Below are 57,671 nucleotides of genomic sequence, written 5' to 3'. Positions count from 1 at the left end.
ATAAAGTAGCAAGAAAACATGCAAATGAGTTGGTACTTAAACATCCAGATGTAGATTTATATAAAAATAATTTAAGATTAATGGAAGTTTATTTGAATAAAGAATATGATTATTGTCTTTTTATATGCCCAAAGACATACGGTAGTTTCATAGATGTTGCGCGAGCTTTAAAGTGGCGGTTGGAGCAGGAGGGAAATACCGTAATTATATCAGAAACAATACTGGAAAATGTAAAGAATACAGTTGTTTTTGGAGCACATACATACGCATATAACCCGAACCTTCTTCCGAAAGATGCAATTATTTATAATTTAGAACAGCTATACGAAGGAAGTCCATATGCGCACCCCCTTTATTTAATATTATTAAAAGATAGAGTGATTTGGGATTATAGTAAACAAAATATAGAATGGCTTAAACAAAAAGGGGTAGGAAAAGAAATAAAACATGTAGAAATGAACTATGCTCCCACTTTGGAAATAAAAAAAGATGCATTTGAAGATGAGATTACTGAAGATATTGATATTTTGTTTATAGGTGCTCTTAATCCGAGGCGGCAAGCTATTTTTGACCACCTAAAAGCGGTTGCGCCGAATTTAAATATAGTTTTTAAAAATAATGCGTGGGGAATTGTTAGAAATGAATTGATTGCTAGAGCTAAAATTATATTAAATATTCATTTTTACTTATCAGGAATTCTTGAAACACCTCGCGTGTCTTATGCAGTCGCAAATAAGAAATTTATTATTTCCGAAAATAGTAATCCAGAAGATGAGGTAGAGTGGCCAGGAATTGTATTTACTCCGTACGAAAAAATAATTGAAAACGTAATGAAATATATAGAATTACCAGAAGAACGGAAAAAATTAGCGGAAAAAGCATATAATCATTTTGAAGCAAATGAAAGTTTAGGTACGTTGAGTCTGAGAGATGAAACAAAGTAATTGTACGAAACTCATACGAAAGTATGAGTTCTTTTTTGTTTATCATACTATTTTATGAAGCAAGTTAACTCTTTATATTGTGTTTTGTATAGAAATTTCTGATAATATATAAGTAGAACTTGAAAACAAAGGGGAGAAATAATCATGAAACTAGTCGTTATTAACGGTACACCAAGAAAATTTGGTAGAACTCGCGTGGTGGCGAAATATATTGCGGATCAATTTGAAGGGGAATTATATGATTTAGCAATTGAGGATTTACCTTTATACAATGGAGAAGAGTCACAACGTGATTTAGAGGCAGTAAAAAAATTAAAAACGTTAGTGAAAGCTGCGGATGGGGTTGTATTATGTACACCAGAATATCATAATGCGATGAGCGGTGCGCTGAAAAACTCTTTAGATTACTTAAGTAGTAGTGAATTTATTCATAAACCAGTTGCGTTGTTAGCGGTTGCTGGTGGCGGTAAAGGTGGAATAAATGCATTAAACAGCATGCGAACGGTCGCTAGAGGTGTTTATGCAAATGCAATTCCAAAACAAGTTGTGCTTGATGGATTACATGTGCAAGATGGTGAACTTGGGGAAGATGCAAAACCATTAATTCATGATGTAGTTAAAGAATTGAAAGCATATATGAGCGTATATAAAGAGGTGAAAAAACAACTAGGAGTGGAGTGATATGTCCTCACTTTATCATGATTCTCGCTTGTATTACATTCTAGGAGCCAATAGTCTATCTGCTATTGGTTCCGGGATTGTTATGATAACGATTCCTTGGCTGTTAATTAAAGAGAGTGGAGGAGAGACAACATTTGGTTATGTTTCTATCATTGCAACCCTCATTATGTTTTTATTAACACCATTCATTGGGCAAAGTATTGATCGTTTTTCAAGAAAATCTTTATTGCTATGTAACGAAGGAATCGGAATAGCCGTAATCGGAATAATGGTTATATGGGGATTTGCTGGGCAACCTTATCATTCTATTCACTATATTCTTATTTATATAGCCGGATCATTCTACTATTTATTATTTTATCCTACAATATTTGCGTTCAACCAAGAGATATTTCAAGCAGAACATTATAAAAGTTTAAGTGGAACGATGGAAATACAAGGACAGTTAACACAAGTTATTTCTGGAGCGGCCGCGAGCTTCTTAATTGAAATTGTATCTTTGAAGTGGATTTTATTAGTAGACATGTTAACTTTTGCTGGAGCATTTTTTCTTTTCTTATGTATACCGTACGTAAAGAAAAAAGAAGTGAAAAGAAAAATAACATTTAAGAAGCAATTGTTTGAAGGAATTCACTTTATGAAAAAATGTCCTAAGCTCTTTTGGTTCTTACTGGCCACTTATATGCCGTTTATAGGTGTCATGATGGCAAATTATTTAATACCAGTGTATATTTCGGATATACTAAAAGCCAATGCCTCTGTATACGCAATAGAGGGCACGATGTACGGTGTCGGAGCGGTTGTTGCAGGGATCTGTATTCCACTCATAATGAAATATATCAAAACAGAAGTTTCAATCGTTATGACGATGTTCATTTATGTAATTTCAATTACTGCAATGAGTATTGAACCTTCTGTATTGTTTTTATATGGACTAGCGATTTTTCATGCAATTGGAAATGCGGGTACAAGAGTGGCGAGAAATGTATTGATGATGGAGGAAATTCCAAATGAAGTAATGGGACGTGTAGACAGCTTATTTCGCCTAATTGGTACTGGAATACGAATTGTATTATTAATGTTGTTTACAGCGGGTGTATCTAAAGCCGGAGTAATGCTTCCATTTTACGTATTAAGCTGCATATTGATCTTCTCATTAGGAATAGCTATTTATTATGTACTATCACAACGTAAAGTAGCGGCGAATGTTTCTAATAAATCAATCGTTTAAAAAAACACTTCTGCCTCCCTTTCTTTTTTTATATAATAAAAAGAAAGGGAGTGCAAACTTATTTATGAACAAATGGATCTTTCTTATAATTTTATTATTACCGCCACTATATATCATTTATATGACGTTTAGAATGAACAAAGTTGCTCGTGAAAAGTTGAGCTATCACTCTCCGTACGTTCTTATACTGGGTGCAAAGTTATTTGGAGATAGACCGTCTTTATCTCTTCAAAATCGTTTGGATGTAGCGTTGGAGTATTTATTTTCCCATCCTGAATCGAAAGTAATTGTTTCAGGTGGTCAAGGAGAAGATGAAGATATACCGGAAGCTCACAGCATGAGAAACTATTTAATGGTACACGGTATAGATGAGAGTCGTATTTTAATAGAAGATCAATCTACAAATACGTATGAAAACTTAAAGTTTAGTATGGATTTATATAATGTGAAACATGCAGTAGTTGTAAGTAATACGTATCATTTATATCGAACGAAAATAATTGCAAAGCGTTTAGGCATGAAGATGGAGGCACTAGCTGCTGAAACACCAATTCGTTCTAAGAGAAAAATGTATGTTCGCGAATATGCTGCTATTATGAAAACAATATTGTTCGACCGTTAGAGCTCAAATGTGAGCTCTTTTTTAATTTAAAAGCGTATCATTTGAAATGAATGCCATATTCCATCAAAATAAAGGAAACAACAGTAAAGGAGTTGTATTTGTGATTCAATTTAATCATGTGTCAAAATCGTATGAAGATGGCACGAAAGCAGTGGATTCATTGCATTTAGAAATTAAAAAGGGAGAATTTTTTGTTCTTATCGGTCCGAGTGGTTGCGGGAAAACAACGACAATGAAGATGATTAATCGTTTAATCGAAACGACTGAAGGATCGATTTTAATCGATGGAAAAGATATTCAACAATATAATATAAACGAATTACGTTGGGATATAGGATACGTGTTGCAACAGATTGCTTTGTTTCCTCATATGACAATCGCTGAAAATATTGCAGTTGTTCCTGAAATGAGGCAATGGAGCAAAAAGGAAATAAAAGCACGCGTCGATGACTTGTTACATATGGTTGGATTAGATCCGGATATATATCGAGATCGTATGCCTGATGAATTGTCAGGAGGACAAAAACAACGTGTCGGTGTCGTGCGAGCATTAGCCGCAAACCCGAAAATCGTTCTTATGGATGAACCATTTAGTGCGTTAGATCCATTAAGTAGGGAACAGCTTCAGAAGGATATTGTACAGTTGCAAAAAAAGATTCAAAAAACAATCGTGTTCGTAACACATGATATGCAAGAAGCATTATCACTTGGAGATCGCATTTGTATTATGAAAGAAGGAAAAGTTGTTCAACTAGATACACCAGAAGGAATTATACATAATCCGAAAAATGAATTTGTAGAGGAGTTCATTGGAAATCATGGGCGAACTTGGTATGAGGGGAAAAGTGTAGCAGATGTATTGCCACTTGATCAAAGTGTGCAATTAGAAGGGCAGGCGCTATCATTACATTCTTCCTTACAAGAAGCACTAGTTCGTGTGCGTGATGAAGAGGTCGTTCCAGTTGAAGAAAACGGTCAATATATTGGAGCGTTAACAAGTCGTCATATTGTCAATTACATTGTTGAACAAATGAAGGAAAGAGGCTAAACAGTGACTAATTTTATACAAACGTTCCAAGAACGAAAAATAGAATTACTAACTGCATTAAGTGAGCATTTACAAATATCGCTTATTTCATTATTTTTTGCAGTAATTATAGCAGTGCCACTTGGCATCTTATTAACAAGAAAAGAACGAATGGCTGAATTTATAATAGGAACTTCTGCAGTAATGCAGACAGTGCCATCACTTGCATTGCTTGGACTCTTAATTCCGTTAGTAGGAATCGGAAAACTTCCAGCGATTATCGCATTAGTTGTGTATGCACTATTACCTATTTTACGAAATACATATACAGGAATAAGGGAATTAGATGAATCTCTAATAGAAGCCGCGAAAGCTATGGGGATGAATAGTTGGAGAAGATTGTGGAAGGTAGAACTTCCTCTTGCATTGCCAATTATTATGGCCGGTATTCGTACAGCGATGGTATTAATTGTTGGAACGGCTACATTAGCAGCTCTCATTGGTGCTGGTGGGCTCGGTAAGCTTATATTATTAGGTATAGATCGAAATGATCATGCACTTATCATTTTAGGGGCCGTACCAGCCGCGTTACTCGCTTTATTCTTTGATATAGTACTTCGCATACTTGAACGACCGAAACGCTCTTCTAAGCGTGTTATATTGATGATATGTATTGTTTGTATAATGATTGCTTCTCCATTTCTTTGGAGTACAGAAAAGAAAGATATTGTTATTGCGGGCAAACTTGGATCAGAACCTGAAATTTTAATTCAAATGTATAAGCAGCTTATTGAACAAGATACAGATTTACACGTACAATTAAAACCAGGTCTTGGGAAAACAGCATTTGTATTTGAAGCGTTGAAATCAGGGGAAGTAGATATATACCCAGAATTTTCAGGAACAGCTTTATCTACTTTCGTGAAAGAAGAACCAAAGAGTACAAATCGTGATGAAGTATATGAGCAGGCTCGCGTTGGAATGGAAAAGAAATATAATATGATTATGTTGAAGCCAATGGAGTATAACAATACATATGCACTAGCCATGCCGAAAAAAATAGCAGATCAAAAGAATATAAATACAATTTCTGATTTAGGGAATGTTGCGCAGGAAGCCAAAGTAGGATTTACATTGGAATTTGCTGATCGTGAAGATGGTTATAAAGGAATGCAAAAATTATATAACTATAAGTTCTCGAATGTTAAAACGATGGAGCCGAAGCTGCGTTATAGCGCAATTGAATCTGGAGATGTTAACGTAATTGATGCATATTCAACAGATAGTGAATTGGAGCAATACGGACTGAAAGTGCTAAAAGATGATAAAGGGCTATTCCCACCTTATCAAGGAGCACCATTATTAAGAAAAGAAACGTTACAGAAATATCCTGAACTTGAAAAGGTATTAAATAAATTATCTGGAAAGATTACAGATGAAGAAATGCGAAAAATGAATTATGAAGTTAACGTAAATGGTAAAAGTAGTGAAGAAGTCGCAAAACAATTTTTACAAAAAGAGAATTTACTTCGTTAAATTTACAAGGAATATACAAATTTATATGTTTGAAATGACCGTTCATTACAAAATGAGCGGTTTTTTTGTGCATACTTATACATTTTTTCAAAAAAGTATTCCATTTTTGCTCATTTTCTTTTAGAATAAGTAATGTTTTCCTGAAAAAATATAAGAGAAACGTCTATTAGAGAAAAAGGTGACTTTAATAGTTGAACGAACATAACACCTAGAATGACAGATGGGGTGGTACAAATAGAAAAGAAGTTAGGATTTTTTCCATTAATCGCATTAGTAGTTGGAACAATGGTTGGTGGCGGTGTTTTTAGTTTACCGCATGATTTAGCAGTAGGAGCAAACAGTGGTGCAATAATAATTGGCTGGTGTATTACAGCGATGGGAATGATTCCCCTTGCGCTCGTATATCAAACGTTAGCAAGACAAAAACCGGAACTTGAAGGTGGAATTTATAGTTATGCACGTGCTGGTTTTGGTGAATATATTGGATTTAATAGTGCTTGGGGATATTGGCTAGCAGGAATCTTAGGTAATGTCGCAACAATTATGTTACTGTTTAGTACATTAGGTTATTTCTTTCCAATTTTCAAGGGAGGAAATAATGTTGCGTCTATCGTTGGGGCATCACTTTTATTATGGACACTTCATTTTCTAATTTTATTTGGGATCCGTGAAGCTTCTATTATGAATGTTATCGCAACAATAGGGAAGTTAGTTCCAATCGTTTTATTTATTGTTGTAATGGTAACAGCCTTTCGCTGGGACACATTTACACATGATTTTTGGGGAGAAGGAACGATCTCACTTTCCGCTATACTTGGTCAAGTGAAAAATACAATGCTTGTAACACTTTGGGTTTTCATTGGAGTTGAAGGAGCGGTTGTATTATCTGGAAGAGCGAAGAATAGTCGAGATGTTGGTAAGGCAACAGTATTGGGACTTATTTTAGTAATGTCCATTTATATTTTAATTTCTGTCCTGTCAATGGGAGCTATGACAAGAGGCGAACTTTCTGTGTTAGAAACTCCGTCAATGGGACATGTATTAGAGCACGTTGTTGGTCCATGGGGTGCAGTTGCGATTAACATCGGATTAGTTGCTTCACTTGTCGGTACATTAATTGGCTGGTTTTTACTTGTTTCTGAAATTTCTCATGTAGCAGGAAAAGATGGCGTATTTCCGAAAGTCTTTACGAAAACAAATAAAAAGCAAACACCACACATGGCATTATGGATTTCAAATGGTGTTGCCCAAATTATATTTATCATCGTTTTGTTTTCGGAATCAACATATCAAATTATGTATTTCATTGCATCAACATCAATTTTATTACCATATTTATTATCAGCGTTATTCCAATTTAAATTAGTCATTACAAACGAGCTAAGGGACGCTAAATTCAAAAACGGAGCGTTAGCTTTAATTGCTTCTATTTACTCTGTATGGCTTCTTTATGCAGCTGGTTTAAAGAATTTACTACTCGTTTCAATTGTGTATGGAATTGGAATTATTGTTTACACGTTTGCAAGAAAAGAACAAGGGAACCGTTGCTTTGCAGGTGCAGAGAAATATGTGATGTGGGCAATTATTATTGCGGCTATCACATCACTGTATATGTTATTAACTGGAAATATAAAAATGTAAAAAGTCCTTTTCATTTAAAGGGCTTTTTTCTTCGTTTAGAGAATATTTACTACATAAGATATTCAGGAGGGATGAGAATGGAAGAAAAAGAACAGTTGTCTAGAATAATTGATTTAGCTAGTGAGTTAAGGAAAGTATTAGTGCAAGAATCTTTTTTTAATCATCATCCTGAACTGAGAGGAGTCATTGAAAATTTAGCAAGTTCTGTTGAAAATTTGGCGGAATTACAAACAAGTAAAGATGAAAACGCTGAAGATCGATTACGTTACGTACTTGCGAAAATGAAAATTGCTCATAATGCAATTTTACAAGAGAAAAAAGTATTTCCTTCTCATTAATATAAGTTTTCATTTTGAACCTGGCGGATAATGTCAGGTTTTTTATTTCTAGTTTTTCGTTTCTTTCATACACTAAGAATAGTATGAAAAAAGAAGGTGACTATGGTGAAATTACATAAAGCTCTTCAACCAAGTTTTATAAAACGAATGTACTATATGAGATTTTTAGGGAAATTTACAAAAGCTGAGAAAGAGAAGAGTGGAGAAAATTTCTTTGTACAATGCTTATCGCCAATACCATTCACTTTACAGGAACAATTTGCAAATGAACTATATGTATTTGAAGGGTTATGTAGCAATAAAAAGAATGAAAAAATCTTTTCGGAATTAAAGAAGAGGAAATTAGAAAAGCAATTAGTAATGTTTCGTCTTTATTATGAAAGAGGAAATGTATACGTGGAGTTAATATGTACAGAAGAACCGAAAGAAATAGCAAGTAGCTATAAAATGATTCCGGCACCTAAAGTTACAAATAATAAAAAAAGAGAATCTTTAGAACGAAAACTTAGCAACGGTTATTTATCATTTCTTATGCCAAAATTTCCGAAAGACTTTGAGTCTCCCGAATTATTGTGGCACGATGGAAGACTGTATGGAAACATATCTTTAAAGTCATCAATTAGCTCAATTGCCTATTTTGAACAGAAACGTGAATGTAAATATATAAACTGCAGTGACTGGACGAAGTATGTAGAAATAGCGGTAGAAGATCAATTATATTTTGTAAGTGATCATGTGTATGAGCACTTACAAAAACGAATGCATGAAGAAGGTAAGCTAGTTGAAGTAGAGGATATAAAAGTGCAAAAAGATGAATGGGAATGGGATGAGCGTGAATCGTCTTTTTTACAGTATGTACAAAGTATGGTGCATAATAAAGGGTTATATTTGGATGAAACGGATATTTATAATTTCCATATAAGTGTAAAAACAAATATGTTAACGATTCTTGGTGGTATACCGGGTGTTGGGAAATCGCGTTTTGTGCAAACTTATGCAGAAGCATTAGGGTTACAGTATGGGGAAGAGTTGGTTTGGATTCCAATTTCGCCATCGTATCAAGAACCACATGATTTACTTGGTTACCTTCATCCAAATGGTACTTTTATTGAAAGTGAAACGAAGTTAGTTAGGACGTTAATGAAGGCGAAAGAAAATCCAAATCAACTGTATATAATCGTTTTTGATGAAATGAACATGTCTCATATTGAGCATTGGTTTACTCCGTTTCTATCTGTTCTTGAACTTGAAACAAAAAATCGTATTTTAAACTTGTATGAGGGTGTACAGGACATAGAGAGTTCAATTCCATCAACAATTGAAATTGGAGAAAATATTATATTTGTAGGTACTGTGAATTTTGATGAAACAACGAAAGAGCTCTCTGATCGATTATTAGACCGAACGAACCTAATAACGTTACAGAAAATTCCGTTTTGTGAGATGGGCCTGGAACAGGGGAAAGTCGTATTACATCCACCTTTGAAAGTAACAGCGGGAGAATTTCGGATAAATTGGATGAGAAATAAAGCGATGATTGAAGTATTTTCTGAAGAAGAATTAGAGCTATTAGATAAGTTGCATGTCGTATTGTCATCACATGACGCGTCTAAGGGAATTTCTTTCCGATGTGCAAATGCAATTGCGACTTATTTGCAAAACATACCGTTCCAAAATAACCATACCTATATGATCAGTAGAGAAGAGGGGTTTGATTTACAAATAAAGCAGCGTGTATTGACGAAAATCAGAGGGACCGAAATGATGGTTGGGCCTTTACTTTCTGAAGAAGCAAAAAGGGGGGCGACCTTAGTACCTCTTTTGCAATCTGCACTTGCTAACAGAGTATCTACATTTGAACACTCCTTAGCATATATACGAGAAAAACGTAGAGAACTGGAGTTGTATGGATATGCAAAATGAAGGGCGTTACGAAACAAAAATCGTTGATACGAATGAAACGCTCCCTTTTGTATTAAAGCTAATCATTGGAAATGAGGGGAAAGGAGATTATATTTTATTAAATCGTCTTTGTACATCTACTACAGCATTAGTTCAATGTATTTATAAAGTACAAGAATTAAAACCAATAAGATTGCAGTACAATTATGAAATCCCAATGAATATTACTTTTATATGGAATAAAGTATATGAGGGACAGAAAAATATAAAAGAGGCTCAATATGAAATAAATGAAAAAAAACAAAGAGTATTAATATATGAACATGGGAAAACAGAATTCTTTTATCCATGGCGCTGTGGTCTATACCATTTTGAAGTGCGTATAGAAGATACAACGTATTATGGCGCATTTCAAATCGTACCGAAAAATTTTTTTGATGATCAATTTGAAATGATTCAAGACTATGTGAAGTCAATTTTAAATGAGTTGATTTTGGATAGAGGTTACTATAAAAAGACTTTCTCTGCACTTAGCGATATTGAGGATTCTTCTTATTTAGTGTTACTTAGAAAGTTACCCCAAAAAATGAAAATGATAAAGCCAATTTTTAAGAAAATAGAATCAAGCTCAAAATTTATAAATGAATATAAATGGGAAGGAAAAGAGCGAAAGCCAACAAGAAAAGGAACTATAGTGGCAGAACGAAAACCTTATGCCAAACATTATAATCGTAAGTTTATGGAACAAAAAAATAGTAAGGAAAATGCATTTCTTAAATATAAAGCGATGCAATTTTATCATTATTTAATTGAAGCTAAAAGCTTTTTACGTCAAACAATTGAAATCTTAGAAAGAGAAAAAAAGAAAAAATCAGAAGAGTTTCAAGCTGTAAAAACGATTATACAAACAATTGAGCGTAATGGATCAGTAACCGATAGAGAGAAGCAAAAATATAAAAATATACATTTACTAAAAGAAGCCGATTTACGAAAGAGCTCAATGAAAATACAAGAATATAAAATATTGGCGCATATTGTACATGAAAATGTACAATACTTTCAAATGTTAATGCACTCTTCGTTTTGGAGGGAAGTTACTGAAACAAGTAATATGAACTTACATGATTTACCGATACCACATCAACAATTACTACATCATTTAGAAGTACTCCCGCAATATACGGATCAATCTCCATCGTTATTATTTGTTTATAAGCCAACGTTTTTAGTGTATGAATATTACGCTTTTTTTATCGTTATTTCAATTTTAGAGCAAATTGGTTTTGAGGCTAGAAACTCCATTCGTGAACAAATACAAGAACATTTTTATGTAGATGGATTACAAGATGGAACGACAGTAGTTTTAGAACGAGATGATATAAAGGTGCATGTCGCATTTAATGACTTAATTGAAACACATCCTCTTATTGCATTAAGTAAAGGTAGTAATTTTTACAATGGTGAGGATACGAAGAAGCCAGATATTCGCTTAGACTGTTATGTAAAAGAAGGTGGGAAATACGTATATAAATCTTCTATTATTATTGAAGTGAAGTATAGTCCAATGTACAATATTTTTCAGCATGTCGGAAATACGAAAGCAACTGAGCAAATGTATAAGTACTGGTCTATAAAGTATGTAGAAGAACAGGATGGAAAGCGAGTCTATTATCGAAGGTCAATTTATGAAGTCATTTGTGTATATCCAGGAAGCCATATGCATAGTAAAAAAATTGAGTCTGGATGCGGTGTTTTCTTGCAGTTATATCCATATAAGACGAAACAAGGGGAAGAGAAATTAGCTGGAAAACATGGGATGGTACAAATTTTTGAAAAATGGTTAAAAAGCATTAAGAAGTAAAAGAAATCCTTTTTCATAAAGGATTTCTTTAGATTAAGAAGAATTATATGCTGTATGGAAAGAAACATAATGTAATTTAGATTTGAAAAGTGATACAAATGTGTTATTAAAAGGAATGTGAGCGCGGGATAAAAGTCGATTAAATTGGAATCTAATTCATTTTGCAGAATATAATAAGTCATAAATATTTTTAGTTGCATACGAAGATTTGTTCTTATATGATAGATAGTGAAAGCGTTATCAAAAAACAGAGCGGCGATGGGAAAGGCGGTTAAATATGTTCCAGCGTGTTCAAACAAAGGAAGAACATTTTGGGTTCGAACAACTATGGGGAGATTTTTGTGAAGAAAGAAACTTAATGTTCGTAGAACGTAATTTAAATCCATCACGATTTTTATTAATAGAAGATGAACATCCTATTGGTACAGTAGAATGTATTAAGTATACGGTACCTGAGCAATCGAATTCTGAGTTTTTCTATCCGTTTTCTAAAAATGATTTAGTAAAAGATTTGAAGAATGTGTATGAAATAGGCAAGTTAAGTATTTCGAAAACGTCTCGTGGGAGAGGACATTTCAAAAGGCTAACAGCTATTTTATTTATACATGCGTTAGAAACAAAAGCTGAATGGTACATTGCAGCAGTAACAAAAAGAATGTATATGTATTTACTTACACTTGGTTTTCCAATTGAACCGATAGATAATCCATTTCAGTTTCATGATACTTTACAAGGTGTACCAGTAAGAATTCATGCTCGAAAAGGGGTTACGCATTTGTATTCTTTAAAAGAATTTCGTGATGTGATTCAAGGGAATGCTCATGCACAGGCATTAATTGCAGAATACAGTAAAAATATTATGTTAACGAAATAAAGCGAAGTGAATATGTATAATAAAGAGAATAATATTTGTATAGGATATAACTCTTCATTAAAAAAGACCCTTATTATTTTAATAAGGGTCTAAAAATTATAATCCAAATATACTAAAAATCATTTTGCGGCGCTTCGGTTTCTTTTCTCGTTCATATGTTGGTTTTGAATCAGGAGTAATATAAATGGGTTCTTCTTTCGTTAGGGCAGCTTCTAACTTTTGAATTCGCTCTAACATTTCCTCCATTTCACGACGGTGTTGTAAAAGTTGGTACGTGACGACATCATTTGCCTTATCTTGCATTTGTTCTTCCATTCGATCAAGTCTTCTCGTAATAGTGTTTAATTGATTGGTTAATTGCTCAAAATCATTCGATGATATGTTTTGAACAATTGTATTAACTTGAGTTTTTAATTCCTTAACCTCATCTGAGGAAGCTTTTTGAGTAGGTTGAGAATTTTGAGATTGCTCTATTTGAAATCGATGGTGTTCTAACATTTGATCGACATCCTCTTGTGTGAAAATAAAGTGGCCATATTTGTTTTTCTCTATCGTAAGATTTAATTGTTGCGCGATCCGAACAACAGCCTTTGGGCTAACACCTAATTTCTTTGCGATAAATGGTGTTTTATATTCCAAAATAATCCCTCCTATATATATCCTGTTGAATGATTTCGAGCTATAAAGTAAGTTCCCTTCTAGTGCGACAAAAGAAGTGTGGAATCGGCAAAGAAAGTGTTTTTTCACGAAATTGAGTTAAGAAGAATAGTTCGTTTAAATAAAAATGTCTTATCGTAGCATTTAGAATAATTTGACGAGTGTAAATGAATTAGATTATCATAATGATAAATATCTTTTTTATGTATGCATATAATATATAAAAAGGTGGTTGCTAATGTAGAATTTTGTTAGAGTATTAGAATGCTTACTTCACTTGAATAAAATTAAGTAGGAGGTGGCTTCCTTGCTTACAATGTAAGTAAGGAAAAGTATTTGGACATATATAGTATAAGTATAGTGATTGTTTTAATTGCCTTAACGGCATTTTTCGTTGCAGCAGAATTTGCAATTGTTAAAGTGAGAAGTTCACGAATTGACTATTTAATTGCAGAAGGAAATAATCGTGCAACATCGGTCAAAACAGTCATTACAAACTTAGACGAATATCTATCTGCTTGTCAGCTGGGAATTACTGTTACAGCTTTAGGAATTGGGTGGTTTGGTAAACCTGCGTTAAAGCAAATGTTTGATACGCTTTTTGCAAATTGGAATATCTCTACTCAACTAGCAGACATTTTTGCTGTAATTTTAGTGTTTTTGTTAATTACTTTTTTACATGTTGTAATAGGGGAATTGGCCCCAAAAACATTTGCAATTCAAAAATCTGAACAGGTGAGTTTACTTGTTTCTAAGCCGTTAATTTTCTTTTATCGTATTGCATTCCCATTCATTTGGCTATTAAATGGTTCAGCTCGAATCATTACGAAGCTGCTAGGGCTGAAAGCGCCGAAGGGGCATGATGAGGTACATTCAGAAGAAGAATTACGGTTGTTAGTTTCAGAAAGTTATAAAAATGGTGAGATTAATCAATCTGAATATAAATATGTGAATAAAATTTTTGAATTTGATGATCGGATTGCAAAAGAAATAATGGTACCTCGAACTGAAATGAATATTATAAGTAAAGAGATGCCTGCTGAAGAAGCTTTGCAAAAAATGTCTCGTGAAAAATATACAAGGTATCCAGTTGTTGATGGCGACAAAGACCATGTAATAGGTTTTGTGAATTTTAAAGATATTTTTACTGAATTTGTACAACATAAAGCTGCTAATAAGAAGACAGTAGAGCAATATATGAGACCAATTATTTTAGTTATCGATTCTATTCCAATTCATGATTTGTTTTTAAAAATGCAAAAAGAAAGAACACATATTGCTATATTGATAGATGAATATGGTGGAACATCTGGACTTGTTACTGTTGAAGATATTCTGGAAGAAATTGTTGGAGATATTCAGGATGAGTTTGATACGGATGAGCAGCCAGAAATTCAAAAGGTTAGTGAAACGAAGACGATACTAGAGGGAAAAGTACTTGTTAGTGAAGTGAATACGTTATTTGGTTTAGGGATTGATGATGATGGTGTTGATACAATCGGTGGTTGGATTTTAACGAAGAATATAGAGATTGCTGAAGAAGATTCCATTGAAATTGAAAATTATAAGTTTTGTGTGAAAGAATTAGATGGACGATATATAAAAAGATTAGAAGTTACAAAGATAGTAGAATCGATTGTTATTTTAGAAGATGAAAAACAAATTTCGTTACAAGAGCAAATTAGCTCGTAAACTCTGCTATATAGCAGAGTTTTTTTGAGCATAATGTTTTTTGAGGGATAGGGGCTATGATACAATGAAATAAGTCAGTTCTTTCACTAGGTGAAATATTGTTGTATACATATATTTGGAAGGAGAAGAAGTATGAAAAAGCATTTATATATAAATGGAGATTGGAAAACTGTAAACACGTATAAACCATTATACGCACCATATTCTGAAGAAACATTAGCGGAAATTGCACAAGGAACGGAAGAAGATGTAAAAGAGGCTGTTACTGCTGCAAAAAATGCAATGACAAAAATGAATAAATTATCTGCATATGATCGTGCGACTATTTTAGAGAAAGTTGCACAAAAAATGGATGAAAGAAGAGAAGAATTTGCAGAGATTATTGCAAAAGAAGCTGCCAAACCAATACGTGCTGCAAGGGGAGAAGTAGATCGTACTGTTCAAACGTACAAATTTGCAGCTGAAGAAGCGAAGCGTATATATGGTGAAACATTGCCATTAGACGCCGCACCTGGTGCGAATGGGCGTATTGCATATACAATCCGAAAGCCGATTGGGGTTATAGGGGCTATTACACCATTTAATTTCCCATTAAATTTAGTAGCGCATAAAGTTGGACCAGCAATTGCTGCCGGAAATACAGTTGTATTAAAGCCAGCTGATCAAACGCCATTATCATCTTATGCATTAGTTGAGTTATTTAAAGAGGCAGGATTGCCAAATGGAGCTTTAAATATCATTTCTGGCCCTGGCTCCACGGTTGGTGAGGCAATCGTCAAAAATGATTATGTTGCTTCTATTACTTTTACCGGAAGTCCAAAAGTTGGAATCGGAATAAAACAAAAGGCTGGGCTAAAACGAGTTACGTTAGAACTAGGCTCAAATGCTGCTGTTATTATTGATGAAGATGTAGAGTTAACAGATGAAATAATTGAACGTGTAAAATGGGGAGCATTTGTTAATAATGGGCAAGTTTGTATTTCCGTACAACGTGTTTTTGTACATGAAACGAAAATACATGAATTTCTTTCGAAGCTAAAGAAAGCGATGGAATCAGTTGTTGTTGGTGATCCACTGCTTGAGGAAACGGATGTATCAGCTTTAATTTCAAAAAAAGATGTAGAGCGAATTGATATGTGGGTTCAAGAAGCAATTAAGGAAGGAGCAACTGTTTTATGCGGTGGTAAAAAGCAGGATGCAAGAATTTTTGAACCAACTGTATTAACAAATGTTCCAGATCATGTATCTGTGCAGTGCCAAGAAGTATTCGGTCCACTCATGACAGTAAATACATTTAAAGAATTTGATGAAGCGATTGAGCAAGTAAATAATTCGCGTTACGGCTTACAGGCAGGGGTATTTACAAATAATTTATTTAAAGCAATGCGTGCAATTGATGAGCTAGAGGTTGGTGGTGTCATGATTAATGATATTCCAACGTTCAGAGTAGATCATATGCCTTATGGTGGCGTGAAAGAAAGTGGCACGGGGCGCGAAGGAATTAAATATGCAATAGAAGAAATGACAGAAATGAAATTAGTATGTATTAAAAAATAAAGTAGAAAAACTTAAAACTTGCGCTAAAAAACGAGTAGGAAATGTTTACGATTCCATACTCGTTTTTTACGCTTCTAGTAACTATTTAATTAAGTGTAACTTTTACTTCATTTCTTGTTTGAAAATAGTATCTTCTACATAAATTTGTTCTTTATCTACAGCAGTAGCATGAGTTAATACTAAACCGATTGGTGTTTTTGTATCTTTATTTTGAACAATTGTAAAAGGAACATTTTTTTCGTTTGCTAATTTAATGTATTTTGATAAATGTGGGTAAGCAATGCCACCATTTAGGAGGAGTTGTAATGATTGAGAAGAGCGCATGCTACCCGCCACTTCAGAGTATACATTACTTTGCATTACTTGACCGATCGTTAAAGCGATTTCCACACGCTCACGTAATGTAGTTAAATACATATTACGTTCTTCTGGTTTGTTTTGCTTTTGGCCGTAAATGCCTTCTTGGAGATAATCTTCCACATTTTTATTTACCATATTTTTCACACCTTTCATTTTCTATTGTACGCAAGAATTAAAAATGATGCAAAAAAAAGTCGTTTTGACTAAGGAAATAATGAAAATATGTGAAGGAAAAAGGGGATTTACATACAATTAGTTAAATAAGAAAGAAAAAAATAATTTTATCAACAGAAATTAACAAAATGTGACAAAAATCTATTAACGAATCTTATTTTTTGTGTTAATATTCAAAATATAAAGGGTATTCGTCGTATGGAAATGGAGGGAATGGAGGTTTTTCCAATCGATAAGGATATTAAAGAAATATTTTGTTCACACTTGAAAAACAATAGGCACCAATTCGTAGAGAACTGGAAAAACAAAATGATAATTTCCGAAAAAGATCCATTTAAACTAGAAGTAGTTCAAAATGGAGAGGATTTACTAGAGTTAATTATCGAACTTACTATGGAAGATAAAGATATAAATTATCTTCAACCGTTATGCGAGAAAATTGCTATTGAACGTGCTGGAGCAGATGCGAATATTGGAGATTTTGTTTATAACGCAAACGTGGGAAGAAATGAACTTTTCGAAGCGATGTGTGAATTAGATGTTAGTGCTCGTGAATTGAAACCAATTATGGCAAAAATACATACTTGTTTTGACAAATTAATTTATTATACCGTTTTAAAATACTCGGAAATTATATCGAAGAATTTAGAGGAAAAACAGCAATATATTAACGAAACACATAAAGAAAGACTGACGATTTTAGGACAAATGTCAGCTAGTTTTGTACATGAATTTCGTAATCCGCTTACTTCCATTATGGGGTTTGTCAAATTATTAAAGGCAGATCATCCGAGTTTATCGTATTTAGATATAATTTCGCATGAATTAGACCAATTAAATTTTCGTATTTCGCAATTTTTACTCGTATCGAAAAAAGAAATGTGGAATGAATCGGAACGGTTTTGGCTTAATGACTTGTTTCAAGACATTATACAATTCTTATATCCGAGTTTGGTCAATGCGAATGTTTTGATTGAAAAGAACTTACCGTATCCAATTCCGCTTGTTGGTTATCGAAGTGAAGTGAGACAAGTATTTTTAAACATATTAATGAATTCAATTGATGCTCTTGAATCAATGAAAGAAGAACGAAAAATTATCATCGATGTATTTGAAGAAGATCAAGCTATTCGAATTGTGATAAAAAATAATGGACCAATGATTCCAGCTGAAAATGTAGAAACGATTTTTGAACCATTTGTAACTACTAAAAAGTTAGGAACTGGTATTGGATTATTTGTATGTAAACAAATTGTGGAAAAACATAATGGGTCCATTATGTGTCGATCAGATAACGATTGGACAGAATTTCAAATTGCATTTCAAAAATAAACAGTCTACACCAAATGAATGGTGTAGACTGTTTTAATTTGTGAGTATGACGGCTTCTAATTTAGGATCTTTAGTTGAATAACCTACTATTGAAATTGTATAAATAACATTTGGTTCAACATTGAATTTCGGTATAGTCAGTAAAACGTTTTTATTATCTGCGAGTGAAATTTCAATATCTGCTGTACCAGGGCTAACTTGCAAAAAATCTGTTATTTGTTTAAAGAGTACATTTTCAAATAAATGATCCCCATCTTTTAAATCTACATTTACAACAGGGGTATCTGGAGAGAAATGTGCAAAGCGTATTTTGGCTTGACCAGCTGGTAAATGTGTATTATCAAGTATAGGTTGTAATTGTAGGTGATTGTCACTATTTATTGCAGCAAGAGTATAAGTATGATTTCCCATTATTGGTACCAGCGCTGAAAAGATTGGAGTTTCATTTCCGACAGGAACAATATCTATACGGTATTTACCTTGTACTAATGATAAATAAGGGCTGAATTGCTTAAATGAAATATTTTTAATAACTTTTTGTCCGTTTACTAAAATGTCAACAGCCGGTATATTTGGATTGGCATGAAAAATTCTTATATGTGAAGGTAAAGCAGCTTCTTGTGAATCTCTTGTTTCATACGCCTGTACAAGTTTTGATAGTGCATCGTAATATTTCATATATAATTCTATATATTTTTTAGGATTACGAAACTGATAGTAACGTGCGAGCTGTTCGTATTGTGTAACTTCTTGTCCATATTTTTCGATTTCAGATTGAGACATGAACATTCCTCCTTTGTCATCATTAAAACTATATGCGAAGCAAGAAAGCGGTTATGCGAAAAAAATGATTTTATAGAGGGGAAATTAAAAATTGACAACAAATATGTTGTCATAAAGAGGTGCTGGTGCTTATGAGTATTTCGCAGAGTAAAGCAGTACATATGACTGTATGAAAGTAAAATAAATGCCAAATTGTAAGTGCATTTCAATTAACATATAGAATACATGTCCAAAAATCGCTAGAAAACTAGGGATTTTTTTAATTATAGGCAAATACACATACAAAGTGATAATTGTCCTACATAAATTATAAAGGAAAGATAATTTAAATCTGAGAAAAGGAGTGCCACTTCGGGATAGGGATATCCCGATAGTAATTGTGAATGAAGTTATGAAAAGATTTTGTGTTATAAGCTGTAGGATGAATTTGTAAACTTCATTTTTCTATTTATTTTAGCAATTGACAGTATTAACCCATAAGAGAGCGTCATGACGAACTGATTAGTGTGGTTAATCGGTTCTTTTTTTATAGTTTAAAAATGAAAAGTTTACATAATAAATAGGAATTTGAATTGATTAGTAAGGTGGGGTGTCGAAATTTGTTTTAAAATATGCAATTTAAAGTAGGATAATAGGAAGGAGTTTAACGGGAGTTCCGTCGAAGTGTACAGAATGTCGGCATTTAAGGACAGCTGACATTATGCTATAAAAACATTTGGTGATGTAGTCATTTCATATAAAAGGGAGGGTTATTTGGGCGTATAGAAAAGGATTGGTCTTCGTTTAGAGTTCTGAATTTTCTGTTTTATAAATATTTTTAAGCACTCATTTGTATATTTTATAATAGTTTTTTGATAAATTCACTGCTTTTGCAGAGGATTCTTTTTTATGAAAGAAACGTCAATTTTCTTCATATATATATACAAATTGGAGAAATGGGGGAGCGCTATGCGCGATTACTTAATTAAACCACTTGTTGGTCAGCCGTATCCAATGATTTCACATGGAAAAGGTGTTTATTTGTATGATCAAAATGGCAATAAATATTTTGATGGTTCGTCAGGAGCAATTACGGCAGGTATTGGGCATGGCGTAAAGGAGATTGCAGACGTTATTAAAAAGCAAGCTGAGGAGATTGCTTTCGTTTATAGATCACAGTTTACGAGTGAACCAGCTGAAAAATTAGCGAAGAAGTTAAGTGATTTAAGTGTAGGAGATTTGAACTGGAGTTTTTTTGTAAATAGTGGTACGGAAGCGAATGAAACAGCTATGAAAATTGCAATTCAGCATTTTCAAGAGCGAGGTATTCAAGGGAAACATAAAATTTTATCAAGATGGATGAGTTATCACGGCATTACGATGGGTGCTTTATCGATGTCTGGTCACCCACTACGTAGACAACGTTTTGTATCTATTTTGGAAGACTATCCGACTATACCAGCTCCATATTGTTTCAGATGTCCTGTTCAAAAGGTATATCCAACTTGTCAGCTGGCATGTGCGACTGAACTAGAAAGATCAATTGAAAGAATTGGTGCAGAGCATATTGCTGCTTTTATTGCTGAGCCGATTATCGGAGCAGCTGGAGGCGCGGTTGTTCCGCCGAAGGACTATTATAAAGTCATTAAAGATATTTGTAATCATTACGATATTTTATTTATTGCGGATGAAGTAATGACTGGGCTTGGTCGTACTGGAGCATGGTTTGCGATGGAGCATTGGGGTGTAGAGCCGGATATTATGACACTTGGTAAAGGGTTAGGAGCGGGATATACACCGATGGCAGCGACAGTTGTAAGTGATCGTGTTATGGAACCAATATTACGTGGATCACGTTCAGTAATGAGCGGTCATACGTTAAGTGCAAATCCCTTGTCTGCAGCAACGGCTTTAGCTGTTATTGAATATATGGAGAAACATAATCTCCCTGAAAAAACAGCAGAAAAGGGAGAGTATTTAATAAAAGGCTTACAGAAAGTTCAGCAACAATCGACAATCATTGCTGATGTGCGCGGAAAAGGGTTGCTAATCGGAGTAGAATTGCAACCGTTTACAAAAGCGTCAGAGCTTATTTCAGTTGCAGCTAAAAATGGGCTACTTTTATACCAAGCCGTTTCAGGGCAAGCAGGAAAAGAAGATAGTGCACTGCTTGTAGCACCGCCAATGACAACTACATATTCCGAGTTAGATGAATTACTTTCAATTTTCTCTAAAAGTGTGGAAGAGATGATGCAAAAAGGAGGGCATAGTATCGCATGACAACTATTACAAATACATTCGGTAAATTAAAAGAAATTGAGGAAGTAATTTCTTTGTTCCATGATGATATGACATTAATGTTTGGGGGATTTGGAGGGATTGGATCCCCTCCATCTTTAATACAGGCAATTTTAGAAAAAGGCATTACAAATTTAAATTTGGTTGGAAATGACACTGGATTTCCTGATGTAGGTATCGGTCGTCTTGTTACAAATGAAAGAGTTAAATCACTAATTACTTCTCACATTGGCTCCAATCCAAATGCAGGAAGGCAACTAAACGAGGGAAGATTACAAATTGAGTTTTCTCCGCAGGGAACATTAGCAGAGCGCATTCGCGCTGGTGGCGTTGGTCTTGGTGGTGTTTTAGTTGATGTTGGTGTTGATACGATTGTGGAAGAGGGAAAACGAACAGTTGAAATGGATGGTAAGACCTACTTAGTTGAAACAGCGTTAACTGCTGAAGTTTCAATTGTATATGCGAAAAAGGCAGATCCGTTTGGTAACCTTGTATTTGACAAAAGTGCACGAAATATGAATCCTCACGTAGCTATGGCTGGGGATATAACAATTGTAGAAGCAGAAGAAATAGTTCCGCTTGGAAGTTTAGATCCAGAGGAAATTGTCGTTCCAGGTGTTTTCGTAAATTATATTGTACCGTCGGAAGGAGTGAACTGGAAATGGGTATGGGCGTAGAAGTGAGGGATAAGATTGCTAGGCGAGCGGCGAAAGAAATACAAAATGGCATGATTGTAAATTTAGGTATTGGCATACCATCGCTTGTACCAAATCATTTGCCTGACGATATAAATGTTATGTTTCATGCGGAAAATGGAATCGTCGGCATGGGACCAACGCCAAGTAAAGGGAATGAAGACGAAAATTTGTGTAACGCAGCAGGTTTACCAACTTCTCTTATAACAGGAGCGAGTTATTTCGATAGTTGCACAGCGTTTGGTATGATTCGAAAAGGTTTGCTAGACATAACGATTCTTGGTTCATTACAAGTAAGTGAAAATGGTGATTTAGCAAACTGGATTGTACCTGGAAAACGTGTTCCAGGTATTGGTGGAGCAATGGATTTAGCACAAAAAGCGAAGCGGGTCGTTGTTGTGATGAATCATGTTGATAAGTACGGAAATGCAAAAATTGTTTCAGAGTGTACATTGCCATTAACTTCAAAGAAATGTGTAGATTTAATTATTACTGATATGGCAGTCATGGAGGTAACTCCGAGTGGACTTATATTACTAGAATTAATGAGCCCATACACAGTAGAAGATGTAAAACGACATACAGAAGCTGATTTTCAAATTAGTTCTAACTTACTAGTAATTGAATGAAGGGAGATGTAATATATGGAGCAATTAAAAAAGCAAGTTTGTGATTATATTGAGAGCCATGAAGAGGAAAGTGTGAAATTTTTAAAACGATTAATTCAAGAAAAGAGCGTATCTGGTGATGAAAGCGGAGCGCAGGCAATTGTGATTGAAAAATTACGTGAATTAGGTTTAGACCTTGATATATGGGAGCCTTCTTTTTCTAAAATGAAAGATCATCCTTATTTTGTATCACCCCGTACAAGTTTTTCAGATAGCCCAAATATTGTAGCAACTTTAAAAGGAAGTGGCGACGGGAAATCTATGATATTAAATGGGCATATTGATGTAGTTCCAGAAGGGGATGTGAATCAGTGGGAACATCATCCTTATAGCGGTGAGAAAATAGGAAATCGTATATATGGCCGTGGAACGACGGATATGAAAGGCGGAAATGTCGCACTTATGCTTGCGATGGAAGCGATTATTGAATCTAACATTGAATTAAAAGGAGACATCTATTTTCAAAGTGTAATAGAAGAGGAAAGTGGCGGAGCTGGGACATTAGCAACTATATTACGAGGATATAAGGCAGATGGTGTCATTATTCCAGAGCCTACTAATATGAAGTTTTTCCCGAAACAACAAGGTTCCATGTGGTTTCGTCTACGTGTAAAAGGGAAAGCTGCACACGGTGGAACGCGCTATGAAGGGGTTAGTGCAATTGAAAAAAGTATGTTTGTTATAGAACATGTAAGAAAGCTAGAGGAGAAAAGAAATAGTCGAATTACAGATCCGTTATTTAAAGGAATTCCGATTCCGATTCCAATTAACATTGGGAAAATTGAAGGAGGGAGTTGGCCAAGTTCTGTTCCCGATGAATTAATTTTAGAAGGAAGATGCGGTGTTGCGCCGAATGAGACTATAGAGGCGGCAAAAGAAGAGTTTGAGAATTGGATTGCTGAATTAAATGATGTGGACAATTGGTTTGTTGAAAATCCAGTAGAAGTAGAATGGTTTGGAGCGAGATGGGTTCCTGGTGAACTAGAAGAGAATCATGAACTCATTACGACACTTCATCATAACTTTGTTGAAATCGAAGGGAACGAACCAATTATTGAAGCATCTCCGTGGGGGACTGATGGAGGTTTATTTACACAAATTGCAAACGTACCAACAATAGTATTTGGTCCAGGAGAGACGAAAGTAGCACACTATCCAAACGAATATATAGAAGTTGATAAAATGATAGCTGCCGCAAAAATTATTGCATGTACATTACTAGATTGGTGTGAGGTGAAAAAATGAAATACTATGAATCTTTTAGAGAACAGACGAATTGTTATACAGTAGAAGGTGTTTTAGATTATTTTAATAAACGTATCCGGGTAGATCATTATACAGGAAATGTTGAAAGTATTATACAGACAATTGACGAACTAGCAGAGAAACATTCTTTCACTAAATGTATTATTAAAGGAAAGGGAGAGCATGTTTCAACATGGCTCTCTTTCGGTTTTTTGTTGGAAGCAACGATACCTCATTATTTTCAAGGACACGATGCATACTTTTTTGTGAAATATAATAATGATGAAAGACGAAATAGTATGCATTGGACTGAGGAAGATACTATATTAAGCGGTGTAAAAGGGAAAGAAATAAAAGAAAAAGTAGTTCCAGAGAAATTTTTGCTGAGAAAAGCGACTGAAGAAGATGCAGAAGAATTAGCAATTGTATTCGGAAAAGTGTTTGAAGTGTATCCGACACCTTTAAATGAAGCGAGTTATGTATTACAGACGATGAAAGAAGACGATACAATTTACTACGTATATGAATTTGAGGGGAAAATTATTAGTACAGCATCTGCAGAAATGAACATAAAGGAAGGGAATGCAGAATTAACAAATTGTGCTACTTTACCTGAATATCGTAAACATGGATTTATGAAAAGTTTACTAATTAAATTAGAGGAAGAGCTTCGAGAAAGATCTATTTTCTGCTCCTATACAATTGCTCGATCGCTTTCTTTCGGAATGAATGCTGCCTTTCATCAGTTAGGCTATACGTATACAGGAAGACTGGCGAATAATTGTTACATTTTCGATAAGTTGGAAGATATGAATATATGGGTGAAAAATCTATCTAGCTATTCGAAAGCAGTAAAAATTTCGCCTCAAAATTTAGCTGTAAAGCAAAACAGTTAGGTGGAGCTGGGTGTTCGAAAAGCCGTACTAATTAGAGTCTCGAGTTATCTAATGAAAATATAAAATTGATCAAAATTATAGAACGGAATCGTCATGCTTACAATCGCACATAGGTATGCCGAAAATTCGGCATATAATTGCCGGATTTTCGGCAAGAGGGGGGATGACATTGCTAGCAGTTTCGACACAAGAAGTCATTGAAGCGATTTTGGGCAGTATTGATGAGGCTATACACGCTGTAGATGAGAATGGAATTACAATATTTTATAATTCTGTAGCTGCAAAACACGATGGATCGAAGATTGAAAAAGTGTTAGGGAAACATCTGTTAGAAGCGTTCCCGTCTTTATCAAGGGAAACGAGTACATTGATGAAAGTACTAGATACAAAAAAACCTATCGTACATCAAGTACAGCATTATCAAAATTTAAATGGTGAAGATGTTTGTACAGTAAATACGACATTACCTATTTTTATAGATGGGAATATTGCTGGGGCTGTTGAAATTGCAAAGGATTACTCTACAATTCAAAAACTTACTGACACAATTGTTGATTTACAGTCGAAAATAAAGCGATCATCTAGAAAAAAAGTGATTAAAAAGCACGCTGCATTTGAGACGATAGTGACAAATGATACGCGGTTTAAACAGACGAAAGAGTTAGCACAAAAAGTAGCACCAACAGACGCGAATGTTTTAATATATGGTGAAACAGGAACAGGAAAAGAACTGTTCGTACAAGCAATTCATGAAGCTTCTAAAAGAAAAAATAAGCCATTTATTGCACAAAACTGTGCAGCTTTACCAGAGTCGCTACTAGAAAGTTTATTGTTTGGAACGACAAAAGGAAGCTATACAGGAGCGATTGAAAGAGCTGGGCTATTTGAACTGGTTGATGGTGGTACATTATTTTTAGATGAACTGAATTCAATGCCTCTTGATTTGCAGGCAAAAATGTTACGAGTGTTAGAAGATGGAGTCATTAGAAGAATTGGTGATAATAAGACGAGAAAAGTAGATGTTCGTGTTATTACCGCGATGAACCAGCCTCCAGAAATATGTTTACGAGAGAATAAAATTCGCACGGATTTATATTATCGCTTAAACGTATTTTCATTATATATCCCACCGCTTCGTGAAAGAACTGAGGATGTACTATTATTAGCATCTTATTTTTTGAAAGAATATAATAAAAGTTATAAAAAAGGGGTACTTCAAATTGATGAGGAAGCGAAAGATAGACTGCAAGCTTATCAGTGGCCTGGAAATGTCCGGGAGTTAAAACATACGATTGAACATGCTGTTATTATTGCAGAAGGAAATACATTAACAGCCAATTGTTTACCACGTATATTTCGGAAAGAGACGTTTTCGAAGAAGAAGGGTATAATGCCACTTAGAGAAGCACTTCATCAAACAGAAAAAGAATTGATAGATCAAGCGTTGATTGAAACGGAAGGGAATATATTACAAGCCGCAAAAATGTTGGGTATCCCTCGTCAAACGCTTCAATATAAACTGAGCAAGTACGACAAAACCGCCGAATAATCGGCGGTTTTTATGTGTTTGCACGAATAAAAGAGCGTTTACATATATAAATAGTAATGAATATGATGTTAAGTATTGATTTCATACAACGCTTAAAAATATTTTTTCGCTTATGTAATAGGGTTCTCCGCACAATTACTTATCAACAATGTAAAGTTGGCATAACTATTGCTTATATAAAGAATGAGCGTATAAAAAGGGGGAATAGCAATGTTACATGATGTATACAAACCAAATCGTCACTGGAAGGATATCGAATTATGGAAAGATGTTACTGAAGAGCAATGGAATGATTGGGTTTGGCAATTAACGAATACGATCAAAACGTTAGATGACTTAAGAAAAGTGATTAACTTAACACCTGAAGAAGAAGAGGGTGTTAAAATTTCAACGAAAACGATCCCGTTAAACATTACACCGTACTATGCTTGGCTAATGAATCCTGATGATCCACGCTGTCCGATTCGGATGCAATCAGTACCGATTTCGGAAGAGTTATATAAAACAAAATATGATTTAGAAGACCCACTTCACGAAGACGAAGATTCACCAGTTCCAGGGCTAACACATCGTTATCCGGACCGTGTACTATTCTTAGTAACAAATCAATGTTCTATGTATTGTCGTTACTGTACACGTCGTCGTTTTAGTGGACAAATTGGAATGGGTGTACCGAAGAAACAATTAGATGATGCAATTGCTTATATTCGTGAAACGCCACAAGTACGAGATGTATTAATCTCCGGTGGTGACGGACTTCTAATTAACGATAAAATTTTAGAATATGTATTAAAAAATTTACGAGAGATTCCGCATGTTGAGATTATTCGTATCGGAACGAGAGCACCAGTAGTATTCCCACAACGTATTACAGAAAATTTATGTAACATTATTAAAAAATACCATCCAGTATGGTTAAATACACATTTCAATACATCTATTGAAATTACTGAAGAATCGAAAAAGGCATGTGAAATGTTAGCGAATGCTGGTGTTCCAGTCGGAAACCAAGCAGTAATTTTAGCTGGTATTAACGACAGCGTTCCAATTATGAAAAAACTTATGCATGACTTAGTAAAAATCCGTGTACGTCCATACTACATTTATCAATGTGACTTATCTGAAGGTATCGGTCACTTCCGTGCACCAGTATCTAAAGGTCTTGAAATTATTGAAGGTTTACGTGGACACACATCTGGTTATGCTGTTCCGACATTCGTTGTTGATGCGCCAGGTGGAGGCGGTAAAATTGCACTTCAACCAAACTATTTAATCTCACAAAGTGCAGATAAAGTTGTACTTCGTAACTTTGAAGGTGTTATTACGACGTATCCAGAGCCAGAGAGCTATATTCCAGGAAGAGCGGAAGGATACTTTAAAGAGATTTATCCGAACTACGAAGAAAAACGTTCAGATGTTGGTATCGCAGGTCTTATGAGCGATAAGAAATTTAACCTCGTTCCAGACGACTTACAGCGTATGAACCGTCGTAAAGACTACGAAGATAATGATACTCATGCATCTTTAAAAGATAAACGTGATAAGCGCGATCAATTAAAAGATAAAAAATATCAAGCACAAATGGCTAAATTAGAAGAAAACGACAAAAAAACTGAGGGTGATGCAGTATGAATTGTATGTGGTGTGACAGTACAGAAGCGAAAGAAAGCTTGAATACTGTATATTGGGAATTACCAGATGGTACGAAAGCCATTGAAATCCAAGAGACACCATGTATTTCTTGTTCCTCGTGCGGGATGGACTATCAATCAGACCATACAGTAAAAGAAATTGAAGATCAATTATTCTTAATTTACACGAAAGATTTACCAAAACAACTAACATATGAAGAATTAATGGGAAGACCACGTCTATTAAAAAGAAATTATTTCGACTTTTAACCAGCTTTTATGCTGGTTTTTTTCTTTTTTGCCTTGTATAATGTACCCAAGTTAGAAAGGTAGGGAATATTTTTGAAAAAGACATTTTACCATTATATGATGAAGCATCGTGCAGCTTTATTTAGAAATGAAATTTCAGATTTAGCAGAGGCGATGTATGATGATTTAAGTTTTCCGAAGCAATCTGAAGACTATGATGAAATTAGTTCATACTTAGAGTTGAGCGGAATGCTAGAAAGTATGTCTATATTTGATGAAGCCTGGGATTTATACATACAAGATAGATAAAAACTATTTGAAAACATACAGAATACATTACTTTATTTAAAGTGAAGTATTCTGTATGTTTTTTATTATGAAATTTGTTGATTTGAAGCTAGTCTAGTTACTAGCTTTTTTTTGAGTGTAATGTAAATTTTATAAGATTATATTTTTTATTGAAAAAATTTATGAATATAAGCTTCTGTGATAAGCGTTTTTATGTAGGTTGCATATACTGATATCAAAATCACGACGTCAAAAAAAGGAGAGATAGAGATGGCAAGAAAAAAACAACCTAAATACAACGTAGGGGACATAGTCGTGATTACGCTATATGGAACCGTTGGGAAAATCACAAATATGAAGGTTTTAGATGGAGTTTATGTATACGAAGTCAATAATCACGATGGCTTTTACGTAGAGCAAACATTGCAGCACGTTACAGAGCAAGATATGAAAAAGGGCGATACGGAGTGGATTGAATTAAATTATAATTTTACGTTTGGTGATCTTGTGCAAGTAACTGGATATGATAAAGATGTTTTCCGTATTGTTGGTTTTCGTACAGAAGTATGGAGATATAAGAATGACGCATGGGAAGATACAATTTATGAATTGTCACGGATTACGGATGGTGAATGGTTAGAAGCGGATGAATCAGATTTAACGTTACTCGCCAATGCTCAAACGGCAAATGCAATTTTGAAGAAAATGAAACAAGATAAAGCAGGTATGAATAAATTAGATTTAGGGAAGTTAAAGTCAATTAACAACTCGAAAAAAGTGAGTGTTAAGACGAATCGTCAAGAAATCATTGATGGATTACTTGATATTTATAACGATTATCAATTATTGTTCGATACATTTAAAGATGAAGAATATAAAATTGTAATGGATGTTGTTCATAATTATTTAGTTAAATTGACAGAGAAAAAATAGTTAACTAGAAAGAGAGAATAAATTGAACAACAACATATGCAGTATAAGGTATGCCTACAACTATTAAAAAAATAAAAAGCCACTTTATAAGAGAGTCTGCCCATTGATCTTCATGCATGAACTCTTCTTTTGTTTGTCCTACTTCATATTGATTTTCCATTATTATTTCCCCCTTTGAATAGCTTGTACTACAATCGTATGTATCTCGTCCAAAGGTTATGACCTATAAAAAAATAAAATCTATTTTTCTAATCTCATATACATAATTTTGAGATTTTTTCATAAAACAGAAATAAAGGAGTGATGCTCATGAAGGAAATTGAAGTCGTGATTGATACGGAAGAGATTGCGGAGTTTTTTTATGAGCAACTAATTGAAAGAGGGTACGTCCCAAAACGAGAAGAAATTGAAGATCTCGCAGATATTACATTTGAGTATTTATTAGAGAAATGCATGATTGATGAAGTTTTTGATGAAGAGGATGAATGAAAGTAACGACGGGCATAACTCGTCGTTTTTTACTCTTTACAAACCTGTCACAAATATAGTCAATAATTATTGGTATAATGAAAAGGAAATTTTACTCAAGAGGTGAAGGAATGTTCAAAAAAATTATTGATTCTTTATTAGGAAAGAAAAAATATCGTTCGTATTCAAGTAGTGATTATCGTCGTAGAGGGCGCTCGTATTCAAGTAGCGATTATAAACGACGTTCATCTGGTTATGGACATCAACATTATAAAAGAAAACGTAAAAGCCGTAGCTTCTTTTCAAGCAGCTGATGAAATGGCGTCGTGTACTAGCATTATTTGATAGACCACTGCGAAAAAATACAATTGTTGCAGAGCGTTATAAAATTGAATCAGTAATTGGAATGGGCAGTTATGGGGTTACATATGTCGTTAATGATTTACAAATAAATAGATATAAAGTCTTAAAACAATTAAGACAAAGTAAACAAAGATATGAGTCTGGTAGAAGATCATTTGAACAAGAGAAAATGATTTTACAAACATTAAATCATCATGCAATTCCTAGTCTATATGATCATTTCCTATGGGAGAAAAAGAGCTTCTTTGTGATGGAGTACATGCCTGGTAAAAATTTTGAAGATTATATTTTCATAGATGGGTATGTATATACAGAACGTGAAGTTTTTGAGATTTTATATGAAATATTAGAAATTGTATCGGTGTTTCATAGTGAAGGCATTATTCATCGAGATTTACGCATTCCAAACATACTAATGAAAGAAAATCAAATTAGTATTATTGATTTTGGATTGGCTAAATGGAAAGGTGAGGATGATGAGCGAGCTACAACTTACGAAGGTGAACAAGCTTTGATGCGAGAAGTTCACTTTCGTAGCGACTTTTATGCGCTCGGTCATTTCTCATTATTTTTATTATATGCAGGATATGAATCTAATGAAAAACAGGAAAAACCATGGTACGAAGAATTAACTTTGGAACATTATACTCGCGAAATGCTTATGCGAATGTTACAAATAAAAACGCCGTACTATGAGAATGTACAAGATTTAAAACAAGATGTAGCTTCTGCTTTAGAAAGGATGGAGACTCCATGTTTCAAAAGTTTTTAGCAAGCGTTGGTATTGGAAGGGCAAAGGTAGATACTGTTCTTGAAAAAGATGAGTATATTGTTGGGGAAGAAATAGTTGGAAAAGTTCATATAACTGGAGGTTCAGTTAGCCAACAAATTGAAAGCATTTACTTAACATTATCGACGTCGTATGTACGAGAAGTGGATGATAAAAAAGTAACAACAACATATGATTTAGAGCGAGTACGCTTAACCGAACCTTTTTCTGTAGAACCGAATGAAACAGTTGACATTCCATTTTCTTTTCCAATGCCAATTGAAGCACCACTTACACTTGGTATGAAAACGGTTTGGATTCATACAGGTCTTGATATTAAACGTAGTATAGACCCAAGTGACCGCGACTACGTTCAAGTGTTACCCAATGCATTATTAAGTAGTGTTTTAGATAGTGTAAATGAATTAGGGTTTAAAGCACGTCATATAGAATGTGAAGAATTACCGCATCGATTACGTAAGCAAGTTCCATTCGCACAAGAATTTGAGTTTATTCCGGTTTCTGGAGAGTACTATGGGAAATTAGATGAATTAGAATTATTAATCTTGCCACGTGCATACGACCGATTAGAAATAATTATGGAAGTAGATAGAAAATCACGTGGATTAGCTGGTTTATTCGCTGAGGCACTTGATCTTGATGAGAAGGTGATTCGTTTTACCGTAACAAGAGAAGATATCCCTGAGATGAAGCAAAAAATTAATAATTATATTTTTTAATAAACTATGCATAAAAAAGAAATGGAGAGGAAAACTAAAACAACCGCTCCATTTTTTTGCATAGTGAGGTTATGTATGTGAAACGATATCGACATTTATACTTGCTAAGTTTTACGTTACTCATTTGTTTTGTCGTATTATCACTTTCGTATCATACCGCTTGTATTGAGAACTTTGACAATATAGTCGCACATTTTATTCAAAGCTTTCGAAACGATTATTTGACGACCTATTTTACTTGGGTGTCTTTTATCGGTTCCAAAAGAATATATTTTCCATTACTCATTATTCTTGTAATGTATTTTCTCGTTAGAAAAAAGTTGCTTAGTGCGTTGCTTCTAACAATTAATTACTACGGATCTCGTTATTTAAACAGTATGCTTAAACTATGGTACGAACGAGCAAGACCTGATGTCACGCAGCTTGTTACTGCAACTGGATATAGTTTTCCGAGCGGTCATACGATGAATGCTACTGCTTTTTTAGGATTTATTGCATACGTCACAATTACTGAAGAGCGTATTTCGTTGCATAAAAAATTGTTAATTATTCTTATAGCAAGCTTTGTTGTATTATCTATTTCAGTTAGCCGAATATATCTTGGCGTGCACTATCCATCTGACATATTAGCAGGATGGGCAGCCGGCGGTAGCTGGCTCGTTTTATGTGTTATATTCCATAAAACGTTTATAAAAAAAGAACCTATGTCATAATAGGTTCTTTTTTCATTGGCTCAACATGAATGTGTGCATGGTAAATTCCAAACTTTTTGCGAAGCATAGCTTCGATGTTGTCGGTAATACAGTGACTTTCTCCAACATCCATACGAGCATCTACTTCAATTGTAATATCAACGTACGTTTGATTCCCGTACATACGTGCTCGAATATCTACAATGTTTTCCACACCGCCAATATGCTCAATAGCATCAGCGTATTCTTCCATTTTATCAGGATCAATTCCATCTGTAAGCATATGAGAAGATTCTACGAAAATCTCCCATGCAGTTTTACAAATAATAAGACCGACAATTAAAGCGGCAATAGGGTCTAAAATAGGCATTTGGAACTGAGAACCGACAATACCTACTACAGTACCAATACTTACGAGTGCATCTGATAAGTTATCCTTTGCAGCGGCTTCTAATGATTTACTTTTTGTTCGTGCTGCAATTTTTTTCGTATACAAATACACGCAATACATAACGACAGCAGAAAATAAAGCAACCCATGCAGCGAGTACATTAGGCGCTGCGTGTTTCGGATTTAAGAAAGATTGAATGGCACTAATAACAACTTCTAATCCGACTGTTGCCATAATGAAGGAAGCAACAAGTGATGCGATTTGTTCGGCCCGCGAATGCCCATACGGATGATCTGGGTCACGAGGTTTACGAGATATTTTTAGACCAATTAATATTGCTAAAGAAGCACCGATATCCGTTAAGTTATTTAAACCGTCAGCACGCAATGCGCTAGAGAGGGTAATATAACTGATGATGATTTTCATAGAGGATAAAAATATGTAGGCCATAATGCTGACAATAGCACCTTTATCAGCTTCTTTATGAGAAAGAGTATCCATTTTAATCACTCACCTTTCTTTAAAGGAATTTCTTTCTATAAATAGAGTATCAAACGAAAGTCGTGTGGGTCTATACAAACATTGTTGACGTTTTATAGCTTTTTAAGAAGGGGATAACAAAGTTTCGTGAAGGAAAAATATGTTGAAAAGTACAAAGTCAGGGTGTGAACCTAATTAGAGTTTATTTACTAAAGAGATAGGAGGGTAGATGGATGAAGAAGCGAATACTTTTCTTACTATGTACTATTCTTATAATGACAGGGTGTAATTCATTAAACGATGAAAAACATCAAAAGATAATTGTGAAAACAGATGAAAGCCCTCTGAAAAATATTTTCCAGAGGGCTTTTATTTTAGTATGCTTCTAAAAACTCAGTAACTTGCTCTTCAGTTTTTGCATTAGCACTATGTAAGTGGCCTAGCTTCTCACTATTTTGGTATACAAGTAAACTTGGAATACCCATTACTTGATACTCTTCAGCGATACTTGGAAACTCATCTTTATTAATAGAATACCATTCAAATTTATTGAACTCTTCCATTACATCTCCGATAAAGTTGTCCATACGTACGCAATCTGGGCACCATGTAGTAAAGAACTTAACAACTACAGGCTCCTCGCTTGCGATGATGTCTTTGAATTCTTGTTCTGTTTTAATTTCTTTCATAAGTAAAACTCCTTTCAATATTACACGAATTTATATGCAAAATTCGTATTTGCAAACATGTTGCAAACTTATTATTTGTTTTTTAGTTTTGTAGTTCGTTCACACTTATAAAACTGTATTTTAAATTGTATATAACATGACTGCACTTCTAAGTGTGAAAATAACGGAACCTCACTTTACTTTATAAGCTTTTTCCAGGATTGTGTCAAACTTCTGAATTTTATACAGCAATTAAAGAAGCCCACACTTTGATTGAGTGTGGGCAGAGTGACTAAAATTAATCGCTTATTAATTTCGAATAGATATTTAAATCGATAAGCTTTCCAGCTGATTTTTCGCTCTTTCTCAGAGTCCCTTCAAAAGTAAAGTTTAATTTTTCTAATACCTTTATGGAATTTACATTTGCAGGTTCAACTTTTGCTTCAACACGATATAGTTTTAAATGTGTAAAAGCATAATCTAATAAAGAGGATATTGCTTCAGGGGCATATCCTTTACCCCAAAATTTTTTTGAAATATCATAACCAATCTCAGTCTTTGAGTTTTCAAAATCTAAGGAATTATAGCCACATGAACCGATAATGTGATTAGATTCTTTTTCAATAATAGTAAAACGTATAGCTTTATTATTTTGAGCGAGTTCGTTAAGAAATTGAATCATATCTTTTGCCTGGCTTTCATCGGTGAAATTACTTATATTCATGAATTTAGTAATATCAGGATCAGACCATATTTTAAACATACTTAATGAATCAGATGCTTTCATTTGCCTTAAATATAATCGTTGTGTGTGTAGTTCAGTAATCAATACTTTTACCTCCGTTATGTTGTAAGAATAGGTAGTTTAAAAATATTGATATCTGCGCATAATTCAGTCCCTTCTAGATTAATTAACTTTTATTATACAAGAAAATTACTACAGTGAACAAAGGCGTTAATTGGTTTAGCTATTTTCTATAATTGATGGAATCAGAGAGACAAAGGAACATGGTTTCAGTGGATTTAAAGATTTTAGCCCGCTATTTGTGAGCAGTAAGACCCCACCTTAAAATTCAGCAGAAGCAAAGAAGTTAGGTGGGGGTCGGGCTGCCCGTAAAAGCCCGATTGGTAAGGGCTAATAATCAGTGGGGGATGAACACCCCCCATTGATTAGAGTTTCACTTTATTCAATTCTTTAACAAACCCCTTATCTGGAAATTAAAGAACGCCTTGGGAGAAAGGCGTTCCATGACCAAGGAATGTATGGAAAATGATACTAAATGATTCATAATGAGATGATCATAAGTATTGTATGTATTTCTCTAATGTATGTGAAGTCTTTATTTCATAATATCGAAAAAGAACATGCATATAAGCATGCTCTTTCACAAGAAAGATAGATTTCTATGAGTGGATGCCTCCATACAATAATATATGCTTGTCCAGTTAAAAGGTGAAAAGTTTTATTAAAATCGTTATTTCAATGGAGAAGCCCTAGGATTAGGAGGCTAGGGCTTCAAGTCATGGTATATCTCACACGAAATTATAAAAAGAAAAGAACGTATTGAAGATAACACATGAATATTTCATATTTTATTATAAAAACTGTATAAGGCTAGAATTTATATAAATGTAATGGAAATTAATTAATAAAAAACTTTATTAGGGATTTGCCTTAATCATTTATAACAGTCAAGAATATTTATAAAATATGACTGTAGAAACAGGTCCGATTTTTATAACGATGGAGGGAATTGGTGTGGACATAACTCAAAGTATGGCCAGAATAGTGGTTAATGGGAAAGATATTCCGTTTACTTCAGTTAGAACTTCAATATGGAATCAAGGACCTGTAAATGATTTAATTGTTTCGACAAATCGGAGAGTCGAGGAGTTTTATCAATTTATGTGGTCACAAGTGCCAGTTACGCTCACAATGTATTTTCTTCAGGGAGCGGACTTGATGAGATTTGCTAGAATTGTTGGAATCGATCAAAGTGTAACGGGAGAATATATATATCATTTCTTTTGGGGATAAAATGAATTTAAAGCAGTTTAATAGCTGTTTTTTTATTTTATAGAGACATGATTCGAAGGCGAAGAATATGTATGGCTAGGAAGAGTAGTTTAGATCGTGATATAGATAAATTATTATCGCTTCTAAGTTTTTAAAAAATTTTCAAGAAAATCGGGAGGTTCTAATTGGATATATATCAACGCTTAGTTATTAATAGGAAATATAATGAAGGTTAAAAAGTTTAATGGGAATTTATTTATTTTTTCCAATCATAAAATGCGCAATTTATGTGAAGAGAATAATGACTAGTAAGTGGTTTAATACATTTAAAGATAGGAACATAAAAAAAGCGGTGTTAGTAATATGTATTATACAAAACAATGTAGAGAAACGATCAATATATAGGTGTTATTTTTAAGGATGTTTGTTTTTATAAGACAATATAATAAAGAAGGAACAGGTTAAGGGACAGTTTGAATTTCTAACAGAGAGCTGTGTGATTAAATAGGATAAAAGTAATTATTTAATGTTGGGATAGGTTATAAATGGAGAACCAATTAAAAGAAATATTTGGTGCATTGATAGCAGCTATAGGTACAATAACTTCCGCTATTGGAAGTACACCGTTCTATTTTATAAGCAGTAATGTAAGGGAGAATCTGAATATATATGGAAACACATTGCAAGCAGTTGGTAACGCTTTAGAGGCTGATGGTCAAGGGGAAATTTCCTTTGAAAAAATTGGAAACGAAATCCAATCAATTGGTAATGTAACTGTAATATCAGGGTTAGTTATTGATTTTACAGATGAAACAAAAGTTAAATTAGTTATTTCTGGAAATTGGGCGCAGGCTTTAGGAGGACTTACAGCATTAGCAGATGAATTTGAAGATACTTCAGATAAAGATGAGTCTTTTAATGTTGTAGGAAACTTATTGCAAGCTATAGGAAATTCCTTGCAAGCGATTGGAGGGATATATGAGCTAAAAAGTATTAGAAGAGATCGGCAGGATAGTAAAGAAAATCTAGTAAATGATACAGGGGAAATTTTAGACAATCAAGCAAATAGTCAACCGGATAAAAAGAAAGAAGGCCAGTCAATAGATACCATAGGAAGTTGGATCCAAGCCGTAGGTTCTGTATTTTCATTAATTGGACAAATACGTGAAGAAAGTGAGGAGTTAGAAGGGGATGATAAATAGACTAGTTTTAAAAGAACCTCATATAGTGCGCATATTTAATGGTAAGAAACTTTTTTATTGAATTCTAAGTTTAAAATTATATGATGCAGTAGGTAAAATGGGTTTAAGGAGTATTATTAGTTTAATAAAAAAGAGCTGTTAGTAAAAACTAAAAGATTTCATAAAAACTGGTAATAGAAACTGCTTTTTAGAAAATAACTTATACTTATTAATAATGGAATAGTAAATTTAAATTGAGAGAATGAAAGAGAGCTCCTATGGAAAGAGGCTCTTTAATTAATAAATTATTGTAATGGAACCAACGCTAAAATCAAATTAATTCCGCTATTTGCGGGCAGTAAGATCCCTACCTCAAAATTAAGCGCAAGCAAAGAAGTTAGGTGGAGATCAGGCTGCCCGTAAATGCCCAATTGGTGAGGACTGATTAAAGTTTCACTTTATTAATACATTTTAGTATTATCACTATATTTTTGAAAAGACATATGAATAACCTTGCTTTTTGAAGAATGATTTCTATATAAAAACCATATGCTATTTTGTAAGAAAAGAAAATAGCTTATAATTTATTAAATGCTCATTAAGAGTGCCTTTTGTATATGTTTGCAACCTCGGATGTGACTGCTTTTTTATTGAACATAATGACCGTTTAAATAGAAGGTTAATAGTGCGGAAGACATTAGAAGAATTAGAAAAATGTTATTAAATGAAGGAGTAGAATATGTAGCTGTTCAGATTAGAATGGATGGATTTTCTAGTGATGAAGTAATTGTTAACGACAAATATAACATATATTCGAAACTAGCATATTACAAGGAAACGTACAATGAGGATTTAGAACATAGATGGAATCCAGGAGTTCGTATTTTAGGATTTGCATATGGTTATTCGTTCTCAGGAATTATACATGAATTAGGATTATTAATTTAGTAGTGATGAAACTTATGGTGAATATTTCAATAGATACCATTATCCAACTGGTGTCTTTTTTAATGTTAAGGAATAAATAAAAAAGAGAGCTTAAGCCCTCTTTTTTATAACTGGCTAACTATTATGCACAAATTGGAATTCCTAATGCTATTAGAGTCAATGCTACTTGAAGAGAAAGCTCTAATCTAGCAATTTCGATTCCAGCAACTGAAACCACTAAAAGAGGTTGTCCATTAACGAACAAAACACAACTTTCCATGCTTACGCCTCCTTTCTAGTAATCTAATATAGTATATGGATTAAACTTTAAAAGTGTAATAGTTAAATGTATGAATTTAATATAATTAATAAATTAAACTATTATATTTAATAAATTAAAATTGACCTAACAGCTGCTTTTTTGTCACTTTATAAGAAGGGTCAGAATATATTAGAAGTATAAAAATTATAGGAGTGATAGATATGTTCTTTGCAAAATTGCGTGGTAGAAATGAAGTTCCACCAGTAGAAACAGATGCTCGAGGAGAGGGTTTCTTTAAATTAAGTCGGGACGAGCTTAGCCTAAGGTTCAAGTTAGATTTATTCAATATAGAGGATGTAGTAGCTGCCCATCTGCATCTTGGATTAAAAGGAACGAACGGCCCTGTTGTAGCTTTTTTATTTGGACCGATAACAAATCCAGTTTCAATAGAGTGCGCAACTCTTACGGGAATGATTACTCAAGAAGATTTGGTTGGACCGTTAGCGGGTCAAACATTAGGCACTCTTGTAAATGAGATTATATCTGGAAACATATATATTAATGTTCATACAGTACAACATCCTAATGGTGAAATTCGTGGACAACTAAATTATTGCTAATGAATAATGGTAGTAGGAAAATTTAGCGAGAAACAAAAAGCATCCGTTGAGGGTGCTTTTATTTGGAGAATGATATTTATATTAAAAATGTTTAAACTTAATAAAAGCTAGTGAATTAGCTTTCAGCACTCACTGAAATATAGAATCATAACATACTTTGTAATAAATTATACGGAAGTGAGTTGAAAATCATGTTTTATTCATATTTTAATTCTGAAACTGGTATGCGACCAGCGTATGGTACATCTATAACGTATAGTGGAGCACAAAGTACAGTCCAAGCTATTCAACAAGCATTGCAAATGCAACAACAATTGCAAATGCAGCAGCAAGGTGTACAACCGTATTATTCATCCGTAGAGTATTTTTACCCAGTACATCATGTTACACCGTACGGAAGTTCTTTTCTTACTATTCCATATGGAACTGTATACAACTTATAACTAATAAGGAATGAAGTGGTGTATATAAATAAGGGTGCAGGTTAATAGCGCCCTTATGAATAATAAAAATAGCTAGTCCAAACCTTATAAATCAATCTTACATAATATGTAGTAATAAGTTTGAAAGGGGAATTAGTATGTCTTGTTATTACTACTGTAAGTATTGTAAGGAGTATAAAAAGAAGCTTCATGATTGTTGTAAGAACACTAGTAAGTGCCATGATAACAAGGACAATCTTGTTAGAGCATCGGCATTTAGAGCTAGAAATACAGTAAATCAAAATGTTCCTGCTAATACTTTTGTGAAAGTGTTATTTCAAAATGAACAATTTGATTTAGCGAATGAGTATAATCCAGCAACATCTATTTTTATGCCGAAGACTAAAGGAGTATATTCTATTATTGGAACGATTGGTTTCTTTCCAAACGATCCAACTTTAAATTATAGAGCGCGTGTAGAAATTCGTGTGAATGGAAACGCAGCGATAGCTATAGATAATGACTTTTTTGGTCCAATAAGTTTTGGAAATGTAGTAAGTGTTTCGACGATTGTTCAATTGAATGCAGGGGATGAAGTTGAGATTTATGCACAAAGTAGTATAGATGGAGTTTTAAGTCCTTTAGAAGATGGTGCACATTTTGAAGCAGCAAGATTTCCTTCGCCGATTAAATAAAGTCATTAAACATTGAGTTTACAGAAGCTTAAAGGTAAATCCTCACCGAAATGGTGAGGGTTTTTTACTCTATTAAAAATAGTAACAGGTCGTCCAAGCTATTCTAATCTATATAGCATACTATATAAAAATAAGTGTAAAGGGGGACTAACTATGTCTTATTATTACTGTAAGTATTGTAAAGATTACAAAAAGGAAAGTCATGATTGTTATAGAAAAAGTAGTAAATGTGATAGGAAGTATGTAAAGGTGAAGTGTTGTGATGATAAGAAAGAGGAGCTTGTAAGGGCATCGGCATTTAGAGCTGTGAATACAGTTAATCAACCTGTTCTAGCAAATACTCCTGTTAAAGTATTATTTCAAAATGAACAATTTGATCTAGCGAATGAATATAATCCAGTAACATCCATTTTCACTCCGAAAACTAGAGGGGTATATAGTGTATTAGGAAATATAACATTTTCTCCAAATGATTTTAATGTGAATTACAGAGCTAGAGTAGAAATTCGTGTAAATGGAAATCCAGCAATAGCGATAGATAATGATTTCTTTGGAACAGGAGTATTTTTTAATAATGATGTTTCAGTAACTACTATTCTTCAATTAGAAGCAGGAGATTCAGTTGAAGTTTTTGCAGAAAGTAGTATTGCGGGCGTAATTGTACAAAATGTTAATGGTTTAAATACGGTTCACTTTGAAGCGGCAAGATTTCCTTCTCCAATTAAATAAAACAGATCATTAAATGTTTTTTAGTAGGTTTAGTTAATCCCCTTACCAAATGGTGGGGGATTATTATTGTTTTTCTAAAATATATAAGTAAACAGGTAAAGTGTAGTTTAATTTGTAGAGGCTTTAACCTTATTCAGATAATGAAAAAAATAATATGTAAATAAGTAACATGCTTCTGAAAACTCAGTGTTAGTAAGTTTACTAGTTTTTTTATAGAACAAGAAAGACGAAATACATAAAAGATCGTATCATTACGTTTTTTCTTTACTATATAGAAATTACATATTGAACATAAACTTGTGTAGGGAATGCTAGTACACTGAAAAGAATAACATAAAGGCGATTACACTATATAAAAACAAAATCAATCCTAAGATGAGTAGTATTGGATGCAGCTTGAACATATTTGACCTCCTTGAGTACATAAAGAATTTTAATATATTGTTGGTCAATTTAGAAGGGGACGGTTACATAAAAAAAGAGCATACATAATAAGTACGCTCCAAAGAAAGATAGGTTTTATGAGTGGATAATCTCCATACGATAATATATGTCCTTTTAATAAAAACGTGTAAAAAATCAATGAATTATCAATGGAATATCATAAAATGAGTAATTTTAGTCTAGGAATGCAGTCATTTTCTTTCTCAGTTATTTTAGGTAACAAAGTTGTGAAAATCGTGCATTATGCGGACTAACAACGGGATAACGATCGTACTTCAGTTACATATTTCTTAAAGTCTGGATATTGCGTGATAGTTTGACATTTTGGGGTGCATAGTTGATTAATAATAGACACATTTGTAATTACTTCGTTACAAGGACCGAAAAATGTAACTTTTAGCTTTGAATTTGGTGGGATTTTGAACACGATAGGCTTTTTTTCCATGAAATCAGCTCCTAATATTGAGTATTATAATTTAATGGATATAGAGTCGTATTAGTATAATATGAAATTTCAGTGGATTTGCTTATAATAAAGAATTTCATAGTAGTAAAAGTGCTTAAAGATGTAAAAGGGAAATTGAGAATGCGAAATAAAATGTTTAATTAATATAATCAATAAATACGAAAATAGTTAATATAACTAATACATTTTTTAATTTGTTACATATTATGTTAGTAAGAATGGTATAAGGAGGTAATATAAAGTAGTGGAAGAAAATGTACAAGCTCAGCTTTCGCCACCGTGGATCACATATTTTAATGAATTGAAAAATTCAATAGGTGCTGATCCAACTGTTACAGTTGGGCCACTTATTCCTGTTGGTGGTAATTATATTATTTTAGTGCATGCGTTAAGCAACGAAAAAGCGAGAGCATTAGCAACGCTTTTAAAATCTTTTGTACAATTTGGGAATGTAAGTGTGACAGTTATTGTAACAAATAATGAGAATGAAATTGTAAATCCATTTCCTTGTCCACTAGATGCATTTGAAATAGCTCATTTATTTCAAGTAGCACTAGAAAATAATCCTTATTTTGAACAAGTTGTGGTACAGCCTCAGTTCCCTGGCGGACCGAATGTTGTCTTTCCGGTTTTCGCTGCGGAAGTCATTCAGTTTTTCAATGACGATATTTCTAACTTATGTCAAACGTTTACAGGTGTTGCTGCCAATGTATTTCGTGATGTAATGAATGATGAGATTTGTGGTATCCCAATTCTATTTTCCACAAGTTGTGTTATGAGCAGTGAAAATCAAGAATTACAAAATACAGATTTAGCACCAAAGTTGTTTTATTAAACTGTAAAAAGACATTTTCATTAATAGAAAATGTCTTTTTTTATGCACCAATAGTGTTCAGGTTGGAAAATTGTGATTTAAAAGGAGTAAACTTCAATTAATTAAAATTTTTCTAAATCTCAAATTTCATGTAGAGGTAGTAATTTTGACTTAAGAATATATAGAAAATGAGGGATGAAATTTTTTAGTTGAAAGGAAATCGATACTGAAAGTTATAACTTAATAATATAGGGGATTTTTTCTAATATATGTAAAAATGATTGGTAGGACGAGATTACATAATAAATGAATAGTAGGGTGTATTTCGAATATTTTATGTGGCATACATGTTAAAGTTTATAGAAATATTTCTGAAAGAGAATATATTTTGAAAAACGGTAAAGATTCTTTTTACTTATATTATAGATAGCTAGTTTTAGAGAGCTGAGGCTTACAATAAAACTAGCTATGAATAGGACATTCAAAAGGAGCTGGAATGTATGGGGTATATTGTAGACATTTCAAAATGGAATGGAACTATCAATTGGGATATTGCAGCATCTCAGCTAGATTTAGTGATTGCTAGAGTTCAAGATGGCTCTAATACGGTGGATTTTATGTATCAAAATTATGTTAGTGAAATGAAAAAGCATAGTATCCCATTTGGTAATTATGCTTTTTGCCGTTTTATATCTATTGCTGATGCGAAGAAAGAGGCGCAAGATTTTTGGAATCGTGGTGATCAATCTGCTAAGTTTTGGGTAGCGGACGTAGAAGTTCAAACGATGGCAGATATGCAAGGCGGGACACAGGCATTTATTGATGAATTACGCCGTTTAGGTGCGGAAAAAGTAGGATTATATGTAGGGCATCACACGTATCTATCATTTGGAGCACGTAATATTGAAGCTGATTTCGTATGGATCCCTCGTTATGAAGGGAATAAGCCAGCATATTCATGTGATATGTGGCAATATACGGATTCAGGGAATGTTCCTGGGATTGGGAAATGTGATCTGAATCGATTAGTAGGAAATAAGTCACTTTCTTGGTTTATAGATTCCAACAAAGCAAATCAATCTAACATAGTGTATACACAGCAACCGAATGGCATTGGTATTGCAGTTTCGAAATATCCTGATGGATATGGAATAAATTTATATGAAAACCCCATAAATCCCCAATTTACAGGTACACTCACTCAGAAAATTCCATATTTAATCTTAGCAGGTTATTGGGGAGGCGGTGAGCAAGATATGATTTGTTTAGGGAACGATAAGCAGTGGGTATATTTAAAACATTTTAATGTGAAATGGTTTTATGCAACTTCAAAATATCCTGTCGGTTACGGAGTAAATTATTATGAAGAGCCTGAATGTATGAATTATAAAGGAAACATAGATGGATCGAAATCTTTTCGAGTGTGGGGTAGAGTGGGAAATGCGGTAGATATCGGGCAGAATAGTTGGATACCTGAAAAACATGTAATTATTAAGCAACTATAGAAGCTATATTTTTTTGAGAATTATATAAAGAGTCTTCTTACTATGCATAGTAAGAAGACTCTTTATATTTAAAAATGAAAATACATGATACATAGTCAACTCATATGAAATGAATTACATGTAGAAAACACACTGTTTTCACAATGACTGTGTATAGTTAATTTGCATAATGATAAAAGTGAGGTATTTGAATTGAAAAAGAAGAAAATATTTATTGGAACAATTATTTCATGCATGATGCTAGCATTATCTGCATGTGGTTCCTCAGACAACGTAGTAACATCAAAAGTAGGAAATGTTACAGAGAAAGAATTAAGTAAAGAATTACGACAACAATATGGAGAAAGTACTTTATATCAAATGATGTTAAGTAAGGCATTGTTAGATAAATATAAAGTTTCAGATGAGGAAGCAAAAAAGAAAGTAGAAGAAGCAAAAGATAAAATGGGCGAGAACTTTAAATCGACTTTAGAACAACTTGGGTTGAAAAATGAAGATGAATTAAAAGAAAAAATGAAGCCAGAAATTGCATTTGAGAAAGCGATTAAAGCAACAGTTACAGATAAAGATGTGAAAGATAACTATAAACCAGAAATGAAAGTAAGTCACATTTTAGTGAAAGATGAAAAAACGGCTAAAGAAATAAAGGAGAAAGTAAATAATGGTGAAGATTTTGCTGCCTTAGCAAAACAGTATTCAGAAGATACTGGTTCAAAGGAACAGGGCGGGGAAATATCTAGTTTTGCTCCTGGGCAAACAGTGAAAGAATTTGAGGAAGCTGCGTATAAATTAGATGCAGGCCAAGTAAGTGAGCCGGTTAAAACAACTTACGGTTACCATATTATTAAAGTGACGGATAAAAAAGAATTGAAGCCATTTGATGAAGTAAAGGATAAAATTCGTAAAGATATAGAACAACAAAGACTACAAGATACGACAGGTAAATGGAAACAACAAGTAGTCAATGATTTATTGAAAGATGCTGATATTAAAGTGAATAATAAAGAATTTAAAGATACATTTAAATTTCTAGAAAAGAAATAATGACTGTAATCATAATTAGAAAAGGGAACTCATATAGAGTTCCCTTTTTCTAATTAGTGTGTGAGTTATAAATAGATAGTAAGACAATACAATATTACATTTAAATATTAAGAATTACAATGGGAAATTATGGATTATAATTATTTCAACGAAAGTGAATATTCTAAGGTTTTCATTATGCAAGTTTATTACATATATTTACTCTTTAATAATGGATATCGAACATAATTTAAAAAATAATACATATAATGTTTTTGAATAAATATTTAACATGGATAATTAGTAAAAAGCTGAGCATTCGATTGGAAAGGATGTTCTTTTTCATATGAAAATTTTAGGATAAAGAATGAATTGTTTTAAACGCGTCATTTACCACATCAATAAATTAAGGTGGTGGAGAATATATGAAAGTAATCTTTCAAGGAGAGGGCGGCGCGAAAATTTTTGAGTCATATGATGAAAATGTAAGTGATTTATTAGCTATATTAAAAGAAACGAAAGGGATTAAAATCGGGATGGTTGAGTATAAAGTGTTAAAGTACGAACTTAATTATTTTCGTCATCCGAAAAAAGCGGATACAGAGAGAGAGTTACATATAATAGTACAACCTAAGTATATGTAATAAAATATAATAATAAAAATCATTGATTCAGTTTTGTAAAGTTCCATAGAGTATGTAAGAAAAGAGAGTGTTGTAAATGCTCTCTTTTCTTATGCTTTGTGAGTTCGTTCATCATAGTATATGTTTTCAGTTATAGATGGTTAATAAACGATAAAAATTTAAAACTTTTTCGTTTAGGCAGGGATTTTATATTTGAGTAAATAAATATACTATGAAGTATTTTTTATACGAATACTGGAGGAGTATAAAATGAGTTTAGCAAGTTACATAGGCTGTAATATAGAAATTCCGTTAACGGATCCGGATTCTAATAATCTAATTGTTTTTGGACCGTGTTTTTCAGATGAAAGTATGCTTGAAATTGTACAAGATTATCAATTCCAAACAAATTACACGTATGAGGTTTCAACTAGTTGGGGAATTGAACTTGTCGAGTGGCAAAATGTAAAGGAAAAAAAGAAGCGAAAGAAAAACTTTTAACTTTATGCAAGATTATGGAAGGTTATTTGGAAGATGGAGACTATTTCGAATTATGTAGTTGTTGGGTTGGTGATGAAGATAAGGAACGAGTAGGGGAATTGAACTTAAAAATAAATCATTTTAATATAGATGAATTATGTATTCCAGAAAGAACATTAGTTAGGATAGAAAAATAAGCTTTGAAATATTTTTTAGAAAAAGGCGATTTCACTTTGGGTGAAGTCGCCTTTTAGTTGTTATATGCATGTTATATAAGAAATGAGAAGTTTATTTGATAAAGGAAAAAAGTATGGAGATAAATAAAATTATGTTTTTTGTTAAGAAATAATAAGTATGGCTCTTCTCAAAAGAACGTAAGTTCGTGTATAATAAGAACGAATGTTCTTTTAAGGGGTAACCTAATTATAGTTTAGAAGTAAATCCGAGTTTAGTGAGTATTAAAAATAACTAAGGGATAGTATGGCTAAATAAATGTATAAATGATCAAGGAGATAAAAAATGAACGATGTAAAGATACAAAAAGAAGAAAGAGAGTGGGTTCCGTTTACAGTAATGTCCGAACAACTTTTAAATATGAGAAAGATTATTGGAGAGAAATTAAAAGTACAAAAACCGCTTTTAACAAATGAAGCAAAAGAGAGAATTTCTGATAAATTATTAACGTCATTATTGTCTGAGAAAGAAATATTGGTAACATATTTTGAAGATGGTTACATACTAACAAGCTACATGACTGTTGTACATATCAATCCGGTAAAACAAATTGTAATTTGTACAGACGCCTTTTATAAAACTTACGTATTTAACGCTATGGATATTATTGAAATAACGTAAAAGAAGCTGAATATTAAATGGCAGCTTCTTTTATTTCTGATTTATGAGACAAATAATACAAGAAAAAGCAGCTAGCTTCGTGCTAGCTGCTGAGCCCCAGGGAAAGGGAGAAAAAGATAGGGTACTCCAAAATCAACAAGAGCTGTCAAACAGCCTGATTATAGTATAGACAAATTAAAATTTTCTATACAGAAAGTTGAACATAAGATTAGGCTGTACCCACTTGGTTTTGATCTGCAAGGTCAGAATCAAATGTATTGGTCGCGCTAACACCGCTAAAAGTATTAACAACAAAACCAACGTTTGATGCGCCGGAACCATTATAAGCTTTCGTATTTTCTTTCGGAGATACGTTGTAGAAATCACCTAAGTTAAATGATCCATTGCTATTTTGTACAACTAAATTTCCTACAACTGAGGGCATAATTTTCACCTGCTTTATAATAAGTTGTTAACATTACTATATGGAGTTATAGTCCAGATGGTTCATACAATAAAAATTGTGGAATAGTAAAACGTTTGGAGCGTGGATTTCAATAAAAGTGTGTTAAAATTAATATAATAAAGTTGAGTAATTTTTTTAAAAAATTTTGTATAATTGATATATATGAAAATAAAGGAGGCAAAATGTAATGAAAGATATTATGAAAAAAGTTGATTTAACAGATGCCAAATCAAGTAATCTTGTTGCATTAATTTATAGTAATGAAGTTATATTAGTTGAAGCCGCATTTTGTCCAAATGAAATAAAATTAAAGTTTAATGAAATTGCAATTTTATCTGCAATTAAAACAGCCCATATTGCGAAAGTGTCTATTAGGAAAGAACTTGAAGCGCTTTTTCATGATACGGGTGTTATATTAGTGAAACAAAATGTTGATTATGGTAGTAGCCAATCTATTACCATGCATTTTGAGCAATTTAAAAAATTGCAAGATGAGATTGAACATTTAAATAAAAGTATATAATAAAGCAGCTAAATAAAGGTTCTATCATAAAGGTGGAATGTGTTGTGTTGAAAAAGTGGTTTAAAAATTATTTGGGTGAATCGCATTGTAAACATAAATATATTTTTATTAAGAGGCAGGATAATGAGGATTTTAAAAAAGGATTTACCAGTGTGAGAAATGTGAAAAAGAGAAGTTGAAATGTAAAAACAATAATGAAATAAACAATGAATTTTTAGATATATAGCAAAAAGTAACCATGATGGTTACTTTTTTTGCTTATGTATGCAATATCAAAACCATTACTAAAGTATGAGTTGAGTTGATACTATAGTAAATCGCTGAATAAAAATGAAGAGAGTAAGATATAGGGAAGGAGGATGAGAGAAATGAAGCGAAAAGAAATTAGTAAATCTGTAATTATTACAGGCGTGACACAAGGGTTAGGACGTGCGATGGTTGATCGATTTCATGAATTAGGGTGGAACATATATGGTTGTGGACGTTCAAAAAATAAAATTGAAGAACTAAAAAAACAGCACAGTAAAATACATGATTTCCAAGTAATTGATGTTTCAGATTCTCAGCAAGTTAATAACTGGGCAAATTATATACTTAATAGACATACGGCTCCCGATCTGATAATAAATAATGCATCGATTGTAAATCAAAATGCACAACTTTGGAAAATTACGGCTCAAGAATTCGAAAATGTAATGAATGTAAACGTGAATGGTGTAGTAAATGTAATAAGAGCGTTTGTTCCCGCAATGGTATCTAGGAAAGAAGGAATTATCATTAATATGAGTTCTAGTTGGGGGAGAGAAGGTGAAGCTGAGCTTGCGCCATATTGTGCCTCGAAATTTGCAATTGAAGGTATCACTAAATCTATGGCCCTGGAATTACCCCATGGCATGGCTGTAGTTGCTTTAGATCCTGGAGGGAGTATTAGTACTCCAATGCTGAAGTCATGTGCGCCACAATATATAAATGAATCGCCTACACCTGAAACTTGGTCACATAAAGCAATTGAATATATATTGAATATAACAATAGATAAAAATGGAGATTCATTGACATGCCCAGCATGCATATAAAAAGCACCTTTAAGGTGCTTTTTATATTAGTAGCACATTATATCATTCACAAAATTACATCTGAAAAATAAAATAAAAGATTAAGGGTGAGATTTGTTTGTTTTGAAAGCTTTAGAAAATATTTGAATAGGTGATAAAAATGAATCCAAGCAGTTTAAAAGTGACAGGGGCATGGTTTCAAGTAGGGGGGAATCTTACAGCTGCTATTGGAACGACAAGAGGATTTATTGGAGAAGAGAAAGTTGAATCGGAACTTGTTATTGTAGGAAGCTCATTACAAGCCCTCGGGTATATATTACAAATCATTGCGAGCAATTATGAGGATGGGGAAGAAAAAAGAGAGAATCAAAGTAAATTACTTGATCAAATAGGAATTGAGTTATTAGCATTAGGAAATATATCAAATGTAATAGGAATATATTTTAATATAAATGAACAATTGAAAGAAAATGATTATCTTATCATTACAGGGAACAGTTTACAATCGATTGGTGCTTTTCTAGGAGTAGAAGCAGCTTTGGTGGATATAAATGTATTACAGAAAATTATTATACTGGGTAACTCCATGCAAAGTTTAGGAGCTGGATTACAAGCGTATCAAGGTGTTTTAAATGTATTGAAAGATGAGAAAGAAAATAAAGATAGTATTTTTGATAAGAAGGATGAGAGAATCATTGCACTCATTGGTATTTGGATACAAGCGACAGGAACGTTAATTTCCGCAATTGGAATAACTGCAATAGAGGAAGAAAATAGGCTAGAAAACAATGAAAAGTCTGAAATACTTATATAAATAGAAGGAGATACATTGATTTTAGAGGCAGGTTAAGATTAAAATGGTAGTAGGTTTTTTTGCGTATATTTTGAAAAGTGATATATAAAATACAAAATAAGGAGTTTTCAAGGGATGATGTATTTATTAGCAATTTTTCTTCCACCTGTTGCTGTATTATTTTGTGGAAAACCAATTCAGGCAATCATAAATTTCATATTAACATTAATATTTTGGGTTCCAGGGGTTATACATGCAATTCTTGTAGTGCATGATAAAAAAGCTGATCGGCGTTTGAAAAAACAAATTCAAGCATATGATGAAATTAATAAGAGGAATCGAAGATAATTCATCTGCAAAATGTTTTTAAAAGAAAGGAGGATTAACCTCCTTTCTTTTTTAGTGGGTGTTAAGTTTAAATTTTTGTGTGGCGGAAAGAATTTTTAATGTAAGTATTATGATAATAACTTTTAGATTGTGCATGTAATAGGCCAGTATAAATGCTTTCTGGTACATTAAAGAAATCATACATACCATTCTTTAATTGGATTCGCAAAATCATAGAAAAAGGATTATAACCAACAGCAACTATATTTTTTGAGGTAACCGGAGATAGCTTCATTATTATGCAACTCCTTATTTTTCATTTTTAATAATTCTTTGTAGGCAACGGTATTGTGGTGTTGAAATCTTTATAATTAAAGAGGTATTATACTTATATGCAATATATTAAATATTTGTTATACGTAATTATAAGGAAGTTCACACGAAGTACATATCGTTGTGCTATTTTTATTTCACCTTTGATTTATAAATAAGAAAATATTGACCATTTGAAAAAAAGGTATATTATTTATACGAGGTATTAAAAATTCACTTTTTACATTCTATGCTTAGAGGGGCAGCGTTATTAGGAAAAATAGAAGTGAAAATAGTTTGTATAAGAAGTATTCTAAAATTTATAATCTGTGAATTAGGAAAATATTGAATGCTCCAGGTCAATATACTTTCTTAATCAAATTCATTTTAGAAGGTGACCTCAATATTTTTAAGTAAATCAACGGGAGAATTGAAAGGCAGGAGAAAGTAACATGTCAGAAAATTATCGTTCTCGAGAGGAACGACGACAAGTTAAAAAGAAAAAACAGCCAGCTTCTAAAACACAAAAACCAAAAGGTAAAACATCATTCTTTCGCAAGTTTTTAATTACTTGTTTATTACTTGGTATTGTTGGTTTAGTGGCGGGGGTTGCTACCTTTTTCGTAATGATTAAGGACGCACCAAAACTGGAAAAAGCAAAACTTGTTAATCCGTTATCCTCAAAAATTTATGATAAAAACGGGGATTTGGTATATGAATATGGAAAAGAAAAAAGGACGAATGTTACGTATGATCAAATACCTAAATTAGTAGAAAATGCATTTTTAGCGACAGAAGATTCACGTTTTTATGAGCATAGCGGAGTAGACTTTAAAGGTACTGCCCGTGCTGTTTTAGTGAGTCTTAAAGGAGATTATGGCTCTCAAGGTGGAAGTACGATAACGCAGCAAGTTATTAAAAACTACTTCTTATCAATGGATAAAACACCAAAGCGTAAGGCGCAAGAAATATATCTAGCTTATAAACTAGAACAACAGTATTCAAAACATGAAATATTAGAGATGTACTTAAATAAAATTAACTTAGGTAATCGTTCATATGGTATCGCAACAGCAGCACAAAACTACTATGGTAAAGAATTGAAGGACTTAACATTACCAGAAGTTGCGATGCTTGCAGGTTTACCGAAAGCACCGAATAACTATGATCCAACGAAAAAAGAAAATGTTCAAAAAGCAACAGAAAGAAGAAATGTTGTTCTAAGTTTAATGAACCGACATGGATATATAACAAAACAGGAAATGGAAGAAGCATCAAAAGTTGACGTAGAAAAGGGGCTTAAGCCTGCAGCTCAACTACAAACAATGCCATACCCTGCATTTATGGATGCAGTTGTGAAAGAAGTAGAAAAAGAATTACCAGATGCTAATATCGGTTCTGACGGTTTAGAAATTTATACAACGTTAGATCCGAAAGCACAGAAACTTGCTGATAATATTTTAAATAATAATATCATTGATTATCCGAACGATAAATTCCAAGGTGCATTCACATTTATGGATACGAAAACAGGAGAAGTTCGTGCTATAGGTAGTGGCCGTGGAGAAAATAAAGCTGTATTTAAAGGGCATAATATGGCAATTGAATTAGATCGTGCAGCTGGTTCAACGATGAAGCCGATTTTCGATTACGCTCCTGCAATTGAATATTTAAAATGGGCTACGTACCATCAAATTGATGACTCTCCATTTAAGTATTCAACGGGTCAAGAAGTTCGAAATGCAGATAGAAGTCATATGGGCCCTATTACAATGCGTGTAGCATTAGAAAAGTCACGAAATATCCCAGCAATTAAGACTGCGAAAGAAGTGGGAATTAATAAATCAAAAGACTTCTCTGAGAAATTAGGAATTACATTTAATGCAGCACCGACTGAATCAACAGCGATTGGTACAAATGAAGTATCACCAACTGAAATAGCGGGCGCTTATGCGGCATTTGGTAATGAGGGTAAATATACGAAACCGCATTTTGTTAAGAAAGTCGTTTATCCAGATGGTAAGTCACAAAGTTTTGGACAAAAACCAAAACAAGTTATGGCAGACTCTACAGCATATATGATTACAGATATGCTTCGTTCTGTAGTTACATCAGGTACTGGTACAGCTGCAAATATAGCATCTTTAGATGTAGCTGGTAAAACGGGTACGACAAACTACTCATCAAAACAATTAGCTCAATATAAAATTCCAGAAAGTGCAACTCGTGATAGTTGGTTTGCTGGATATACACCGCAATATACGATGGCAGTATGGACTGGGTATATGAAAGATGGCAAAGACGAGTATATTAGTAGTAAAAATACGAAAATTGCACAGTTGATTTTTAAAGAAATGATGAGTGAAATGGCTACAGATAAATCACGCTTTAAAATGCCAAGTAGCGTTATTCAAGAAGGTAGTGAGCTACGTATAAAAGGTGAAAAACGTGATTCATCGCCAAATACTAGCGTACCGGATACAACGGAGCAACCAAAACAAGATCAACAGCAAAAAACTGAAGAAGAGAAAAAGCAAGAAGAATTAAAGAAACAAGAAGAACTGAAAAAACAAGAAGAACAAAAGAAACAAGAGGAACTTAAGAAGCAAGAAGAACAAAAGAAACTAGAAGAGCAAAAGAAACAAGAAGAAGAAAAGAAACAAAATGAACAAAATAACGGAAATGGTCAAGGAACGACACCTCCAGCGAATAACGGAGGAGGCCAAGGAACGACACCTCCAGCGAATAACGGAGGAGGCCAAGGAACGACACCTCCAGCAAATAACGGAGGAGGCCAAGGAACGACACCTCCAGCAAATAACGGAGGAGGTCAAGGAACGACACCTCCAGCGAATAATAATGGAGGTCAAGGAACTCCAACCCCACCTGCAACAGTACAACCAAATAATGGTGGAAATGCAGGAGAGGTTCCTGCCAATAATGGACAATAAGAAAAATTTATAGAAAAGTTTTCAAAAAGCACTTAAGATTTGTGGAAATTTACAATCTTAAGTGCTTTTTTCATTTTGCTACAGAAAATGTAATGTTAAGGGCTGGATAGAAGAAAAAGAGTGAATTAACGTAAAGAGAGAAAAGTCTACTTGCAAATGATGGTATGTGTTGGTTATCCTGCAAAGGGACTAACTATGATGAATCATATAAAGTATTAAATAAGTAAAAATTATATTCAAATCTTTAATAAATGTCTTTCTTTAACGGTTACTTTAGTTTGAAAAACAATTAAAAAGTCGAATTTCTTATTTAAGGAATTCGACTTTGTTATGTTAAAACTGGATTAAAGGTTCGCCTTATTAAAATGTAGGGGTAATACAGTGATAGCTATTAAATGTTAAACGTACCATGAAAATTTTGAAAAAAAATTGAAGGGAAATGATAAAAGACTTGAGTCGGAGGTAGTGGAGGATAACTATGGCTATGAATGGGAGTACTACTGGGGTGTGTACCATGATGCCAAAATGATGGGGTAACTTGACCGGGAATTTGATATTGCTGCCAAGTTGCGGGAAGTTCAATTCCTACATCGGAGCTAGCTGTATGAACTGCAGGAACATGTATCCCAGGAGTCGAAGGAACTACGGCAGTTACTCTTAATAATACCCACATAAAATATTCACTCCTAAGTTGTGTTAATAAATTAGTATATTCTTTTCACACGTATAAAGGTACATATATAGGACTTTCGTTTAAAATATGCGTACAAAGTCTTAAGACTAATGTAAGCTGATGGTGGACTATTTAATATGAAAAGATACGTCTATTTGAGGAGGGAAAAGAGATAAAAAAAATATACAATGAGGGTGTTAATCGTAATATTTTACGAGTGTATGGAGGTATTTTTATGGAACGATTATGGACGAAATCATTTATTCAAATGACTTTCGCAATGTTATTTTTATTTACAGGATTTTATTTACTTGTTCCAACGCTCCCGCTCTTTATTAAAGAGATAGGCGGCAATGAATCGCAAGTTGGACTTATGATGGGGATGTTTACAATAGCTGCTGTTGTAATACGACCGATTATTGGAGGAATGTTAGATCAATATGGTAGAAGATCCTTTATTATTTTCGGACTCATCTTTTTTGGCTTAACGATGTACTCCTATAATATAGCATCGACTATTGTCCTTTTAGTTGTTTTACGTGTTATTCACGGAGTAACATGGGCTGTTTCTACAACAGCTGTTGGAACAGCAATAACGGATATTATTCCAGATTCACGCCGCGGTGAAGGTATGGGTTGGTATGGGATGGCGATGACAATTGCAATGGCGATTGGACCTATGATTGGATTATGGGTTGTGCAAAATTATTCATTTGATGGTCTATTTTTATTAGCGACGTTGTTATCTTTTATGGCAGTTGTATTATCATTAATAACGAAGATCCCATTTACGCCACAAAAAGAAAAAGGGAAAATTCAGCTATTTGAGAAATCCGTATTAACAATCACGATTGTAGTATTCTTTTTATCGTTTGCATATGGAGGAATAACAACCTTTTTACCGTTATTTGCATCATCAATTCATGTAAACCCGGGAACTTTCTTTCTTGTATATGCAATTGCATTAACAATTGTAAGACCAATTTCAGGGAAACTATTAGATAAGTATGGAGAAGTATTCATCATACTTCCAGCATTATGTATTACTATTTTAGCTATAGTTGTTTTAACTATCTCAAATGGTTTGATAGGTGTAATTATCGCAGCAACATTATACGGTATTGGATTTGGTTCAGCGCAGCCAGCTTTGCAAGCGGCAATGCTTACAATTGTCGATCCGAGTAAAAGAGGAGTTGCAAATGCTTCATTTTTTACAGCGTTTGATTTAGGAATCGGGTTAGGTGCTATTTTACTTGGAGTTGTTTCACAAATGTTTGGTTATCGTATTTTATTTTCAGGGAGTGCAATTTCAGCATTGATAGCCTTAATTATTTTCGTCTTCTTTGTAAAACAACGATTAGGAAAAAAAGAGTTTGCGTAAACTGGAGGAATAAAGATGAGAATTTCAATTGATCGTAAAGCTCTGCAATGGTTCCAGGAAGAATTACGTATAAAGCACGGTGAATCTGTACGTTTTACTGTAAGGTACGGAGGGGATAGTTCAATTCAGCCCGGATATTCTTTAGGGGTTGTTGCTGAGAAACCCGATGGCGAAATAGTGTCAGTTGAGAAGGAAGGTATTATATTTTTTGTAGATTCTGATGATCTTTGGTATTTTCAAAACTATGATTATCATGAGGAAATGGAAGAAATTCAATTTAATTATGTAAAATAATAACTTTATTAAAAATGAATAAGTTTTATATAAAAATTATATTTAAGAGATAGTGAAATAAATATCATATAGTAACGAGCTGTATTTATGTACAGCTCGTTTTTTCTATTTCTCAAATAAAATTAGAATAATTGTATATTTGGCGGTGTTATATGAAAAATCTTTATATCTTGTTTTTGAAAATACGCAAAGAAGTCTATCCTTTCTTTATAAAATATAAGAATTATTTTCAAAAAATTGTATTGTTACAGTAAGAAAAGTGTAGGAAACTTATCATTATAAAATAAATTGAAATCTTCTAAAAACTCTGATACATTGAAATAGAAATGTAGTTTCACAATATTGTAAAGGCTTACAGTTATGTGCACGAAGATCTATTAGGATTGGAGGAAATAATGATGAAAGCTGAAGAGAAATTTTCCCCGGGATTAGATGGTATAGTGGCAGCGGAGACGAAAATCTCGTTTCTTGACACAGTAAAAGGTGAAATTGTAATTCAAGGGTATGACTTAATCGAACTCTCAAAAACAAAAGAGTATTTAGACATTGTGCACCTTTTATTGGAGGAACACCTACCGAATGAAGATGAAAAAGTAACACTTGAAAAGAAATTAAAAGAAGAATATGCAGTACCAGAAGGTGTATTCAACGTACTAAAGGCATTGCCTAAAGAGACGCATCCCATGGATGGATTACGTACAGGTGTGTCAGCGTTAGCTGGTTACGATAATGATATCGAAAACCGCTCGTTAGAAGTGAATAAAAGCCGAGGGTACAAGCTGTTAAGTAAAGTGCCAAACATTGTAGCGAATAGCTATCATATTTTAAATAATGAGGAGCCAATTGAACCTCTTAAAGAATTATCTTATAGTGCGAATTTCTTCTATATGTTAACTGGTAAAAAACCAACTGAACTTGAGGAAAAGATCTTTGATCGTTCCCTTGTTTTATATAGTGAGCATGAAATGCCAAACTCTACATTTACAGCTCGCGTTATTGCATCAACACAATCAGATTTATACGGTGCTTTAACAGGTGCAGTTGCATCTTTAAAAGGAAGTTTACATGGCGGTGCAAATGAAGCGGTTATGTACATGCTTTTAGAAGCTGGTAATGTTGAGAAATTTGAAGAGTTATTACAGAAGAAACTATATAACAAAGAAAAAATTATGGGCTTTGGACACCGTGTTTATATGAAGAAGATGGATCCAAGAGCACTTATGATGAAGGAAGCTTTAAAACAGTTATGTGATGTAAAAGGTGATTATACACTATATGAAATGTGTGAAGCTGGAGAAAAGATTATGGAAAAAGAAAAAGGAATTTATCCAAATCTTGATTATTATGCAGCTCCAGTATATTGGATGTTAGGTATTCCAATTCAACTTTACACACCAATCTTCTTTAGCTCTAGAACAGTGGGGTTATGTGCGCACGTTATTGAGCAACATGCAAATAATCGTTTGTTCCGTCCTCGTGTAAATTATATTGGCGAGCGACATGTACTTAGTAAATAAGAACAACTGGGGAGTTGTTAGCGCCGCCCGCCAGATGGGTGTTTGACCGACACCCATCATTAATAATAACGAATTTTCGACAGAAAGGGAAGAATAGCATGATTAAAACAAATGAAATTAAGC

General features: G+C 33.4%; 63 protein-coding genes and 2 pseudogenes (2 of these 65 only partly in view). 53 read left to right on the top strand and 12 right to left on the bottom strand.

All coding sequences use genetic code 11. The features are described from left to right. The 11 genes from F3I02_RS28670 to F3I02_RS28620 form a co-directional block, all read left to right on the top strand. On the top strand, positions 1-944 hold the 3' portion of the coding sequence (locus F3I02_RS28670) for a CgeB family protein (protein ID WP_000422329.1). 211 nt of this gene lie to the left of the window's left edge; the window shows 944 of its 1,155 coding nt (coding positions 212-1,155); the start codon falls outside the window, past its left edge; it ends in the stop codon at positions 942-944. Between the two features lie 144 nt (positions 945-1,088). Next, on the top strand, positions 1,089-1,625 hold the full coding sequence (locus tag F3I02_RS28665; RefSeq protein WP_000780352.1) for an NADPH-dependent FMN reductase: 537 nt from the start codon (positions 1,089-1,091) through the stop codon (positions 1,623-1,625). Position 1,626: 1 nt separating this feature from the next. After that, entirely contained in the window at positions 1,627-2,856 is a 1,230-nt protein-coding gene (locus tag F3I02_RS28660) for an MFS transporter (RefSeq protein ID WP_000097158.1), read from the top strand. Between the two features lie 64 nt (positions 2,857-2,920). Next, on the top strand, positions 2,921-3,478 hold the full coding sequence (locus F3I02_RS28655; RefSeq protein ID WP_001045714.1) for a YdcF family protein: 558 nt from the start codon (positions 2,921-2,923) through the stop codon (positions 3,476-3,478). A gap of 100 nt (positions 3,479-3,578) precedes the next feature. Then, positions 3,579-4,526 carry an ABC transporter ATP-binding protein gene (locus F3I02_RS28650; RefSeq protein WP_000614074.1) on the top strand — a complete coding sequence of 316 codons (948 nt, stop codon included), beginning with the start codon at positions 3,579-3,581 and terminating at the stop codon, positions 4,524-4,526. A gap of 3 nt (positions 4,527-4,529) precedes the next feature. Further along, positions 4,530-6,041 carry an ABC transporter permease/substrate-binding protein gene (locus F3I02_RS28645; protein WP_000181011.1) on the top strand — a complete coding sequence of 504 codons (1,512 nt, stop codon included), beginning with the start codon at positions 4,530-4,532 and terminating at the stop codon, positions 6,039-6,041. A gap of 213 nt (positions 6,042-6,254) precedes the next feature. After that, on the top strand, positions 6,255-7,682 hold the full coding sequence (locus F3I02_RS28640; RefSeq protein ID WP_000129445.1) for a basic amino acid/polyamine antiporter: 1,428 nt from the start codon (positions 6,255-6,257) through the stop codon (positions 7,680-7,682). 77 nt (positions 7,683-7,759) lie between these two features. Next, positions 7,760-8,020 carry a LemA domain protein gene (locus tag F3I02_RS28635; protein WP_196478661.1) on the top strand — a complete coding sequence of 87 codons (261 nt, stop codon included), beginning with the start codon at positions 7,760-7,762 and terminating at the stop codon, positions 8,018-8,020. A gap of 105 nt (positions 8,021-8,125) precedes the next feature. Next, positions 8,126-9,943 carry an AAA family ATPase gene (locus tag F3I02_RS28630; protein WP_033690264.1) on the top strand — a complete coding sequence of 606 codons (1,818 nt, stop codon included), beginning with the start codon at positions 8,126-8,128 and terminating at the stop codon, positions 9,941-9,943. Beyond that, positions 9,933-11,783 (top strand): hypothetical protein, encoded by a 1,851-nt coding sequence (locus F3I02_RS28625; protein WP_001178723.1) that lies wholly within the window; start codon positions 9,933-9,935, stop codon positions 11,781-11,783. The genes F3I02_RS28630 and F3I02_RS28625 overlap by 11 nt, the downstream gene beginning before the upstream one ends. Positions 11,784-12,060: 277 nt before the next feature. Next, positions 12,061-12,657, top strand: coding sequence for a hypothetical protein (locus F3I02_RS28620; RefSeq protein WP_000487795.1), 597 nt, complete (start codon positions 12,061-12,063; stop codon positions 12,655-12,657). A 96-nt stretch (positions 12,658-12,753) separates the two neighbouring features. Here F3I02_RS28620 and racA read toward each other — a convergent pair whose 3' ends face one another. Then, complete coding sequence (racA, locus tag F3I02_RS28615; RefSeq protein WP_196478660.1) at positions 12,754-13,296, bottom strand: chromosome-anchoring protein RacA; 543 nt, start codon at positions 13,294-13,296, stop codon at positions 12,754-12,756. A 354-nt stretch (positions 13,297-13,650) separates the two neighbouring features. Here racA and F3I02_RS28610 point away from each other — a divergent pair, with 354 nt between their 5' ends. Both F3I02_RS28610 and F3I02_RS28605 read left to right on the top strand, forming a co-directional pair. Next, a complete protein-coding gene (locus F3I02_RS28610; protein ID WP_196478659.1) occupies positions 13,651-15,006 on the top strand; it encodes a hemolysin family protein in 1,356 nt (451 codons plus the stop codon). A 132-nt stretch (positions 15,007-15,138) separates the two neighbouring features. Beyond that, the gene (locus F3I02_RS28605) at positions 15,139-16,563 is read left to right on the top strand and encodes an aldehyde dehydrogenase family protein (protein ID WP_000716477.1); all 1,425 of its coding nucleotides are present in this window, start codon (positions 15,139-15,141) and stop codon (positions 16,561-16,563) included. A 102-nt stretch (positions 16,564-16,665) separates the two neighbouring features. On the opposite strand, the gene F3I02_RS28600 is transcribed toward F3I02_RS28605, so the two are convergent. Further along, the gene (locus F3I02_RS28600) at positions 16,666-17,058 is read right to left on the bottom strand and encodes a YueI family protein (RefSeq protein WP_000247560.1); all 393 of its coding nucleotides are present in this window, start codon (positions 17,056-17,058) and stop codon (positions 16,666-16,668) included. Positions 17,059-17,295: 237 nt separating this feature from the next. On the opposite strand from F3I02_RS28600, the gene F3I02_RS28595 reads away from it, so the two are divergent. Continuing rightward, positions 17,296-18,429 (top strand): BA2291 family sporulation histidine kinase, encoded by a 1,134-nt coding sequence (locus tag F3I02_RS28595; protein WP_000425086.1) that lies wholly within the window; start codon positions 17,296-17,298, stop codon positions 18,427-18,429. A 33-nt stretch (positions 18,430-18,462) separates the two neighbouring features. On the opposite strand, the gene F3I02_RS28590 is transcribed toward F3I02_RS28595, so the two are convergent. After that, positions 18,463-19,212, bottom strand: a complete 750-nt coding sequence (locus tag F3I02_RS28590; protein WP_000083286.1) for a DUF4397 domain-containing protein — start codon at positions 19,210-19,212, stop codon at positions 18,463-18,465. Between the two features lie 948 nt (positions 19,213-20,160). Between F3I02_RS28590 and F3I02_RS28585 the strand changes: the two genes are divergently transcribed. The 10 genes from F3I02_RS28585 to F3I02_RS28540 all read left to right on the top strand — a co-directional run bounded on the left by F3I02_RS28585 (position 20,161) and on the right by F3I02_RS28540 (position 29,643). Next, the gene (locus tag F3I02_RS28585) at positions 20,161-21,471 is read left to right on the top strand and encodes an aspartate aminotransferase family protein (RefSeq protein ID WP_001205879.1); all 1,311 of its coding nucleotides are present in this window, start codon (positions 20,161-20,163) and stop codon (positions 21,469-21,471) included. Continuing rightward, positions 21,468-22,166, top strand: coding sequence for an acetate CoA-transferase subunit alpha (atoD, locus tag F3I02_RS28580; protein WP_000208101.1), 699 nt, complete (start codon positions 21,468-21,470; stop codon positions 22,164-22,166). Before F3I02_RS28585 ends, atoD begins: the two co-directional genes overlap by 4 nt. Beyond that, positions 22,151-22,813 carry a CoA transferase subunit B gene (locus F3I02_RS28575; RefSeq protein WP_000525274.1) on the top strand — a complete coding sequence of 221 codons (663 nt, stop codon included), beginning with the start codon at positions 22,151-22,153 and terminating at the stop codon, positions 22,811-22,813. The genes atoD and F3I02_RS28575 overlap by 16 nt, the downstream gene beginning before the upstream one ends. Before the next feature lie 15 nt (positions 22,814-22,828). Further along, positions 22,829-24,097 (top strand): peptidase, encoded by a 1,269-nt coding sequence (locus tag F3I02_RS28570; protein WP_000436690.1) that lies wholly within the window; start codon positions 22,829-22,831, stop codon positions 24,095-24,097. Then, positions 24,094-24,993 carry a putative beta-lysine N-acetyltransferase gene (gene ablB / locus F3I02_RS28565; protein WP_131249950.1) on the top strand — a complete coding sequence of 300 codons (900 nt, stop codon included), beginning with the start codon at positions 24,094-24,096 and terminating at the stop codon, positions 24,991-24,993. Before F3I02_RS28570 ends, ablB begins: the two co-directional genes overlap by 4 nt. A 163-nt stretch (positions 24,994-25,156) precedes the next feature. Continuing rightward, a complete protein-coding gene (gene rocR, locus F3I02_RS28560; protein ID WP_080029637.1) occupies positions 25,157-26,542 on the top strand; it encodes an arginine utilization transcriptional regulator RocR in 1,386 nt (461 codons plus the stop codon). Between the two features lie 210 nt (positions 26,543-26,752). Then, positions 26,753-28,174: a lysine 2,3-aminomutase gene (kamA, locus tag F3I02_RS28555; protein WP_000902142.1), complete on the top strand. Its 1,422-nt coding sequence runs from the start codon at positions 26,753-26,755 to the stop codon at positions 28,172-28,174. Further along, positions 28,171-28,443 carry a YokU family protein gene (locus tag F3I02_RS28550; RefSeq protein WP_000995763.1) on the top strand — a complete coding sequence of 91 codons (273 nt, stop codon included), beginning with the start codon at positions 28,171-28,173 and terminating at the stop codon, positions 28,441-28,443. Before kamA ends, F3I02_RS28550 begins: the two co-directional genes overlap by 4 nt. A 72-nt stretch (positions 28,444-28,515) precedes the next feature. Continuing rightward, positions 28,516-28,731, top strand: a complete 216-nt coding sequence (locus F3I02_RS28545) for a YozE family protein (RefSeq protein ID WP_000750717.1) — start codon at positions 28,516-28,518, stop codon at positions 28,729-28,731. Between the two features lie 249 nt (positions 28,732-28,980). Beyond that, on the top strand, positions 28,981-29,643 hold the full coding sequence (locus tag F3I02_RS28540; RefSeq protein ID WP_000101499.1) for a hypothetical protein: 663 nt from the start codon (positions 28,981-28,983) through the stop codon (positions 29,641-29,643). Positions 29,644-29,647: 4 nt separating this feature from the next. Here F3I02_RS28540 and F3I02_RS28535 read toward each other — a convergent pair whose 3' ends face one another. After that, a complete protein-coding gene (locus F3I02_RS28535; RefSeq protein ID WP_000431486.1) occupies positions 29,648-29,803 on the bottom strand; it encodes a DUF3930 family protein in 156 nt (51 codons plus the stop codon). Between the two features lie 149 nt (positions 29,804-29,952). On the opposite strand from F3I02_RS28535, the gene F3I02_RS28530 reads away from it, so the two are divergent. From F3I02_RS28530 to F3I02_RS28510, 5 genes are all read left to right on the top strand, one after another. Then, complete coding sequence (locus F3I02_RS28530) at positions 29,953-30,132, top strand: YozD family protein (protein ID WP_000658451.1); 180 nt, start codon at positions 29,953-29,955, stop codon at positions 30,130-30,132. 110 nt (positions 30,133-30,242) lie between these two features. After that, positions 30,243-30,425 carry a hypothetical protein gene (locus F3I02_RS28525; protein ID WP_000473371.1) on the top strand — a complete coding sequence of 61 codons (183 nt, stop codon included), beginning with the start codon at positions 30,243-30,245 and terminating at the stop codon, positions 30,423-30,425. After that, a complete protein-coding gene (locus tag F3I02_RS28520) occupies positions 30,425-31,246 on the top strand; it encodes a serine/threonine protein kinase (RefSeq protein WP_000872068.1) in 822 nt (273 codons plus the stop codon). Before F3I02_RS28525 ends, F3I02_RS28520 begins: the two co-directional genes overlap by 1 nt. Beyond that, the gene (locus tag F3I02_RS28515; RefSeq protein ID WP_000486610.1) at positions 31,228-31,983 is read left to right on the top strand and encodes a sporulation protein; all 756 of its coding nucleotides are present in this window, start codon (positions 31,228-31,230) and stop codon (positions 31,981-31,983) included. Before F3I02_RS28520 ends, F3I02_RS28515 begins: the two co-directional genes overlap by 19 nt. A gap of 77 nt (positions 31,984-32,060) precedes the next feature. Then, positions 32,061-32,696, top strand: coding sequence for a phosphatase PAP2 family protein (locus tag F3I02_RS28510; protein ID WP_000833370.1), 636 nt, complete (start codon positions 32,061-32,063; stop codon positions 32,694-32,696). On the opposite strand, the gene F3I02_RS28505 is transcribed toward F3I02_RS28510, so the two are convergent. The 3 genes from F3I02_RS28505 to F3I02_RS28495 all read right to left on the bottom strand — a co-directional run bounded on the left by F3I02_RS28505 (position 32,686) and on the right by F3I02_RS28495 (position 35,043). Beyond that, positions 32,686-33,567, bottom strand: a complete 882-nt coding sequence (locus F3I02_RS28505; protein WP_000380379.1) for a cation diffusion facilitator family transporter — start codon at positions 33,565-33,567, stop codon at positions 32,686-32,688. The two genes, F3I02_RS28510 and F3I02_RS28505, sit on opposite strands and share 11 nt — an antisense overlap. Before the next feature lie 353 nt (positions 33,568-33,920). Next, positions 33,921-34,235, bottom strand: a complete 315-nt coding sequence (locus F3I02_RS28500; RefSeq protein ID WP_000658788.1) for a thioredoxin family protein — start codon at positions 34,233-34,235, stop codon at positions 33,921-33,923. A 277-nt stretch (positions 34,236-34,512) separates the two neighbouring features. Then, positions 34,513-35,043 (bottom strand): GNAT family N-acetyltransferase, encoded by a 531-nt coding sequence (locus F3I02_RS28495; protein ID WP_000627264.1) that lies wholly within the window; start codon positions 35,041-35,043, stop codon positions 34,513-34,515. A gap of 882 nt (positions 35,044-35,925) precedes the next feature. Here F3I02_RS28495 and F3I02_RS28490 point away from each other — a divergent pair. The 3 genes and pseudogenes from F3I02_RS28490 (at position 35,926) to F3I02_RS28480 (ending at position 38,360) form a co-directional block, all read left to right on the top strand. Continuing rightward, entirely contained in the window at positions 35,926-36,252 is a 327-nt protein-coding gene (locus tag F3I02_RS28490) for a hypothetical protein (protein ID WP_002164002.1), read from the top strand. Between the two features lie 524 nt (positions 36,253-36,776). Further along, entirely contained in the window at positions 36,777-37,433 is a 657-nt protein-coding gene (locus tag F3I02_RS28485) for a DUF6944 family repetitive protein (protein WP_000431339.1), read from the top strand. A gap of 661 nt (positions 37,434-38,094) precedes the next feature. Beyond that, positions 38,095-38,360: pseudogene (locus tag F3I02_RS28480) on the top strand (hypothetical protein). Between the two features lie 121 nt (positions 38,361-38,481). Here the strand turns inward: F3I02_RS28480 and F3I02_RS28475 are convergent. Then, positions 38,482-38,619, bottom strand: coding sequence for a DUF3956 family protein (locus F3I02_RS28475; RefSeq protein ID WP_000443219.1), 138 nt, complete (start codon positions 38,617-38,619; stop codon positions 38,482-38,484). 203 nt (positions 38,620-38,822) lie between these two features. On the opposite strand from F3I02_RS28475, the gene F3I02_RS28470 reads away from it, so the two are divergent. The 4 genes from F3I02_RS28470 (at position 38,823) to F3I02_RS28455 (ending at position 41,067) form a co-directional block, all read left to right on the top strand. Further along, positions 38,823-39,221, top strand: coding sequence for a CHRD domain-containing protein (locus F3I02_RS28470; protein WP_000464545.1), 399 nt, complete (start codon positions 38,823-38,825; stop codon positions 39,219-39,221). 191 nt (positions 39,222-39,412) lie between these two features. Beyond that, positions 39,413-39,664: a DUF3947 family protein gene (locus F3I02_RS28465; protein WP_000500095.1), complete on the top strand. Its 252-nt coding sequence runs from the start codon at positions 39,413-39,415 to the stop codon at positions 39,662-39,664. A 137-nt stretch (positions 39,665-39,801) separates the two neighbouring features. Beyond that, positions 39,802-40,338, top strand: coding sequence for a C1q-like domain-containing protein (locus F3I02_RS28460; protein ID WP_001278090.1), 537 nt, complete (start codon positions 39,802-39,804; stop codon positions 40,336-40,338). Positions 40,339-40,491: 153 nt separating this feature from the next. Continuing rightward, a complete protein-coding gene (locus F3I02_RS28455) occupies positions 40,492-41,067 on the top strand; it encodes a complement C1q domain-containing protein (protein ID WP_000122944.1) in 576 nt (191 codons plus the stop codon). 694 nt (positions 41,068-41,761) lie between these two features. Here F3I02_RS28455 and F3I02_RS28450 read toward each other — a convergent pair. Beyond that, on the bottom strand, positions 41,762-41,956 hold the full coding sequence (locus F3I02_RS28450; protein ID WP_000412557.1) for a hypothetical protein: 195 nt from the start codon (positions 41,954-41,956) through the stop codon (positions 41,762-41,764). Between the two features lie 265 nt (positions 41,957-42,221). Here F3I02_RS28450 and F3I02_RS28445 point away from each other — a divergent pair, with 265 nt between their 5' ends. From F3I02_RS28445 to F3I02_RS28420, 7 genes are all read left to right on the top strand, one after another. Next, on the top strand, positions 42,222-42,812 hold the full coding sequence (locus F3I02_RS28445) for a hypothetical protein (protein WP_000392280.1): 591 nt from the start codon (positions 42,222-42,224) through the stop codon (positions 42,810-42,812). 479 nt (positions 42,813-43,291) lie between these two features. Continuing rightward, on the top strand, positions 43,292-44,296 hold the full coding sequence (locus tag F3I02_RS28440; RefSeq protein ID WP_131249952.1) for a glycoside hydrolase family 25 protein: 1,005 nt from the start codon (positions 43,292-43,294) through the stop codon (positions 44,294-44,296). A 192-nt stretch (positions 44,297-44,488) separates the two neighbouring features. Further along, positions 44,489-45,340 (top strand): peptidylprolyl isomerase PrsA, encoded by an 852-nt coding sequence (locus F3I02_RS28435; RefSeq protein WP_000727343.1) that lies wholly within the window; start codon positions 44,489-44,491, stop codon positions 45,338-45,340. Positions 45,341-45,744: 404 nt separating this feature from the next. Next, on the top strand, positions 45,745-45,963 hold the full coding sequence (locus F3I02_RS28430; RefSeq protein WP_000864279.1) for a hypothetical protein: 219 nt from the start codon (positions 45,745-45,747) through the stop codon (positions 45,961-45,963). Positions 45,964-46,212: 249 nt separating this feature from the next. Next, the gene (locus tag F3I02_RS35065; protein WP_000050497.1) at positions 46,213-46,443 is read left to right on the top strand and encodes a KH domain-containing protein; all 231 of its coding nucleotides are present in this window, start codon (positions 46,213-46,215) and stop codon (positions 46,441-46,443) included. Continuing rightward, positions 46,398-46,619, top strand: coding sequence for a hypothetical protein (locus F3I02_RS35060; protein WP_002164004.1), 222 nt, complete (start codon positions 46,398-46,400; stop codon positions 46,617-46,619). Before F3I02_RS35065 ends, F3I02_RS35060 begins: the two co-directional genes overlap by 46 nt. 322 nt (positions 46,620-46,941) lie before the next feature. Beyond that, on the top strand, positions 46,942-47,277 hold the full coding sequence (locus tag F3I02_RS28420; protein WP_001999741.1) for a YolD-like family protein: 336 nt from the start codon (positions 46,942-46,944) through the stop codon (positions 47,275-47,277). Between the two features lie 208 nt (positions 47,278-47,485). On the opposite strand, the gene gerPF is transcribed toward F3I02_RS28420, so the two are convergent. Further along, the gene (gerPF, locus tag F3I02_RS28415) at positions 47,486-47,701 is read right to left on the bottom strand and encodes a spore germination protein GerPF (protein WP_001141569.1); all 216 of its coding nucleotides are present in this window, start codon (positions 47,699-47,701) and stop codon (positions 47,486-47,488) included. Between the two features lie 208 nt (positions 47,702-47,909). Between gerPF and F3I02_RS28410 the strand changes: the two genes are divergently transcribed. From F3I02_RS28410 to F3I02_RS28390, 5 genes and pseudogenes are all read left to right on the top strand, one after another. Then, positions 47,910-48,245 (top strand): hypothetical protein, encoded by a 336-nt coding sequence (locus F3I02_RS28410; protein WP_196478658.1) that lies wholly within the window; start codon positions 47,910-47,912, stop codon positions 48,243-48,245. Between the two features lie 44 nt (positions 48,246-48,289). Then, positions 48,290-48,471, top strand: a pseudogene (locus F3I02_RS34745) (hypothetical protein). Between the two features lie 142 nt (positions 48,472-48,613). Next, a complete protein-coding gene (locus F3I02_RS28400) occupies positions 48,614-49,321 on the top strand; it encodes an SDR family oxidoreductase (RefSeq protein WP_000823067.1) in 708 nt (235 codons plus the stop codon). Positions 49,322-49,460: 139 nt separating this feature from the next. Beyond that, positions 49,461-50,114: a DUF6944 family repetitive protein gene (locus tag F3I02_RS28395; RefSeq protein WP_001070047.1), complete on the top strand. Its 654-nt coding sequence runs from the start codon at positions 49,461-49,463 to the stop codon at positions 50,112-50,114. A gap of 114 nt (positions 50,115-50,228) precedes the next feature. Next, positions 50,229-50,441 carry a YqaE/Pmp3 family membrane protein gene (locus F3I02_RS28390; RefSeq protein WP_000990219.1) on the top strand — a complete coding sequence of 71 codons (213 nt, stop codon included), beginning with the start codon at positions 50,229-50,231 and terminating at the stop codon, positions 50,439-50,441. A 67-nt stretch (positions 50,442-50,508) separates the two neighbouring features. Here the strand turns inward: F3I02_RS28390 and F3I02_RS28385 are convergent, their stop codons facing one another. Continuing rightward, entirely contained in the window at positions 50,509-50,715 is a 207-nt protein-coding gene (locus F3I02_RS28385; RefSeq protein ID WP_000777844.1) for a KTSC domain-containing protein, read from the bottom strand. A gap of 469 nt (positions 50,716-51,184) precedes the next feature. Here F3I02_RS28385 and F3I02_RS28380 point away from each other — a divergent pair, with 469 nt between their 5' ends. Then, positions 51,185-53,683 (top strand): transglycosylase domain-containing protein, encoded by a 2,499-nt coding sequence (locus F3I02_RS28380; RefSeq protein WP_001293948.1) that lies wholly within the window; start codon positions 51,185-51,187, stop codon positions 53,681-53,683. Positions 53,684-54,074: 391 nt separating this feature from the next. On the opposite strand, the gene F3I02_RS28375 is transcribed toward F3I02_RS28380, so the two are convergent. After that, positions 54,075-54,356, bottom strand: a complete 282-nt coding sequence (locus F3I02_RS28375) for a hypothetical protein (RefSeq protein ID WP_000270088.1) — start codon at positions 54,354-54,356, stop codon at positions 54,075-54,077. A gap of 235 nt (positions 54,357-54,591) precedes the next feature. Between F3I02_RS28375 and F3I02_RS28370 the strand changes: the two genes are divergently transcribed. The 4 genes from F3I02_RS28370 to prpD all read left to right on the top strand — a co-directional run. Beyond that, complete coding sequence (locus F3I02_RS28370) at positions 54,592-55,737, top strand: MFS transporter (protein ID WP_000440667.1); 1,146 nt, start codon at positions 54,592-54,594, stop codon at positions 55,735-55,737. A gap of 15 nt (positions 55,738-55,752) precedes the next feature. Beyond that, complete coding sequence (locus tag F3I02_RS28365) at positions 55,753-56,031, top strand: HesB/YadR/YfhF family protein (protein WP_001222843.1); 279 nt, start codon at positions 55,753-55,755, stop codon at positions 56,029-56,031. Positions 56,032-56,426: 395 nt separating this feature from the next. After that, on the top strand, positions 56,427-57,548 hold the full coding sequence (mmgD, locus tag F3I02_RS28360) for a citrate synthase (protein ID WP_002041090.1): 1,122 nt from the start codon (positions 56,427-56,429) through the stop codon (positions 57,546-57,548). Between the two features lie 98 nt (positions 57,549-57,646). Next, positions 57,647-57,671: the 5' end (the start) of a 2-methylcitrate dehydratase gene (prpD, locus tag F3I02_RS28355; RefSeq protein WP_000598123.1), read on the top strand. The gene runs 1,412 nt beyond the window's last position; only the first 25 of its 1,437 coding nucleotides appear in the window; its start codon is at positions 57,647-57,649; its stop codon lies off the right edge, out of view.

The organism is Bacillus sp. SRB3LM, assembly GCF_015712745.1.
GTDB lineage: Bacteria > Bacillota > Bacilli > Bacillales > Bacillaceae_G > Bacillus_A > Bacillus_A thuringiensis_K.
This window is presented reverse-complemented; position numbering and strand designations above follow the sequence as displayed.

What these genes read in the sequence shown, in the direction of transcription:
- mmgD (WP_002041090.1), top strand. Translation starts at nt 56,427, where the DNA reads ATGATGAAAGCTGAAGAGAAATTTTCCCCGGGATTAGATGGTATAGTG.
- F3I02_RS28420 (WP_001999741.1), top strand. Translation starts at nt 46,942, where the DNA reads ATGAACGATGTAAAGATACAAAAAGAAGAAAGAGAGTGGGTTCCGTTT.
- F3I02_RS28635 (WP_196478661.1), top strand. Translation starts at nt 7,760, where the DNA reads ATGGAAGAAAAAGAACAGTTGTCTAGAATAATTGATTTAGCTAGTGAG.
- F3I02_RS28410 (WP_196478658.1), top strand. Translation starts at nt 47,910, where the DNA reads ATGAAAGATATTATGAAAAAAGTTGATTTAACAGATGCCAAATCAAGT.
- F3I02_RS28530 (WP_000658451.1), top strand. Translation starts at nt 29,953, where the DNA reads ATGAAGGAAATTGAAGTCGTGATTGATACGGAAGAGATTGCGGAGTTT.
- rocR (WP_080029637.1), top strand. Translation starts at nt 25,157, where the DNA reads ATGACATTGCTAGCAGTTTCGACACAAGAAGTCATTGAAGCGATTTTG.
- F3I02_RS28475 (WP_000443219.1), bottom strand. Translation starts at nt 38,619, where the DNA reads ATGGAAAGTTGTGTTTTGTTCGTTAATGGACAACCTCTTTTAGTGGTT.
- F3I02_RS28535 (WP_000431486.1), bottom strand. Translation starts at nt 29,803, where the DNA reads ATGGAAAATCAATATGAAGTAGGACAAACAAAAGAAGAGTTCATGCAT.
- F3I02_RS28440 (WP_131249952.1), top strand. Translation starts at nt 43,292, where the DNA reads ATGGGGTATATTGTAGACATTTCAAAATGGAATGGAACTATCAATTGG.
- atoD (WP_000208101.1), top strand. Translation starts at nt 21,468, where the DNA reads ATGACAACTATTACAAATACATTCGGTAAATTAAAAGAAATTGAGGAA.
- F3I02_RS28605 (WP_000716477.1), top strand. Translation starts at nt 15,139, where the DNA reads ATGAAAAAGCATTTATATATAAATGGAGATTGGAAAACTGTAAACACG.
- F3I02_RS28465 (WP_000500095.1), top strand. Translation starts at nt 39,413, where the DNA reads ATGTTTTATTCATATTTTAATTCTGAAACTGGTATGCGACCAGCGTAT.
- F3I02_RS28380 (WP_001293948.1), top strand. Translation starts at nt 51,185, where the DNA reads ATGTCAGAAAATTATCGTTCTCGAGAGGAACGACGACAAGTTAAAAAG.
- F3I02_RS28575 (WP_000525274.1), top strand. Translation starts at nt 22,151, where the DNA reads ATGGGTATGGGCGTAGAAGTGAGGGATAAGATTGCTAGGCGAGCGGCG.
- F3I02_RS28395 (WP_001070047.1), top strand. Translation starts at nt 49,461, where the DNA reads ATGAATCCAAGCAGTTTAAAAGTGACAGGGGCATGGTTTCAAGTAGGG.
- F3I02_RS28430 (WP_000864279.1), top strand. Translation starts at nt 45,745, where the DNA reads ATGAAAGTAATCTTTCAAGGAGAGGGCGGCGCGAAAATTTTTGAGTCA.
- F3I02_RS28520 (WP_000872068.1), top strand. Translation starts at nt 30,425, where the DNA reads ATGAAATGGCGTCGTGTACTAGCATTATTTGATAGACCACTGCGAAAA.
- kamA (WP_000902142.1), top strand. Translation starts at nt 26,753, where the DNA reads ATGTTACATGATGTATACAAACCAAATCGTCACTGGAAGGATATCGAA.
- F3I02_RS28390 (WP_000990219.1), top strand. Translation starts at nt 50,229, where the DNA reads ATGATGTATTTATTAGCAATTTTTCTTCCACCTGTTGCTGTATTATTT.
- F3I02_RS28370 (WP_000440667.1), top strand. Translation starts at nt 54,592, where the DNA reads ATGGAACGATTATGGACGAAATCATTTATTCAAATGACTTTCGCAATG.
- F3I02_RS28505 (WP_000380379.1), bottom strand. Translation starts at nt 33,567, where the DNA reads ATGGATACTCTTTCTCATAAAGAAGCTGATAAAGGTGCTATTGTCAGC.
- F3I02_RS28385 (WP_000777844.1), bottom strand. Translation starts at nt 50,715, where the DNA reads ATGAAGCTATCTCCGGTTACCTCAAAAAATATAGTTGCTGTTGGTTAT.
- F3I02_RS28620 (WP_000487795.1), top strand. Translation starts at nt 12,061, where the DNA reads ATGTTCCAGCGTGTTCAAACAAAGGAAGAACATTTTGGGTTCGAACAA.
- F3I02_RS28400 (WP_000823067.1), top strand. Translation starts at nt 48,614, where the DNA reads ATGAAGCGAAAAGAAATTAGTAAATCTGTAATTATTACAGGCGTGACA.
- F3I02_RS28485 (WP_000431339.1), top strand. Translation starts at nt 36,777, where the DNA reads ATGGAGAACCAATTAAAAGAAATATTTGGTGCATTGATAGCAGCTATA.
- F3I02_RS28540 (WP_000101499.1), top strand. Translation starts at nt 28,981, where the DNA reads ATGGCAAGAAAAAAACAACCTAAATACAACGTAGGGGACATAGTCGTG.
- F3I02_RS28660 (WP_000097158.1), top strand. Translation starts at nt 1,627, where the DNA reads ATGTCCTCACTTTATCATGATTCTCGCTTGTATTACATTCTAGGAGCC.
- F3I02_RS28585 (WP_001205879.1), top strand. Translation starts at nt 20,161, where the DNA reads ATGCGCGATTACTTAATTAAACCACTTGTTGGTCAGCCGTATCCAATG.
- gerPF (WP_001141569.1), bottom strand. Translation starts at nt 47,701, where the DNA reads ATGCCCTCAGTTGTAGGAAATTTAGTTGTACAAAATAGCAATGGATCA.
- F3I02_RS28655 (WP_001045714.1), top strand. Translation starts at nt 2,921, where the DNA reads ATGAACAAATGGATCTTTCTTATAATTTTATTATTACCGCCACTATAT.
- F3I02_RS28450 (WP_000412557.1), bottom strand. Translation starts at nt 41,956, where the DNA reads ATGGAAAAAAAGCCTATCGTGTTCAAAATCCCACCAAATTCAAAGCTA.
- F3I02_RS28600 (WP_000247560.1), bottom strand. Translation starts at nt 17,058, where the DNA reads ATGGTAAATAAAAATGTGGAAGATTATCTCCAAGAAGGCATTTACGGC.
- F3I02_RS28590 (WP_000083286.1), bottom strand. Translation starts at nt 19,212, where the DNA reads ATGTCTCAATCTGAAATCGAAAAATATGGACAAGAAGTTACACAATAC.
- F3I02_RS28515 (WP_000486610.1), top strand. Translation starts at nt 31,228, where the DNA reads ATGTTTCAAAAGTTTTTAGCAAGCGTTGGTATTGGAAGGGCAAAGGTA.
- F3I02_RS28490 (WP_002164002.1), top strand. Translation starts at nt 35,926, where the DNA reads ATGACTGTAGAAACAGGTCCGATTTTTATAACGATGGAGGGAATTGGT.
- F3I02_RS28365 (WP_001222843.1), top strand. Translation starts at nt 55,753, where the DNA reads ATGAGAATTTCAATTGATCGTAAAGCTCTGCAATGGTTCCAGGAAGAA.
- F3I02_RS28525 (WP_000473371.1), top strand. Translation starts at nt 30,243, where the DNA reads ATGTTCAAAAAAATTATTGATTCTTTATTAGGAAAGAAAAAATATCGT.
- F3I02_RS28665 (WP_000780352.1), top strand. Translation starts at nt 1,089, where the DNA reads ATGAAACTAGTCGTTATTAACGGTACACCAAGAAAATTTGGTAGAACT.
- F3I02_RS28460 (WP_001278090.1), top strand. Translation starts at nt 39,802, where the DNA reads ATGTCTTGTTATTACTACTGTAAGTATTGTAAGGAGTATAAAAAGAAG.
- F3I02_RS28500 (WP_000658788.1), bottom strand. Translation starts at nt 34,235, where the DNA reads ATGAAAGAAATTAAAACAGAACAAGAATTCAAAGACATCATCGCAAGC.
- F3I02_RS28375 (WP_000270088.1), bottom strand. Translation starts at nt 54,356, where the DNA reads ATGTGGGTATTATTAAGAGTAACTGCCGTAGTTCCTTCGACTCCTGGG.
- F3I02_RS28470 (WP_000464545.1), top strand. Translation starts at nt 38,823, where the DNA reads ATGTTCTTTGCAAAATTGCGTGGTAGAAATGAAGTTCCACCAGTAGAA.
- F3I02_RS28455 (WP_000122944.1), top strand. Translation starts at nt 40,492, where the DNA reads ATGTCTTATTATTACTGTAAGTATTGTAAAGATTACAAAAAGGAAAGT.
- F3I02_RS35065 (WP_000050497.1), top strand. Translation starts at nt 46,213, where the DNA reads ATGAGTTTAGCAAGTTACATAGGCTGTAATATAGAAATTCCGTTAACG.
- F3I02_RS28625 (WP_001178723.1), top strand. Translation starts at nt 9,933, where the DNA reads ATGCAAAATGAAGGGCGTTACGAAACAAAAATCGTTGATACGAATGAA.
- F3I02_RS28550 (WP_000995763.1), top strand. Translation starts at nt 28,171, where the DNA reads ATGAATTGTATGTGGTGTGACAGTACAGAAGCGAAAGAAAGCTTGAAT.
- F3I02_RS28570 (WP_000436690.1), top strand. Translation starts at nt 22,829, where the DNA reads ATGGAGCAATTAAAAAAGCAAGTTTGTGATTATATTGAGAGCCATGAA.
- F3I02_RS28640 (WP_000129445.1), top strand. Translation starts at nt 6,255, where the DNA reads ATGACAGATGGGGTGGTACAAATAGAAAAGAAGTTAGGATTTTTTCCA.
- ablB (WP_131249950.1), top strand. Translation starts at nt 24,094, where the DNA reads ATGAAATACTATGAATCTTTTAGAGAACAGACGAATTGTTATACAGTA.
- F3I02_RS28595 (WP_000425086.1), top strand. Translation starts at nt 17,296, where the DNA reads ATGGAAATGGAGGGAATGGAGGTTTTTCCAATCGATAAGGATATTAAA.